Origin of the sequence: Streptomyces sp. NBC_01549 (assembly GCF_026339955.1) — a bacterium.
GTDB lineage: Bacteria > Actinomycetota > Actinomycetes > Streptomycetales > Streptomycetaceae > Streptomyces.
In genome coordinates this window covers 692,058-748,673 of record NZ_JAPEPW010000001.1, presented here as the reverse complement: position 1 = coordinate 748,673, position 56,616 = coordinate 692,058, and the positions used below count along the sequence as shown (strand labels likewise).

51 protein-coding genes and 2 pseudogenes (2 of these 53 running past the window's edge) are annotated in these 56,616 nt (G+C 70.9%); 26 read left to right on the top strand and 27 right to left on the bottom strand.

Annotation, left to right across the window (positions count from 1 at the left end; all coding sequences use genetic code 11):
- The 3 genes from OG819_RS03140 to OG819_RS03130 form a co-directional block, all read right to left on the bottom strand.
- On the bottom strand, positions 1 to 484 hold the 5' portion of the coding sequence (locus OG819_RS03140; protein WP_266647908.1) for a DNA-formamidopyrimidine glycosylase family protein. 377 nt of this gene lie to the left of the window's left edge; the window shows 484 of its 861 coding nt (coding positions 1–484); it begins with the start codon at positions 482 to 484; its stop codon lies beyond the left edge, outside the window.
- Between the two features lie 82 nt (positions 485 to 566).
- Complete coding sequence (locus OG819_RS03135) at positions 567 to 5,483, bottom strand: ATP-dependent helicase (RefSeq protein ID WP_266647907.1); 4,917 nt, start codon at positions 5,481 to 5,483, stop codon at positions 567 to 569.
- 129 nt (positions 5,484 to 5,612) lie between these two features.
- On the bottom strand, positions 5,613 to 6,950 hold the full coding sequence (locus OG819_RS03130) for an IS110 family transposase (protein WP_266647905.1): 1,338 nt from the start codon (positions 6,948 to 6,950) through the stop codon (positions 5,613 to 5,615).
- Between the two features lie 479 nt (positions 6,951 to 7,429).
- Between OG819_RS03130 and OG819_RS03125 the strand changes: the two genes are divergently transcribed.
- Genes OG819_RS03125 through OG819_RS03115 form a run of 3 tightly spaced genes read left to right on the top strand, consistent with a single transcriptional unit; the run spans position 7,430 to position 9,368 of the window.
- Complete coding sequence (locus OG819_RS03125; RefSeq protein ID WP_266629351.1) at positions 7,430 to 8,425, top strand: AraC family transcriptional regulator; 996 nt, start codon at positions 7,430 to 7,432, stop codon at positions 8,423 to 8,425.
- Positions 8,323 to 9,063, top strand: coding sequence for an AzlC family ABC transporter permease (locus OG819_RS03120; protein WP_266634718.1), 741 nt, complete (start codon positions 8,323 to 8,325; stop codon positions 9,061 to 9,063). Before OG819_RS03125 ends, OG819_RS03120 begins: the two co-directional genes overlap by 103 nt.
- Entirely contained in the window at positions 9,060 to 9,368 is a 309-nt protein-coding gene (locus OG819_RS03115) for an AzlD domain-containing protein (RefSeq protein ID WP_266647904.1), read from the top strand. The genes OG819_RS03120 and OG819_RS03115 overlap by 4 nt, the downstream gene beginning before the upstream one ends.
- 58 nt (positions 9,369 to 9,426) lie before the next feature.
- Here OG819_RS03115 and OG819_RS03110 read toward each other — a convergent pair whose 3' ends face one another.
- On the bottom strand, positions 9,427 to 10,380 hold the full coding sequence (locus tag OG819_RS03110) for a hypothetical protein (RefSeq protein ID WP_266647903.1): 954 nt from the start codon (positions 10,378 to 10,380) through the stop codon (positions 9,427 to 9,429).
- An 80-nt stretch (positions 10,381 to 10,460) separates the two neighbouring features.
- On the opposite strand from OG819_RS03110, the gene OG819_RS03105 reads away from it, so the two are divergent.
- Positions 10,461 to 10,655: a DUF3046 domain-containing protein gene (locus OG819_RS03105; protein WP_101401028.1), complete on the top strand. Its 195-nt coding sequence runs from the start codon at positions 10,461 to 10,463 to the stop codon at positions 10,653 to 10,655.
- Positions 10,656 to 10,715: 60 nt separating this feature from the next.
- Entirely contained in the window at positions 10,716 to 11,930 is a 1,215-nt protein-coding gene (locus tag OG819_RS03100) for an AI-2E family transporter (RefSeq protein ID WP_266647901.1), read from the top strand.
- A gap of 3 nt (positions 11,931 to 11,933) precedes the next feature.
- On the opposite strand, the gene OG819_RS03095 is transcribed toward OG819_RS03100, so the two are convergent.
- Positions 11,934 to 12,788 carry a hypothetical protein gene (locus OG819_RS03095; protein ID WP_266629359.1) on the bottom strand — a complete coding sequence of 285 codons (855 nt, stop codon included), beginning with the start codon at positions 12,786 to 12,788 and terminating at the stop codon, positions 11,934 to 11,936.
- Positions 12,789 to 13,115: 327 nt separating this feature from the next.
- Between OG819_RS03095 and recA the strand changes: the two genes are divergently transcribed.
- The 4 genes from recA to OG819_RS03075 all read left to right on the top strand — a co-directional run bounded on the left by recA (position 13,116) and on the right by OG819_RS03075 (position 18,690).
- Positions 13,116 to 14,240, top strand: a complete 1,125-nt coding sequence (gene recA, locus OG819_RS03090) for a recombinase RecA (RefSeq protein ID WP_266586437.1) — start codon at positions 13,116 to 13,118, stop codon at positions 14,238 to 14,240.
- 3 nt (positions 14,241 to 14,243) lie between these two features.
- A complete protein-coding gene (gene recX, locus OG819_RS03085; RefSeq protein ID WP_266629361.1) occupies positions 14,244 to 15,167 on the top strand; it encodes a recombination regulator RecX in 924 nt (307 codons plus the stop codon).
- Between the two features lie 194 nt (positions 15,168 to 15,361).
- Positions 15,362 to 16,123, top strand: coding sequence for a helix-turn-helix domain-containing protein (locus OG819_RS03080; RefSeq protein WP_266647899.1), 762 nt, complete (start codon positions 15,362 to 15,364; stop codon positions 16,121 to 16,123).
- Positions 16,120 to 18,690, top strand: coding sequence for an ABC transporter permease (locus tag OG819_RS03075; RefSeq protein ID WP_266647897.1), 2,571 nt, complete (start codon positions 16,120 to 16,122; stop codon positions 18,688 to 18,690). Before OG819_RS03080 ends, OG819_RS03075 begins: the two co-directional genes overlap by 4 nt.
- A 122-nt stretch (positions 18,691 to 18,812) precedes the next feature.
- Here the strand turns inward: OG819_RS03075 and OG819_RS03070 are convergent, their stop codons facing one another.
- The 8 genes from OG819_RS03070 to OG819_RS03040 form a co-directional block, all read right to left on the bottom strand.
- Positions 18,813 to 19,214 carry a rhodanese-like domain-containing protein gene (locus OG819_RS03070; RefSeq protein WP_266634720.1) on the bottom strand — a complete coding sequence of 134 codons (402 nt, stop codon included), beginning with the start codon at positions 19,212 to 19,214 and terminating at the stop codon, positions 18,813 to 18,815.
- Positions 19,205 to 19,732 carry a cysteine dioxygenase gene (locus OG819_RS03065; protein WP_266647895.1) on the bottom strand — a complete coding sequence of 176 codons (528 nt, stop codon included), beginning with the start codon at positions 19,730 to 19,732 and terminating at the stop codon, positions 19,205 to 19,207. The genes OG819_RS03070 and OG819_RS03065 overlap by 10 nt, the downstream gene beginning before the upstream one ends.
- Positions 19,733 to 19,802: 70 nt before the next feature.
- Positions 19,803 to 19,874, bottom strand: coding sequence for a putative leader peptide (locus OG819_RS58525; RefSeq protein ID WP_311136958.1), 72 nt, complete (start codon positions 19,872 to 19,874; stop codon positions 19,803 to 19,805).
- A gap of 171 nt (positions 19,875 to 20,045) precedes the next feature.
- The gene (locus OG819_RS03060) at positions 20,046 to 21,875 is read right to left on the bottom strand and encodes an FAD-dependent monooxygenase (RefSeq protein ID WP_266647894.1); all 1,830 of its coding nucleotides are present in this window, start codon (positions 21,873 to 21,875) and stop codon (positions 20,046 to 20,048) included.
- 176 nt (positions 21,876 to 22,051) lie between these two features.
- On the bottom strand, positions 22,052 to 22,945 hold the full coding sequence (locus OG819_RS03055) for an amino acid ABC transporter permease (protein WP_266586449.1): 894 nt from the start codon (positions 22,943 to 22,945) through the stop codon (positions 22,052 to 22,054).
- A complete protein-coding gene (locus OG819_RS03050) occupies positions 22,942 to 23,607 on the bottom strand; it encodes an amino acid ABC transporter permease (protein WP_266652551.1) in 666 nt (221 codons plus the stop codon). The genes OG819_RS03055 and OG819_RS03050 overlap by 4 nt, the downstream gene beginning before the upstream one ends.
- A 74-nt stretch (positions 23,608 to 23,681) precedes the next feature.
- Positions 23,682 to 24,521 (bottom strand): glutamate ABC transporter substrate-binding protein, encoded by an 840-nt coding sequence (locus tag OG819_RS03045; RefSeq protein WP_266647893.1) that lies wholly within the window; start codon positions 24,519 to 24,521, stop codon positions 23,682 to 23,684.
- Between the two features lie 185 nt (positions 24,522 to 24,706).
- Positions 24,707 to 25,483 (bottom strand): amino acid ABC transporter ATP-binding protein, encoded by a 777-nt coding sequence (locus tag OG819_RS03040; protein WP_266430398.1) that lies wholly within the window; start codon positions 25,481 to 25,483, stop codon positions 24,707 to 24,709.
- Positions 25,484 to 25,769: 286 nt separating this feature from the next.
- On the opposite strand from OG819_RS03040, the gene OG819_RS03035 reads away from it, so the two are divergent.
- Both OG819_RS03035 and OG819_RS03030 read left to right on the top strand, forming a co-directional pair.
- Positions 25,770 to 26,456, top strand: coding sequence for a response regulator transcription factor (locus tag OG819_RS03035; protein ID WP_266647891.1), 687 nt, complete (start codon positions 25,770 to 25,772; stop codon positions 26,454 to 26,456).
- Between the two features lie 9 nt (positions 26,457 to 26,465).
- The gene (locus tag OG819_RS03030; RefSeq protein ID WP_266647889.1) at positions 26,466 to 27,875 is read left to right on the top strand and encodes a HAMP domain-containing sensor histidine kinase; all 1,410 of its coding nucleotides are present in this window, start codon (positions 26,466 to 26,468) and stop codon (positions 27,873 to 27,875) included.
- A gap of 60 nt (positions 27,876 to 27,935) precedes the next feature.
- Here OG819_RS03030 and OG819_RS03025 read toward each other — a convergent pair whose 3' ends face one another.
- Complete coding sequence (locus tag OG819_RS03025; RefSeq protein WP_266629381.1) at positions 27,936 to 28,934, bottom strand: TAXI family TRAP transporter solute-binding subunit; 999 nt, start codon at positions 28,932 to 28,934, stop codon at positions 27,936 to 27,938.
- Between the two features lie 82 nt (positions 28,935 to 29,016).
- Here OG819_RS03025 and OG819_RS03020 point away from each other — a divergent pair, with 82 nt between their 5' ends.
- Positions 29,017 to 29,463: a MazG nucleotide pyrophosphohydrolase domain-containing protein gene (locus tag OG819_RS03020; protein WP_266647887.1), complete on the top strand. Its 447-nt coding sequence runs from the start codon at positions 29,017 to 29,019 to the stop codon at positions 29,461 to 29,463.
- A gap of 159 nt (positions 29,464 to 29,622) precedes the next feature.
- On the opposite strand, the pseudogene OG819_RS03015 reads toward OG819_RS03020, so the two are convergent.
- A pseudogene (locus OG819_RS03015) lies at positions 29,623 to 29,825 on the bottom strand (cation:proton antiporter); the annotation flags it as partial.
- 1 nt (position 29,826) lies between these two features.
- Here OG819_RS03015 and OG819_RS03010 point away from each other — a divergent pair.
- Positions 29,827 to 29,991 (top strand): annotated as a pseudogene (locus tag OG819_RS03010) (response regulator transcription factor); the annotation flags it as partial.
- Between the two features lie 38 nt (positions 29,992 to 30,029).
- On the opposite strand, the gene OG819_RS03005 reads toward OG819_RS03010, so the two are convergent.
- The 4 genes from OG819_RS03005 to OG819_RS02990 all read right to left on the bottom strand — a co-directional run bounded on the left by OG819_RS03005 (position 30,030) and on the right by OG819_RS02990 (position 33,642).
- Positions 30,030 to 30,716, bottom strand: coding sequence for a GNAT family N-acetyltransferase (locus tag OG819_RS03005; protein WP_266647885.1), 687 nt, complete (start codon positions 30,714 to 30,716; stop codon positions 30,030 to 30,032).
- Positions 30,717 to 30,919: 203 nt separating this feature from the next.
- Positions 30,920 to 31,402: a hypothetical protein gene (locus OG819_RS03000; RefSeq protein ID WP_266629385.1), complete on the bottom strand. Its 483-nt coding sequence runs from the start codon at positions 31,400 to 31,402 to the stop codon at positions 30,920 to 30,922.
- Positions 31,403 to 31,639: 237 nt separating this feature from the next.
- Positions 31,640 to 32,659, bottom strand: coding sequence for an MBL fold metallo-hydrolase (locus OG819_RS02995; RefSeq protein WP_266647883.1), 1,020 nt, complete (start codon positions 32,657 to 32,659; stop codon positions 31,640 to 31,642).
- A gap of 83 nt (positions 32,660 to 32,742) precedes the next feature.
- On the bottom strand, positions 32,743 to 33,642 hold the full coding sequence (locus tag OG819_RS02990; RefSeq protein WP_266647881.1) for a serine hydrolase: 900 nt from the start codon (positions 33,640 to 33,642) through the stop codon (positions 32,743 to 32,745).
- Between the two features lie 44 nt (positions 33,643 to 33,686).
- Between OG819_RS02990 and OG819_RS02985 the strand changes: the two genes are divergently transcribed.
- Positions 33,687 to 34,700 carry a LysR substrate-binding domain-containing protein gene (locus OG819_RS02985; protein ID WP_266652549.1) on the top strand — a complete coding sequence of 338 codons (1,014 nt, stop codon included), beginning with the start codon at positions 33,687 to 33,689 and terminating at the stop codon, positions 34,698 to 34,700.
- Between the two features lie 43 nt (positions 34,701 to 34,743).
- On the opposite strand, the gene OG819_RS02980 is transcribed toward OG819_RS02985, so the two are convergent.
- Both OG819_RS02980 and OG819_RS02975 read right to left on the bottom strand, forming a co-directional pair.
- Positions 34,744 to 36,603: a M1 family aminopeptidase gene (locus OG819_RS02980; protein WP_266647879.1), complete on the bottom strand. Its 1,860-nt coding sequence runs from the start codon at positions 36,601 to 36,603 to the stop codon at positions 34,744 to 34,746.
- 260 nt (positions 36,604 to 36,863) lie between these two features.
- Complete coding sequence (locus OG819_RS02975; protein ID WP_266647878.1) at positions 36,864 to 37,469, bottom strand: DUF6817 domain-containing protein; 606 nt, start codon at positions 37,467 to 37,469, stop codon at positions 36,864 to 36,866.
- Positions 37,470 to 37,638: 169 nt separating this feature from the next.
- Between OG819_RS02975 and OG819_RS02970 the strand changes: the two genes are divergently transcribed.
- On the top strand, positions 37,639 to 38,094 hold the full coding sequence (locus tag OG819_RS02970; RefSeq protein ID WP_266591474.1) for a GNAT family N-acetyltransferase: 456 nt from the start codon (positions 37,639 to 37,641) through the stop codon (positions 38,092 to 38,094).
- Positions 38,095 to 38,171: 77 nt separating this feature from the next.
- Here OG819_RS02970 and OG819_RS02965 read toward each other — a convergent pair whose 3' ends face one another.
- Positions 38,172 to 40,100 (bottom strand): serine/threonine-protein kinase, encoded by a 1,929-nt coding sequence (locus OG819_RS02965; RefSeq protein WP_266647876.1) that lies wholly within the window; start codon positions 40,098 to 40,100, stop codon positions 38,172 to 38,174.
- 134 nt (positions 40,101 to 40,234) lie between these two features.
- Positions 40,235 to 40,525, bottom strand: coding sequence for a hypothetical protein (locus OG819_RS02960; RefSeq protein ID WP_266647874.1), 291 nt, complete (start codon positions 40,523 to 40,525; stop codon positions 40,235 to 40,237).
- Between the two features lie 101 nt (positions 40,526 to 40,626).
- On the opposite strand from OG819_RS02960, the gene OG819_RS02955 reads away from it, so the two are divergent.
- Positions 40,627 to 40,944, top strand: coding sequence for a hypothetical protein (locus tag OG819_RS02955; protein ID WP_266629404.1), 318 nt, complete (start codon positions 40,627 to 40,629; stop codon positions 40,942 to 40,944).
- Here the strand turns inward: OG819_RS02955 and OG819_RS02950 are convergent.
- Entirely contained in the window at positions 40,929 to 41,351 is a 423-nt protein-coding gene (locus tag OG819_RS02950; RefSeq protein WP_266647872.1) for a CHAT domain-containing protein, read from the bottom strand. The genes OG819_RS02955 and OG819_RS02950 overlap by 16 nt on opposite strands.
- Positions 41,352 to 41,359: 8 nt before the next feature.
- On the opposite strand from OG819_RS02950, the gene OG819_RS02945 reads away from it, so the two are divergent.
- From OG819_RS02945 to OG819_RS02935, 3 genes are all read left to right on the top strand, one after another.
- Entirely contained in the window at positions 41,360 to 41,590 is a 231-nt protein-coding gene (locus OG819_RS02945; RefSeq protein WP_266629408.1) for a hypothetical protein, read from the top strand.
- Positions 41,591 to 41,847: 257 nt separating this feature from the next.
- Positions 41,848 to 43,377 carry a tRNA (N6-isopentenyl adenosine(37)-C2)-methylthiotransferase MiaB gene (gene miaB, locus OG819_RS02940; RefSeq protein WP_266647870.1) on the top strand — a complete coding sequence of 510 codons (1,530 nt, stop codon included), beginning with the start codon at positions 41,848 to 41,850 and terminating at the stop codon, positions 43,375 to 43,377.
- A gap of 52 nt (positions 43,378 to 43,429) precedes the next feature.
- Entirely contained in the window at positions 43,430 to 44,149 is a 720-nt protein-coding gene (locus OG819_RS02935; RefSeq protein ID WP_266629412.1) for a class III extradiol dioxygenase subunit B-like domain-containing protein, read from the top strand.
- A 200-nt stretch (positions 44,150 to 44,349) separates the two neighbouring features.
- On the opposite strand, the gene OG819_RS02930 is transcribed toward OG819_RS02935, so the two are convergent.
- A complete protein-coding gene (locus OG819_RS02930) occupies positions 44,350 to 44,622 on the bottom strand; it encodes an antitoxin (protein WP_266647868.1) in 273 nt (90 codons plus the stop codon).
- Between the two features lie 24 nt (positions 44,623 to 44,646).
- Positions 44,647 to 44,940, bottom strand: coding sequence for a hypothetical protein (locus tag OG819_RS02925; protein WP_266647866.1), 294 nt, complete (start codon positions 44,938 to 44,940; stop codon positions 44,647 to 44,649).
- A 183-nt stretch (positions 44,941 to 45,123) separates the two neighbouring features.
- On the opposite strand from OG819_RS02925, the gene miaA reads away from it, so the two are divergent.
- The 6 genes from miaA (at position 45,124) to hflX (ending at position 53,521) form a co-directional block, all read left to right on the top strand.
- Positions 45,124 to 46,062, top strand: coding sequence for a tRNA (adenosine(37)-N6)-dimethylallyltransferase MiaA (miaA, locus tag OG819_RS02920; protein ID WP_266647864.1), 939 nt, complete (start codon positions 45,124 to 45,126; stop codon positions 46,060 to 46,062).
- Positions 46,063 to 46,170: 108 nt separating this feature from the next.
- Entirely contained in the window at positions 46,171 to 46,776 is a 606-nt protein-coding gene (locus tag OG819_RS02915) for a hypothetical protein (protein WP_266634726.1), read from the top strand.
- A gap of 63 nt (positions 46,777 to 46,839) precedes the next feature.
- Entirely contained in the window at positions 46,840 to 47,709 is an 870-nt protein-coding gene (gene dapF / locus OG819_RS02910; protein WP_266629420.1) for a diaminopimelate epimerase, read from the top strand.
- A 236-nt stretch (positions 47,710 to 47,945) separates the two neighbouring features.
- Positions 47,946 to 50,261 carry a bifunctional (p)ppGpp synthetase/guanosine-3',5'-bis(diphosphate) 3'-pyrophosphohydrolase gene (locus OG819_RS02905; protein WP_266629422.1) on the top strand — a complete coding sequence of 772 codons (2,316 nt, stop codon included), beginning with the start codon at positions 47,946 to 47,948 and terminating at the stop codon, positions 50,259 to 50,261.
- Positions 50,262 to 50,328: 67 nt separating this feature from the next.
- Positions 50,329 to 51,810: a M1 family metallopeptidase gene (locus OG819_RS02900; RefSeq protein WP_266647862.1), complete on the top strand. Its 1,482-nt coding sequence runs from the start codon at positions 50,329 to 50,331 to the stop codon at positions 51,808 to 51,810.
- 214 nt (positions 51,811 to 52,024) lie between these two features.
- The gene (gene hflX, locus OG819_RS02895; protein WP_266629427.1) at positions 52,025 to 53,521 is read left to right on the top strand and encodes a GTPase HflX; all 1,497 of its coding nucleotides are present in this window, start codon (positions 52,025 to 52,027) and stop codon (positions 53,519 to 53,521) included.
- A gap of 112 nt (positions 53,522 to 53,633) precedes the next feature.
- Here the strand turns inward: hflX and OG819_RS02890 are convergent, their stop codons facing one another.
- Positions 53,634 to 54,863 (bottom strand): hypothetical protein, encoded by a 1,230-nt coding sequence (locus OG819_RS02890; RefSeq protein ID WP_266647860.1) that lies wholly within the window; start codon positions 54,861 to 54,863, stop codon positions 53,634 to 53,636.
- Positions 54,864 to 55,266: 403 nt separating this feature from the next.
- Here OG819_RS02890 and OG819_RS02885 point away from each other — a divergent pair, with 403 nt between their 5' ends.
- Positions 55,267 to 56,616, top strand: partial view of a diaminobutyrate--2-oxoglutarate transaminase family protein gene (locus OG819_RS02885; protein ID WP_266647858.1) — the 5' portion only. It continues 48 nt past the right edge of the window; 1,350 of the gene's 1,398 nt are visible here — the first part of the coding sequence; the start codon lies at positions 55,267 to 55,269; its stop codon lies off the right edge, out of view.

Genomic DNA, 56,616 nt, shown 5'->3' with positions numbered 1-56,616 from the left:
CGGCGAGGTTGCGCTGGTCCAGGAGGGCTTCGCCGAGGGGGCGGGTGGGGTCCTGGAGGAGATTCTCCAAGGCGTCGTCGGGATTCCAGTCCGGGCCGAGGAGGTCGGGGCCGAGGTGGCCGACGGCGCGGGTCTCGTCCGCGGTGCGGATCAGCTCCAGGACGGGGAGCCGGTAGCCGACGGCCGTGCGGTCCGCGGTGCCGAGGATCGCCCGGATCTGGTGGGCGGGGCCGCCGCTCCAGGGTCGGCCGTTCGCGTACACCTTCCAGGAGCCGTCCATCCGCAGATGCGAGTGCAGGGTCAGGCCGCCCTCGATCCGGGTGAGGAGGTGCTTGCCGCGCGGGGTGACGTCCAGGACGGTGTGGCCGGTGAGGTCGGCGGTGGCGTACTTGGGCACTCGCAGGTCGGAGCGGGTCAGCACCTTGCCCGCGAGGGCGGTGTGCAGTCGTCTCGCGGCCTGCCAGACGGTGTCTCCTTCGGGCATGGGTTCCAGGGTGTCACGGGTCGGGGTGGGGCGCGGCGGGGTGGGGCGGGATGCGGGTACGGGGGGTGCGTGGGCGGGGTGGTTATGCGCGCAGGCGCAGGCCCCGGGGAGTGGCGATGAAGCCGGCGCTCTCCAGGAGCGTGCCGATCGGGGATGTCAGGGCGGAGGCGCCGTTGACGCGCTCCACCGTGACCGTGCCGAGGGAGCCCGCGCGGGCGGCCGCGGCGAGGGCTTCGGCGGCGGCACGCAGACGGGCGTCCTCCATGACCGAGCCGTCCGGGTCCGAGGGCCAGGCCAGCAGGGTCTTGCCGCCGCGCTCCATGTACAGCGTCAGCTCGCCGTCGACGAGCACCACCAGGGAGCCCGCCTTACGGCCCGGCTTGTGCCCGGAGCCGGTGGGGGGCTCGGGCCAGCCAAGGGCCGCGCCGTACGCGTTCGCCGGGTCGGCGGCGGCCAGGACCACGGCCTGGGGGGTGGCCCGGGACGAGGAACGGGCGCGGAACCGGTTGGGGGAGAGGGCGGGATCGCTCGCGAAGCCGTGGCCGTCGGCGAAGGGGGAGTCCTCGGTCCCGGGGAAAACGAGCGGGCTCGTCGCGTCGAGGTCGTCGGGGAAGGCGTGGGCGTGCGCGGCATCGTGACCGCCGGGGAAGCCGTTGGTGTGGGGGCGGCCGGGTGCGTCCAGGAAACCGGGGGTGTCCGGGAAACCGGTCGGCCCTGGGAAGGCGTCCCGGGGGTCCTGGGCGGTCAGGGATTCGCCCCGGTCCCGCGCGTTCGCCGCCGCGCGCAGGCGGTCCACCGCTCCGTCCATCGCGAACTGGGCGGCGCCCAGTCCTTCCACCACGTAACCCCGGCGTGCCTGGCCGCTGTCCTCGAAGGCGGACAGGATGCGGTACACGGCGGAGAAGCCTCCTTCGACGCCTTCCGCGGCGACGGCGCCCCGGGTCACCACGCCGTGCCGGTCGAGCAGCGTGCGGGCCAGGGCGTGGGCGCGCACGGTGGCGTCGGGCTCACGGGCGGGCAGCAGCGACCAGCGGCCGGCCACCGTCGGCGGGCCCGTACGGGACTGGGGGCGTGCGGTGCCGGTCAGGGAGCCGTAGCGGCCGCGCGGGACCGTGCGCTTGGCGCGGTGCGCCGTGGACCCGGCTGTGCGGCCCGAACCCAGGAGAGCGCGCATCGGTGCGAGCGTGTCGTTCGTGAGCCGCCCGGACCAGGCCAGGTCCCAGACCGCGTCCGCGAGTTGGGGATCGGAGGTGTCGGGGTGGGTGGTGGCGCGGACCTGGTCGGCGATCTGGCGGAAGAACAGTCCGTAGCCCCCGGAGAGCGCGTCCAGGACCGACTGGTGCAGGGCGGTCAGTTCCAGGGGGTGCGGGTCCGGGAGGAGCAGCGGGGCCGCGTCCGCGAGATAGAGCGAGACCCAGCCGTCCTTGCCCGGCAGCGCCCCGGCTCCGGCCCACACCACCTCTCCTGCTGCGGTGAGTTCGTCCAGCAGCGCGGGCGCGTAACCGGAGACGCGGGAGGGCAGGACCAGCTTCTCCAGGGCGGAGGCGGGCACCGAGGCGCCCTGCAACTGCTCGATGGCACGCACCAGTCCGTCGATGCCGCGCAGCCCGTGTCCGCTGTCGACGTGCTGCCACTGCGGCAGGAACTGCGCCAGCGCGGCGGGCGGCACCGGCTCCAACTCGTGGCGCAGGGCCGCGAGCGAACGGCGCCGCAGTCTGCGCAGCACGGTCGCGTCGCACCACTCCTGGCCGATGCCCGCCGGGTGGAACTCCCCCTGGACGACGCGGCCGTTCGCCGCGAGGCGTTGCAGCGCTCCGTCCGTGACGGCCGGGCCGAGACCGAAGCGGGCGGCGGCGGTGGTGGAGGTGAACGGGCCGTGGGTGCGTGCGTAGCGCGCGAGGAGGTCGCCGAGTGGGTCCTTGACCGGCTCGGTGAAGGCCTCGGGGACGCCGACGGGCAGCGCCGTGCCCAGAGCGTCCCGCAGGCGGCCGGCGTCCTCGATGGCCGCCCAGTGGTCGACGCCGGCGATACGGACCTTGATGGCGCGGCGGGCGGCGGCCAGCTCCATGGCCCACTGTGGCTCCGCGCCGCGCTCGGTCAACTCTGCGTCCTTGAGCGGGCCCAGCAGGCGCAACAGGTCGGCGACGCCTTCCACGTCCTTGACGCGGCGGTCCTCGGTGAGCCACTGGAGCTCCCGCTCCAGCTCGGCCAGAACCTCGGCGTCGAGCAGCTCGCGCAGCTCGGCCTGGCCCAGGAGCTCGGCCAACAGGCGTGAGTCCAGCGACAGGGCGGCGGCGCGCCGCTCGGCGAGCGGGGAGTCGCCCTCGTACAGGAACTGAGCGACGTATCCGAACAGGAGGGAGCGGGCGAACGGGGAGGGCTCGGGCGTGGTGACCTCGACGAGCCGCACCTTGCGCGACTCGATGTCGCCCATCAGCTCGGTGAGGCCGGGGACGTCGAAGACGTCCTGGAGGCATTCGCGGACCGCCTCCAGGACGATCGGGAACGATCCGAACTCGCTGGCCACCTGGAGCAGTTGGGCGGCGCGCTGCCGCTGCTGCCACAGCGGGGTGCGCTTTCCCGGGCTGCGGCGCGGCAGCAGCAGCGCGCGGGCGGCGCACTCGCGGAACCGGGACGCGAACAGCGCCGAGCCGCCGACCTGGTCGGTGACGATCTGGTCGACCTCGCCCTTGTCGAAGGCGACGTCCGCCGCGCCGACGGGTGCCTGCTCCGCGTCGTACTCCGTGCCCAGCTTCGTGGGCTCCTGGTCGAGCAGGTCCAGGCCCATCACATCGGCGTCGGGCAGGCGCAGCACGATGCCGTCGTCGGCGTGCATGACCTGGGCGTCCATGCCGTAGCGCTCGGAGAGCCGGGCGCCCAGCGCGAGGGCCCAGGGGGCGTGCACCTGGGCGCCGAAGGGGGAGTGCACGACCACCCGCCAGTCGCCCAGCTCGTCACGGAACCGCTCGACGACGATCGTGCGGTCGTCCGGGACGTGCCCGCACGCCTCGCGCTGTTCGGCGAGGTACGACAGCACGTTGTCGGCGGCCCAGGTGTCCAGTCCCGCGGCGAGCAGCCGCAGACGGGCGTCGTCCTTGGGGAGCGAGCCGACCTCGCGGAGGAACGCGCCCACCGCCCGGCCGAGCTCGAGCGGGCGGCCGAGCTGGTCGCCCTTCCAGAAGGGGAGCCGACCCGGGACACCGGGGGCGGGGGAGACCAGGACGCGGTCGCGGGTGATGTCCTCGATGCGCCAGGAACTCGTGCCGAGCGTGAAGACGTCCCCGACGCGGGACTCGTAGACCATCTCCTCGTCGAGCTCACCGACCCGGCCGCCGCCCTTCTTGGGGTCGGAGCCCGCGAGGAAGACCCCGAACAGCCCGCGGTCGGGGATGGTCCCGCCGGAGGTGACGGCGAGGCGCTGAGCGCCGGGTCGGCCGGTGACCGTACCCGCGACGCGGTCCCACACCACGCGGGGCCTGAGCTCCGCGAAGGCGTCGGACGGATAGCGGCCCGCGAGCATGTCCAGGACGGCCGTGAACGCCGACTCGGGCAGCGAGGCGAAGGGCGCCGCCCGGCGGACCGTGGCAAGCAGGTCGTCGACCTGCCAGGTGTCGAGGGCGGTCATGGCGACGAGCTGCTGGGCCAGCACGTCCAAGGGGTTGGTGGGGACCCGCAGGGACTCGATGGAGCCGGTGCGCATCCGCTCGGTGACCACCGCCGCCTGGACCAGGTCGCCGCGGTACTTGGGGAAGACGACGCCGGTGGACACCGCGCCGACCTGGTGGCCCGCGCGGCCCACACGCTGGAGGCCGGAGGCCACGGACGGGGGGGACTCGACCTGGACGACGAGGTCGACCGCGCCCATGTCGATGCCGAGCTCGAGGCTGGAGGTGGCGACCACGGCGGGCAGGCGCCCCGCCTTCAGGTCCTCCTCGACCAGGGCCCGCTGCTCCTTGGAGACCGAGCCGTGGTGGGCCCGTGCGATGACGGGCGGTGCGCCCTGGGCCGCGCCGGAGCCCCCCATGAGCTGGGCCGGGGCGTGCGCCTCCGCCAGGGGTTCGCCCGTCGCCCGCTCGTACGCGATCTCGTTCAGCCGGTTGCACAGGCGCTCCGCCAGGCGGCGGGAGTTGGCGAACACGATGGTGGAGCGGTGGGACTGGACGAGGTCGGTGATCCGCTCCTCGACATGCGGCCAGATGGAGGGCTTCTCCGCGCCCTCACTGCCGTCGGCGACCGGGGAGCCGCCCAGCTCGCCCAGGTCCTCGACCGGGACGACCACGGAGAGGTCGAACTCCTTGCCTGACGGCGGTTGGACGATCTCCACCTTGCGGCGGGGCGAGAGATAACGGGCCACCTCGTCCACCGGACGCACCGTCGCGGAGAGACCGATGCGGCGCGCGGGCTTGGGCAGCAGCTCGTCGAGGCGCTCCAGGGTGAGCGCGAGATGGGCACCGCGCTTGGTGCCCGCGACCGCGTGCACCTCGTCCAGGATCACCGTCTCGATGCCCGTCAGCGCGTCGCGCGTCGCCGACGTCAGCATCAGGAACAGGGACTCGGGGGTGGTGATCAGGATGTCCGGCGGGCGGGTGGCCAGCGCTCGGCGCTCGGCGGCCGGGGTGTCGCCGGAGCGGATACCCACCTTCACCTCGGGCTCGGGCAGCCCGAGGCGCACCGATTCCTGCCGGATACCCGTCAGTGGGCTGCGCAGATTCCGCTCCACGTCCACCGCGAGGGCCTTGAGCGGTGACACGTACAGCACCCGGCAGCGCTTCCTGGGGTCGGCCGGGGGCGGGGTCGAGGCCAGCTGGTCGAGCGCGGCGAGGAACGCGGCCAGAGTCTTGCCGGAGCCGGTCGGGGCGACCACCAGCACGTCCGAGCCCTCGCCGATGGCCTTCCACGCGCCGGCCTGGGCCGCGGTGGGCGCGGAGAAGGCCCCCGTGAACCAGCCGCGGGTCGCGGGGGAGAAGCCGTCGAGGGCTCGGTGTGCGGAGCTGACCATGCGTCCATCCTGCACCCGGCCACTGACAATCGCTCTGACCGGAAAACTCAACGGTCAGATGGGGATGGCGAGATAGCCCCTCGATGGTGACGGTCGGGGGCTGGTGTGGGGCGGTGGGGTCGTGGGATGTCAGGCGGCTGCCGGGGTGAGGGTGACGTCGTGGCCGAGGGCCTTGAGCTGGCGGACGAGGTCGCGGCTCTTGCGGGCCGGGTCGAGGTTGCGGGTGTGGAAGTCGGGGCCGAGGTCTCGGTAGCGGGCGGTCGGGTCGTTCATGAGGTGCCAGACGGCGACCAGGATGGAGCGGGCGACGGCGACCAGGGCTTTCATGTGGCCGCGGCGTTTGACGATGCGGCGGTAGCGGGCGCCGAGGAAGGTGTCGGTGCGGGCGGCGGAGATTGCTGCTTCGCCGAGGGCGCCGCGGAGCCAGGGGTTGCCTTTGCCGGTGGGGCCGGAGGTGTTCTTGTTTCCGGACTGGAGGGTGCGTGGGGAGAGTTTCGCCCAGGACACGAGATGGCCGGCGGTGGGGAAGACCGTCATGTCCAGGCCGGTCTCGGCGAGGATGACCTGCGCGGTGCTGGGGCCGACGCCGGGGATCTCGTCGAGGCGTTCGGTGTCGGTGATCGGTATGAGGGTGCCCTGTCCGGGGCCTTCGTCGTCCTCGGTGGTGGACAGCTCGGCCAGACGCAGGGTGATCCGGGCGGTGAGCTTGTCGATCTGCACGGTGAGGTAGTCGACGGTGTCCAGCAGCATCCGGCACATGAAGGCGTGGTGTTCTTCGAACCGGCCGGTCAGGGCCTCGGCCAGGGTGCTGTGGCTGGCCTTGATGGTGCCGTGGGCCAGGTCCGCCAACGCCTTGGGGCTGCGTTCGCCCGCGATCAGTGCCTCCAGCATGGCCCGGCCGGAGACGCCGAAGATGTCGGCGATCACGGTGGACAGCTTGATCTGGGCGTCCTCGAGGAGTTTCTCGGTGCGCTGCTTGTGGCGGGTGCGCTCGTGGGTCATGACGGCCCGGGCCCGGGTCAGATCGCGCAGTTCACGGACCGGCTTCGGGGGTACGAACGAGGGCCGGAGCATGCCGCGTTCGGTGAGCTTGGCCAGCCAGACCGCGTCCAGGCGGTCGGTTTTGGGCCGGCCCGGGACGTTCTTGACGTCACGGGCGTTGACCAGCCAGCACTCCAGACCACGCGATTCCAGCAGAAAGAAGTACGGCTTCCAGTAGGTCGACGTCGCCTCCATCACCACCCGGGTGACGCCCTGGCAGACCAGGTGGTCGGCCAGGTCCAGGATCGCGCCGCTGGTCGCGACGGTGTTGAAGACCCGCTGCACGCGCTTGCCGGGCTTGTCCTCGTGCGGCACCCGCACACAGACCATGCCCGACGCCTTGGCGATATCGATCGCCGCGACACGGGCCACGAGCTCCTCGGCCTGCTCGATCTCCTCGACGCCACCGTCGTCGGTGTCCGCCATGCACAACTCCCTGGTATCGATCCGTACGGGCCGACGCCTGCCCAGGGGGCCGCGGGGGAGCGAAAATCTGACCGGCGTGCTCGATGGCAACAGTGCGTGGCCCCTCTGCGGCCCCGGCACCAGACTGACCTACGGGCTCAACGTCCCAACGAGCTACCGGCGTCGGCGGGCAGGCGCCGCAGCCATGTTTTCACGCCGGCAAGGCGCACCCGAAGGGAACAGGGGGACTGACCTGCGCAAATGTGGTCGGTGGCGTGGTCGGGCGCCTGCGGCTCGGTAAGGGGGCGGGGCCGCGCCGGGGGTATCCGTCCTCGGTCAGGCGCGGAATCCGTCGCTTACCGATTGGGCGGCGTTGACGCGCCAGCCGCTGCGGGCGGACACCCCCCGACACGACCTCTTGCCGCCGTGGGCGGCCGACGGCGCGTGGGGGTGCGCCATCCGAGCCGGTTGTCCGCGGTGTCATACCGGAGAATGAATGGGTGGCAGGTTCGGGGCAGGAGCGGGCGCGGCACTGGCAGTACGCGGAGCTGCCGGGTGTCGATCTGCTGCGAGCGCGGTTCGTCGAGAAGATCTTTGTGCGGCACACCCACGAGAACTTCGTGATCGCCGCCATCTCCGACGGTGTCGAGGTCTTCCACCACGGCGGTGCCGACCAGTACGCGGGTCCGGGCGCGCTCGCGCTGGTCAATCCCGACACCGCGCACACGGGCCGGGCGGGTGTTCCCGAGGGATGGCGGTACGGGGCGGTCTACCCCTCGCCCGGGTTGGTGGCCGAGATCGCTGCCGAGACCACCACGATTCGCGGAACGCCTGGATTCGTCAGCCCGGTGCTCGACGATCCGTACGCGGCGGGTCTGGTTCACGAAGTGCTTCGGGCCGCGGAGGAGGGCAACGCGCTCGCGGCCGACACCCTGCTGCGGGTCGCGGTGACCCGGCTGCTGCGTCTGAACGGCGGTTCGCTGCCGCAGCGGGGCGTGCGCACCGCGGGCGCCCGTGTCGCCGCCCGCGCGCGTGCCGTGCTGGAGGAGCGGATGGCCGAGCCTCCGACCCTGGAACGGCTCGCCGCCGACCTCGGCGCCAGCCCGTTCGCCCTGCTGCGCGCGTTCCGTGACACCTACGGCATGCCGCCCCACACCTGGCTGACCGACGCCCGGGTGCGCCGGGCACGCCACCTCCTGGACGCCGGTTCCGCGCCCGCCGAGGCGGCCGTCGCCGTCGGCTTCACGGACCAGCCGCACCTCAACCGTCACTTCTCCCGGATCGTGGGTGTGCCTCCGGGCGCCTACCAGCGCGAGCGCAAGAACGTACAAGACGTCGACAGGCGGCCGTACGTACCGTCCGGGGTGTGGCAGAACAGACAGCTCTCGCAGACATACGCAGTGAAGAAGGCGGCGGAAAACCCGACGCGGCCGTCGTTCGGGACGCCCTGGGAGTCGGGGTCGCCGTCGGACTGTCCGGTTTCGCCTTCGGAGTGACCTCGGCCGGCAGCGGGCTCACCGTGTTGCAGACCTGTGCGCTCAGCCTCCTGGTGTTCACCGGAGCCTCGCAGTTCGCGCTCGTGGGCGCGCTCGCCGGCGGCGGCAATCCCCTCACTGCCGCCGCCGGCGCGTTCTTCCTCGGGGTGCGCAACGCGTTCTACGGACTGCGTCTGTCACAGCTGCTGGCGCTCCCGCGCGCGGTGCGCCCGTTCGCCGCGCAGTGGGTCATCGACGAGACCACGGCGGTCGCGCTGGCCCAGCCCACGCGTCGCGGTGTCCGGATCGGTTTCACCGTCACCGGGCTCTCCCTGTACGTGCTGTGGAACCTCACCACGCTGCTGGGCGCTGTCGGGGCCGAGGCCATCGGGGACACCGACGCGTGGGGGCTGGACGCCGCCGGGCCCGCCGTCTTCCTCGCGCTGCTCGCGCCGATGCTGAAGACCACCACGGAGCGCGCGGTGGCCGGTGTCGCAGTCCTTCTGGGGCTCGGCCTGCTGCCCGTGCTGCCCGCCGGAGTCCCCGTCCTGGTGGCGGCGCTGGCCGCTCCCGCCGCCCTCTACGTAGAGGGGCGACGCGCTTCGAAGGCCGCCGGCCGCATGAAGGCCGACAACGACGCACCAAGGGAAGACCGTTGAACATCTGGATCGCGATCGGCGCGACCGCCGTCGGCTGTTACGCCGTCAAGCTCATCGGCCTGCTGGTCCCCGTCGGCGTCCTGGAGCGGCCGCTCGTCAAGCGCCTCGCCGCCCTGCTGCCCGTCGCCCTTCTGGCCGCGCTCACGGCTCAGCAGACCTTCGCCGACGGGCGCGTCCTGGTCGTGGACGCGAAGGTCGCCGGACTCGCCGCGGCCGCTTTCGCCCTGCTCCTGCGCGCCCCCTTCCTGCTCGTGGTCGGCGCGGCCGTGGTCGTGACGGCGGGAGTGCGGGCGCTGACAGGCTGACGCCGGGCACGCGGACGGCCCGCACACGTGTGTGTGGGCCGGGAACCGTCGTGATCGCTCAGCCGATGGGGCATCCGTACGCCCGTAGGGTGCGCAGGGCCTCGATCGTCACCATGGGGCGGCACTCCAGGGCGGTACCCGGTGCCCACTGGCGCCAGCGGATCGGCCAGCCGCCGTCCTCCCGCTGCTCGTCCGCAAGGAAGTCGAGCGAACGCGCCATCTCCTCGTCGGTGAACCACGCGCGCGCGAGTGACCCCGGGGTCTTCGCGTAGTCGTGCGGGAAATGGTGCTCGCCCGGCGCGTATCCGGGCGCCACCGGAAACTCCTCCAGGTACGCCGGGTCCAGTGCCGCGAGCCGGTGCTCGCGCACCAGGCGGCCCAGCCGGTCGGCGGCGGCCTCCGCGCGCGGGCGGTCGGGGGCGGAGTCCAGGAAGGCCACGGCCGCCTCGATCTCGTACGGGTGGGACTTCTCCAATGACTCGACCGCCTGCCAGCAGAAGTCGGTGGCCCGGAACAGCCACGCGTGCCACACCTCGTTGCGGTGCAGCAGGCCCACCACGGGCCCGGTGGCGAGGAGTTCACTCGGCGGGTCGTCGACGACCGGCACGAAAGGAGCGTGCGGATAACCGCGCTGACTGGGATGGACCGCCGGCAGCGCGCCGTCCGCCGTCGACACCGAGGTCAGATAGCGGCACACGCGCTCCACGCGCTGTCCGCCGCACCGCCCGATCGAGTCGAGGACGCGCAGCGCGTGCCCGGTGTGCAGGGGCTGGCTGACCGGGCCGCGCAGATCGGGTTCGAGCGCGTGACCGTATCCCTCGTCGTCGTTGCGGTAGGCGGCCAGCGCGGTCTCCACCGCGTCGGCGGCGCCGACATCCGTGTTCAGGAAGTGGTACGTGAAACGGCGCTGCTCCAGCACGCGTGCGGTGAGCCAGATGAAGTACCCGGCGCGCGAGAGCGGGGTCAGCGCCGGGGGCGTCGGGGGGAGTGGGGATGCTCCTGATTCGGCCATGTCTCAGACCGTAGGACGGAAAGCGGTCTCGGCAAGCGGTCCCGGCCCGGGCCCACTCGCAGGGGCGGGATACTGGAGTCATGCGGTTGACGGTCTTCTGGCAGCGGATGGCGGATCACTTCGGTGAGGCGTACGCCGACACTTTCGCGCGCGATCATGTGATGACGGAGCTCGGCGGACGGACCGTGCACCAGGCGCTGAACGCCGGCTGGGAGGCCAAGGACGTGTGGCGCGTGGTGTGCGCGACCATGAACGTTCCGTACGAAAACCGCTGACGGGCCACGAAGATCCGGGGCCGGGCACAGATTGTCGGTGGAGTGGGCGAGACTTGCCCCGTGGCCCCGACAGACGAGACCGCGCAGGTCGACCAGCAGACATCCCCCTTCGGCACGACGCCGCCCACTCCGCCCCCGGGCGGGGACGCCGCCGCGCAGGGCGCGCGCATGCCGCGCTGGCTGCCGCGCGCGATGGTGCTCGCGCTCACGTTCGTCGCCCTGTTCCAACTGGGCAGTTGGGCGTTCCACCAGCTCATCGGGCTGTTGATCAACATTCTGATCGCGTTCTTCCTGGCGCTCGCGATCGAGCCCGCGGTGAGCTGGATGGCCTCGTACGGCATGCGCCGGGGGTTGGCCACCTTCCTCGTCTTCTTCGGTCTGCTGATCGTGACGGCCGGATTCGTCACGCTGCTCGGCTCGATGCTCGCGGGTCAGATCATCAAGATGATCGAGGGCTTCCCCGAGTATCTGGACTCGGTGATCAACTGGATCAACTCGACCTTCCACACCCACGTGAGACGGGTGGACGTCCAGGACAGCCTGGTGCACTCCGACTGGCTGCGGAAATACGTGCAGAACAGCGCGACCGGTGTCCTGGACGTGTCCGCGCAGGTGCTGGGCGGTCTCTTCAAGCTGCTGACGATCGCGCTGTTCTCGTTCTACTTCGCGGCGGACGGGCCCCGGCTGCGGCGCGCGCTGTGCTCCGTGCTGCCGCCCGCGCGACAGGCCGAGGTGCTGCGCGCGTGGGAGATAGCCGTCGACAAGACGGGCGGCTATCTGTACTCGCGCGGTCTGATGGCGCTGATCTCCGGCGTCGCGCACTACATCCTGCTCCAGGCCCTCGGTGTGCCCTACGCGCCCGTGCTCGCCGTCTGGGTGGGTCTGGTCTCGCAGTTCATCCCCACCATCGGCACGTATCTCGCCGGTGCCCTGCCGATGCTGATCGCCTTCACCGTCGACCCCTGGTACGCGCTGTGGGTGCTGATCTTCGTCGTGGTCTACCAGCAGTTCGAGAACTACGTACTGCAGCCCAAGCTGACCGCCAAGACCGTGGACATCCACCCCGCGGTCGCCTTCGGCTCGGTCATCGTGGGCACCGCGCTCCTCGGGGCCGTCGGCGCCCTGATCGCCATCCCCGCGGTCGCCACCCTCCAGGCATTCCTGGGGGCCTATGTGAAGCGGTACGACGTCACGGACGACCCCCGGGTGCACGGCCAGCGGATCAGGAGGACGCCCTCCTTCTGGGTCCGTCTGCGGGGAGCGCTCGGCCGATGAGGTTCACCAGGTGAGGGTCGCCCACACCCCGGCGCCCAGGACCGCCGCCGCATAGCAGCCGACCGCCGCGTACATGACCCGGTGCCGTGTCCGGTCGCTCCATGGCGTGCGGGACAGCAGCCAGGCCAGCGCGGGCAGGACCAGCACGGCGTGCAGGCTCACTCCGTGCAGCGGCTTGAGCGGGGCCGTCGAGTGGTACGCCGCCTCCTGGTGGCCGGTGCGGGTGAGGACGACCCCGCGCGCGATCATCGCGGCGCCCGACGCCAGCGCGACGAGCAGGATCGCGAACCCGGAGCGCAGCGCGAGCGGCATCCCCAGGGGACCCGCGGGCCGGTTCCGGAAGGAGGCCACCGAGAACACGGTGAGCAGCACCACGAGAACCCCGCCGCCCGCCGCGAGCGTCATCGACACCGCTGTGTCGAAACCGGTCTCCATGTTGAGATGCGAGGGCACCCGGCGCCACGCCTGAAGAGTGATCCCGCCCACCTCCACGACACAGTCGGCGGCGAATACGACGAGCAGCGCCGAGCGCCGACGCGTTGCGATGCGTAGATACGACGTGACCCAGGTGAGTGCGATCAGCGTCAGCCCGAAGGAGAGCCCGAACGTGACGGGCTTGCGCCAGGAGACGGGCCCGTCCCAGGGGCCGCCGTCCACGGCGAAGACGACCAGATGCGCCAGCCCGGAGAGCACCAGCACCGCACCGGTCGCATGGCAGAGGCGCTCGGCGGGACGCACCCCCCGCCAGGCCCCGCGCCACACGGGGCGCGGCGGGGACGGTCGTGCCAGGGACGGTGGTGCCGGTGGGGCGACGGCGGTGGTCACGGCGGGAGCGGGTGTTTCGCTGCGGCTCTCCATGAGGTTCGAGCTTCGGCGGTCCGGGCCCCGAGGTCGTCGTACGGCCGAAGACTCCGGGGGTACGCCCTGTGGAGTAGGCGGGGACCCCGCCCGCTGTCGGTCCGCGAACGTAGGCTCGGAGGTGTCGCGTGATGCGCTTGACACCAAAATCGAACATCCATTCTTATGGAATCTCCGGCGGGGCTCTCGGCGGGGATTTCGGCAGGATTTTCACGGATATGTACCCGAGTTATCCACAGGCTGGACGGGCGTCGGGGCGCATTGTCAGTGGCAGGCGTTAGCGTCTGTGACGTGAAGCGATCGACTCAAGCAAACCGGGTGGAACCCATGGCAGGTACGGACCGCGAGAAGGCGCTCGACGCCGCGCTCGCACAGATTGAACGGCAATTCGGCAAGGGCGCGGTGATGCGCCTCGGCGAGCGGCCGAACGAGCCCATCGAGGTCATCCCCACCGGATCGACCGCGCTCGACGTGGCCCTCGGTGTCGGCGGCCTGCCGCGCGGCCGCGTGGTGGAGGTGTACGGACCGGAGTCCTCCGGTAAGACGACGCTGACGCTGCACGCGGTGGCGAACGCGCAGAAGGCCGGCGGCCAGGTGGCCTTCGTGGACGCCGAGCACGCCCTCGACCCCGAGTACGCGAAGAAGCTCGGTGTCGACATCGACAACCTGATCCTGTCCCAGCCGGACAACGGCGAGCAGGCGCTGGAAATCGTGGACATGCTCGTCCGCTCCGGCGCGCTCGACCTGATCGTCATCGACTCCGTCGCCGCCTTGGTGCCGCGCGCGGAGATCGAGGGCGAGATGGGCGACTCGCACGTGGGTCTGCAGGCCCGTCTGATGAGCCAGGCCCTGCGGAAGATCACCAGCGCGCTCAACCAGTCGAAGACCACCGCGATCTTCATCAACCAGCTGCGCGAGAAGATCGGCGTGATGTTCGGCTCCCCGGAGACCACCACGGGTGGCCGGGCGCTGAAGTTCTACGCCTCGGTGCGACTCGACATCCGCCGCATCGAGACGCTGAAGGACGGCACCGACGCGGTCGGCAACCGCACCCGCGTCAAGGTCGTCAAGAACAAGGTCGCGCCCCCCTTCAAGCAGGCCGAGTTCGACATCCTCTACGGGCACGGCATCAGCCGCGAGGGCGGCCTGATCGACATGGGCGTGGAGCACGGCTTCGTCCGCAAGGCCGGCGCCTGGTACACGTACGAGGGCGACCAGCTAGGCCAGGGCAAGGAGAACGCGCGCAACTTCCTGAAGGACAACCCCGACCTCGCCAACGAGATCGAGAAGAAGATCCTGGAGAAGCTGGGCGTCGGTGTGAGGCCGGCGGAGCCCACCGCCGAGCCGGGCGCGGACGCGGCGGTCACGACCGCTTCGGACGAGGCCGCGAAGACGGTGCCCGCTCCGGCGGCCAAGACCACCAAGTCCAAGGCCGCGGCGGCCAAGAGCTAGTCCATGACGCGACGAACCGACTGGGCCGAGTACGCCTACCCCGTCCCCCCGCGGGGGCAGGGGCACGGGGGGAACGGCGACTCGGCCGGAGACGGTGAAAGAGCACACGGCGGGGACGGGCCGTACGGGGACGAGACGTATGGCGCCTCCTCCACGTACTCCGGTGACACGTATGGCTCCGAGGGGTTCCACGGCGGGGATCCGTACGGCAGTGACGGTCCGGCGGGCGACGTTGACGGCGATGGACTGACGGGCGGTCACGGTTCTCCGGGCAGTGGATCGCGCCGTGGCGGGGGTCGGCGCGGCGACGGGGGGCCGCGTGGTGGACGAGGGCGTCGGAGGCGTGGCGGTTTTGGAGAGCCGTCCGATGACCCACAGGACGGAGGCACTCCTTCCTCGTCGAGGGCCGAGAAGGGGGAGCCCCCGGGGGACCCGGCTGAGCGGGCGCGGGCGATCTGTCTGCGCCTGCTCACCGGGACCCCGCGCACGCGGAAGCAGCTCGCGGACGCGCTGCGCAAGCGGGAGATTCCCGACGACGTCGCGGACGAGGTGCTGTCACGGTTCGAGGAGGTCGGGCTGATCAACGACAGCGCCTTCGCGGATGCCTGGGTGGAGTCCCGGCACCACGGCCGGGGTCTGGCCCGGCGGGCGCTCGCGCGGGAGCTGCGGACCAAAGGTGTGGACTCGACGCTGATCGACGAGGCCGTCGGGCAGCTCGACTCCGAGCAGGAGGAGGCGACGGCGCGCGAGCTCGTCGCGCGCAAGCTCCGTTCCACGCGCGGCCTCGACCGCGACAAGCGGTTGCGACGCCTTGCGGGCATGCTCGCCCGCAAGGGCTACGGCGAGGGGATGGCGCTGCGCGTGGTTCGCCAGGCGCTGGAGGAAGAGGGCGAGGACACGGAGGGGTTGGGGGACGAGGGGTTCTGACCGTTGGGATCGGTGGCGGTGCCGGGCCTGGGGCCTGGTACCTGGTAACTGGATTCAGAACCCGGCCCTGAACCAGACCCTGCCCCCCATCCAGGACTGTCCAACTCCCCTTCGTGGAGGTGGGGTTAACCCCCGGAGGGAGACGCCGGGTCGCCGCAATGCACAGGTGCCTGTGCACAGAGGACTGTGTACGCATGGCACAGGAACCCGGCGCGGAACCCTTGGCGGGGCGGGACGAGGAGACTTCGCGCGCCCCCACCGAGCTCTCCGACCTCGCGACACTGAAGGCCCTCGCACAGCCCCGTCGGCAGCGGATGCTTCAGCACCTCACCGTGCACGGCCCCGCCACCTCGGCGACGCTGGCCAGGGCGCTCGGGCTCAACACCGGAGCCACCAGCTACCACCTGCGCGAGCTCGCTCGGTACGGCTTCGTGGAGGAGGCCGACCAGCCGACGGAGGCGGGCGGACACGGCAGGGAGCGCTGGTGGCGTGCCGTCCCCGGTGACCGCCGATTCCCGCCGCGCAGTCGGCAGAGCCCCGAGATGCGCCTCGTCATGGACGAGCTGAACCACCACGCGTACGCCGCCGACCTCGAACTCTTCGAGCAGATGCAACTGCAGATGCCGACAGGGGCGGGAGCAGTGGCGGCGGCAGGGGTAGGGGGACTGGGGCGGACGCAGCGGGCGCACGGGGAGGCGGGCGCGGCCGATCCCTGGGTCGACGCCTTCCCCTACTCGCGCGGAAGCATCCGGCTGACGCTCCCCGAACTCCGCGCGTTCTTCGAGGAGTACATCGCGCTCCTCAACCGCTACAAGCGCCCCGAGGCCGACACCCCGCCCGGCGCCCGCACCGTGTTCACCCGGTTTCTCGCCTTCCCGGCCCCCGCCACCGCCCCCGACACCGGGCCCGAGAACCGTCCGGCACCCCACGACAGACCAGGGAGCGAACCCTCATGATGCTGCGTTACGCCCTGCGGACCGTCCGGGCCCGCAAAGGTGGCTTCCTCGGTGCGTTCTTCGCCCTGTTGTGCGCGGCCGCCCTCATCACCGCCTGCGGCACCCTCCTCGAGACCGGCCTGCGTGGCACGATCGCCACCGAACGGTATGCCGCGACCCCTGTCGTGGTCTCCGCCGACCAGAACGTCCACCAGACCACCGTCAAACACAAGAAGGGCAAGACCAAGGTCAAACACAAGGCCAAGCCGATCGCCGAACGGGCCTGGCTCCCGGACGACCTCGCCTCCGAGCTCCGGCAGGCTCCCGGTGTACGTGAGGTCATCCCCGAACTGACCTTCCTGGCCGAGCCCTTGCTACCGGGCGGGGCCGTCGACAAGAACCGGCCCGCCTACGGGCACGCCTGGGACTCCGCCGCGCTGACCCCCTACACCCTCACCACCGGCACCGCGCCCGAGGCCGACAGTGATCTCGTCATCGACCGCCATCTCGCCGAGCGCGCTCACCTCGAGCCCGGCGACCGGCTCACCGTGCAGTCGACGCAGAGCCCGCGGACCTACCGGGTGACCGGAATAGCCGCCCCCGCCCAGGAGGTGCGGCACCAGACCGCCCTCTTCTTCTCCACCGCCGAGGCCCGCCGCCTCGCCGCCCACCCCGGACAGGTCACCGCCTTCGGGGTGCTTCCCGTCAAGGGCACGGACACGGCCGCGCTCCAGCGGTCCGTCACCAAGGCGCTGCAAGGAAGCGGGACGGTGTCCGGAACCAAGGCGCCGCACGGTAGGACCGCGCAGGTCAGCGCCGGTGACGGCCGAGGGCCCGTGGAGTTCCTGGACGCGGCCGCCGCGCGTACGAAGCTGGTCAGCATGGGTGGTGCGATGGGTGGCACCTCACTGCTCGTGGCCGTCCTCGTGGTCGTCGGTACCTTCGTGCTCTCCGTGCAGCAGCGCCATCGCGAACTCGCCCTGCTGCGCGCCATCGCCGCCACCCCGGGTCAGATCCGGGCACTCCTCGGCCGTGAGGCACTGATCGTCGGAGCGGCCGCGGGTACCACCGGCGCGCTGGCGGGGCTGCCGCTGGGCAGCTGGCTGCACGGCCGGTTCGTGGCCATGGGGGCCGTGCCGGCGACGCTTCAGCTCACCGTCGGCGTCTTCCCGCCGTTCGCCGCGCTCGCCACGACACTGCTCGGTGCCTGGGCCGCCGCCCGTATCTCCTCGCGCCGGATCGCCCGGATCCGCCCTGCCGAGGCGCTCGCCGAAGCCAGGACCGAGCGCGCCCGCCCGGCATGGGGACGGATCCTCATGGGTCTCGCCCTGCTCGCCGGCGGTGCCGTCCTCGTCGCCGTGCTCAGTGTTCTGCGCACCGAACCCGCCTCGACACCCGTGACCTTCCTGGCCGTCGTGGTCCTCGCCTCCTCCGTCGCGCTGCTCGGTCCGCTGCTGGTCAGGGCGGCCGTAGCGGTACTCGGAGGCCCGCTCGCGCTGACCGGACCCAGTAGTCGCCTGGCGCGTGCCAACCTTCGTGGCCATGCCGCCCGGATGGCCTCCGTAGTCACTCCTCTCACCCTCCTCATCGGCATGACCTGCACGGTTCTCTTCGTCCAGCCGACCCTGGGAAACGCGGCCCGCGCCCAGGCCCGCGAGGGCATCCGCGCCGACTGGGTGGTGGCCGCCCAGGGCCCCGGCGTACCGGCCCAGGCCGCACGGCTCCTGCGCACGCACCACGACACCGTCACCGAAGTGGTCCGTACGACCGTCCGGGTGGGACTCGACAAGTACGCGGCGCAGGGCGTCACCCCCGGAGGTCTCACCCGCACCTGGGACCCGAACGTCACCGCCGGCTCCCTGAAGAAGCTCACCGAGGACACCGTCGCCGTCAGCGGACTCGCCGCCGACCAGCTCCACCTGCAGCCCGGAAGCCCTCTGAAACTCACGTTGGGTGACGGAACGCCCGTCACGCTCACCGTCGTGGCCGTCTACGCCAAGGGTCTCGGTTTCGGTGACCTCACCTTCGCCCATGACCTGGTCGCCCGCCATGTGGACAACCCACTCGCGACCTCCGTCCTTGTCGGCACCGCCCGCACACAGACACAACTCGCGACTACCCTCCGTGAGTTCCCGGGGGTCCACGTTCTCGCCCCGGCCGCCGCCGACTCGATCCAGGCCGCACGGCAGCAGGCGAACGCCGAGGTCAACTACCTCGCCATGGGACTCGTCCTGGCGTTCACCGCCATCGCCGTCGTCAACACGCTGGCCATGTCGGTCTCGGAGCGTGTCCGCGAGTTCGCGCTGCTCCGCCTCGCCGGGGCGACCCGGCGCCAGGTGCTGGGGATGCTGCGCACGGAGGCGCTTGCGGTCCTGCTGCTCGCCACCGCACTCGGCAGCGGGATCGCGCTCGCCGTCCTGACCGCGTTCAGCGTCGGCATGACGGGCCGGGCGGCTCCGGCGGTCCCGCCCCTGGCGTACGTCACCGTGGTGGCGATCGCCGGGCTGCTCGCGCTGGTCGCCACCGGGCTGCCGGGCCGGGTGGCGTTGCGGGTGCCCCCGGTCATGGTGGCCACGGGCAAAGAGTAAGAGGAGTGACGCAATGGAGTAAGGGGCGGTAGGCAATGGTGGGCGCCCCTTACACCAGGGGCGCCCACCATTGCCTACCGCAACCAAGTGCGTACCGCCGCACGGTGATCGGGAGCCGGGAGCTAGGCCGTCACCGGGAAGCCGGCCGCCTTCCACGCCTGGAAGCCGCCCACCAGGTCGGTCGCCCGGTGCAGCCCGAGCTGCTGGAGGGAGACGGCGGCGAGGCTGGACGCGTAGCCCTCGTTGCAGATCACCACGACTGGCAGATCGTGGCTCGTGGCCTCCGGGGCGCGGTGGCTGCCCTGGGGGTCGAGCCGCCACTCCAGTTCGTTGCGCTCGACGACGAGGGCGCCGGGGATCAGTCCGTCGCGCTCGCGCAGGGCGGCGTACCGGATGTCGACGAGGAGGGCTTCGCCGGCCTGCGCGGCGGAGTACGCCTCCTCGGCCTCCACCCGGTCGAGTCCCTCGCGGACCCGTTCCAGCAATGTGTCGATGCCCACCGGGCGGGGCGCGCTCACTGCCAGTCCTCCGGACGCTCGACGTGCTCCAGGCGCAGCACCTGGCCCGTACGGCTGTAGCGGCGGATGCCCGGCAGGGGTGGGTAGTACGCGTGGACGGAGATCGCGTGCTCCTCGGTGGACTCGTTGAGCACCTCGTGCACGTGGTGGCGGCCGAAGGAGCGGCCCTTGCCGGCCGGCAGCCGACGCTCGCGGTCGACGTCCTCGGAGAGCTCGAGAGTCTTCCAGCCGTCGGTGGGCAGGCGGGCGGCGAGCGAGTACTCCTTGAGCTCGCCCGCCGCGGCGACGAAGGCGCCGACCGAGTCGGCGTGGTCGTGCCAGCCGGTGCCGGTACCGGGGGGCCAGCCGATGAGCCAGGCCTCGCTGCCGCCGGGGCCCTCCAGCCGCACCCAGGTGCGGCCTTCGGGGTCGAGCGGGAGGGAAGCGATCAGTTCGGAGTCGGCGGCGGTGCGGCGCACGAAGTCGAGCAGGTCGGTTTGGGTAGGGGCCTGGACAGCCGCGGAGACAGAGGGTGACACAGACACGGGTACCGTCCTGGGCGTTCGCGTGGGGCGCGCGCTGGCAGACGAGAGGCGCGCGGGAAGGGATGCGAATTCAGCGGGACGGACGACACACGCAGCCCGCATAGCGGACGAGGTCCATATGGACCCTCCGCCACAGGCGCACACAGGTGTCGGTCACGATCCGGAGTAGACCATGGCGGTGTGGGCCGGTCAACTCACTGTCACTATGTGGACCATCGTTTGACCGAGGGTGGTGCGATGGCCGTGGCTCCCCCCCGGACGAGTTCGGCGACCTGACCTTGGTGGTCCGGGGCGGGCCGGACCACCGGGGTCGTCAGGTCGAGCTCGCCGCGGTCTCCGCCTCCGCCAGGGCGGGGCCGCCCAGGGTCGCCTCGGCCGCCGCGTACAGGTCGGCCGGGCGCACCCCGCTCAGCGCGGTGACCAGGTGGCCGTCGGGGCGCACCAGGAGCACGGTGTGGGCCGCCGCGCCGGGATAGCTCTCGGCGACCAGCAGCTCGGCGCGGTGCGGCAGCGCGGTCACGGCGGCCGCGAGCCGGGGCATGATCCCGGCCGTCACCCAGTGCTTGCGCGCCCACACGCCCGTACCCGGAGCGATCAGTACGACGAGCAGCGCCCCGCGCCCGAGCCGGTCCCGCAGCCGCACGAACGAGCCGTCCTCCGCGGTCACGCGTACGTCGACGACCGGCGCACCGGGCGCCGTGTCCACCGGAGTCTCCGACTCGGTGTGCGCGGGCGCGAGCGGTGAGTCGGCGTACGCCCCTGGCGCACCCATCGGACCGCGCCCCAGATGGCCGTCCGTGAGCAGCGTGTCGTGGCCACGGGCCGACCCGGGGACGTACGAGCGCAGGCCTCCGCCGCTTCGTAGCAGCGGCAGCGCCTGGTCGGCCGCGCGCAGCCGGGCGGCGACGACGGCCCGCCGCTCCGCCTGGTAACTGTCGAGCAGCGCCTCGTGCGGGCCGTGGTGCCAGGCGAGCGCCAGCTTCCAGGCGAGGTTGTCGGCGTCCCGCAGGCCCTCGTCCAGGCCCTGGGTGCCGAGCGCGCCGAGCAGGTGCGCGGCGTCCCCGGCGAGGAAGACCCGGCCGACGCGCCAGCGGCGGGCGAGGCGGTGGTGGACGGTGTGGACTCCGGTGTCGAGCAGCTCGTACGGGGGTGTGGAGCCGTCGTTCCAGCCCGCGAGCGTCTCGCGGATGCGTGCCACCAGCAGGTCGGGGGTGACCAGGTCCTTGCCGGGTGGCAGCAGCCAGTCCAGCCGCCACACGTCGTCGGCGAGGGGGCGCGCGGTCACCTCACCGCCCGAGGGGCCCGACGTCCGCCACGGTGGCATTCGGTGCAACAACGCCTGGCCGGGCCATGGGAGTTCGGCACGCAGCGCCGCCACGGCGTGCCGTTCGACGGCCGTACGCCCCGGGAAGCGGATGTCCTGGAGTTTGCGCACGGTAGAGCGCGGTCCGTCGCAGCCGACGACGTAACTGCCGCGCCACCACGTGCCGTTGGGGCCGCGGGTGTGCACGGTGACGCCCGAGGACTCCTGTTCGATCGAGTCGAGGCGGCTGCCCACGGCGACCTTGATCAGCCGCTCGTGGCCGATGGCCTCGCGCAGAGCGCCGGTCAGCGCGTGCTGGGCGAGGTGCAGCGGGGCGGTCGCGTGGGCGCCTTCGGAGTCCTGCGCGTCCGCGGTCTGGCCGAACCCGCTGCTTTTCGGGGTCTGCGCGCTCCCCTTCGGGTTCCGTGCACTCCCCTCTGAGCGCTGGGCGCCACTCCCCGAGCCGTGCGCGCCGCCCCCGAAGGCCTGCGCGCCGCTTCCCGAGCCGTGCGCTGCGCCCCCGAGACCTTGCAGGTCCGATTCGAAGTCCACTGGGTCCGTGCCGGATCCCCCGGCATCGAATCCGATCTCGCGCATCACCTGCTTGCGCCGCATCGACCGCCATCCGGCCCAACGGAATCCGGCATCGGCGAGGGGCAGGCCCGTCAGGCGTTCGACGAGCGCGGCCGTGTCCTCGCGCAGCACCACCGTCCGCGCGAGCCGTTGTTCGTCCTTGCCCGGCCCCTCGTCGAGGACCACGGAGGGGACCTCCTGGCGGGCCAGCGCAAGGGCCAGCGTGAGGCCCACGGGCCCCGCGCCGACGATGATCACCGGGTCCACGGCGCGCGGCCCCCTGCCCGGAGCGGTGTCCTGAGGAACGTTCGGGAACAGGCAGTTGGAACGGGGTGCACGATCACAGAACGTATGCAACCCATTGCCGGTGCTTGCGTCAAGTGACGGGGGCAGTGGTGATCACACCACTGCCCCCGTTGACGCCGACGCAGGGTGAGGATCCGTCAGATGGAGATGCCGCCGCCCGCGCCGGTCGACTCCGTGCCCCCGACCGCGGCCGGCGCGAGCACTACGCCCGTCGACTTCTTGCCGCGCCGCAGTCGTCCCTCGAGCCAGCTCGCGAAGCTCGTGAGGCTGAAGTTGAGCGCGATGTAGATCAGGGCCACCACGGTGAAGCTGGCGATGGTGTTCGCGCCGTAGTACGCGCTCATCGGACCGACGGAGGCGAGCAGCTCGGGGAAGGTCAGGACCGCGCCGCCGAGCGCGGTGTCCTTCACGATCACGACGAGCTGGCTGACGATCGCCGGGAGCATCGCGGTGACCGCCTGCGGCAGCAGGATGAACCGCATGACCTGGTTCTTGCGCAGACCGACGGCCATGGCCGCCTCGGACTGCCCCTTGGGCAGCGACAGGATGCCCGCGCGGACGATCTCCGCGAGGACCGAGGAGTTGTAGAGCACCAGTCCCGTGATGACCGCGTAGAGCGGACGGTCGTCCGAGCTGATGTTCGTGTACTCGGAGTACGCGGCGACGGCGAAGATCATGAGGACCAGTACCGGGATGGCGCGGAAGAACTCCACGATCGCGGCCGCGGGTATCCGGATCCAGGCGTGGTCGGAGAGCCGGGCGATGCCGAGGACGGCGCCGAGCGGCAGGGCGATGACCATGGAGAGGGCCGCGGCCTTCAGGGTGTTCTGCAGTCCCGGCCAGAGGTACGTGCTCCAGGCCTCCCCGTGGACGAAGGGCTTCCACTTCTCCCAGGCGAGCTGGTCCTTGTCGTTGAGGCTGGTGATCACCCACCACAACAGGGCCGCGAAGGCGACCAGGAACAGCGCCGAGTAGAGGATGTTGCGCCGCTTGGCACGGGGGCCCTGGGCGTCGTACAGGACGGACGTCATCGCTTCACCGCCACCTTCTTGCCCACCCAGCCGAGGAGGAGGCCGGTCGGCAGCGTCAGACACATGAACCCGAAGGCGAAGACGACGGAGATCGCGACGAGTTGGGCCTCGTTCTCGATCATCGACTTCATCAGGGTGGCCGCTTCGGCGACACCGATCGCGGCCGCCACCGTGGTGTTCTTCGTCAGGGCGATCAGCACGTTCGTCAGTGGACCGACGACCGAACGGAACGCCTGGGGAAGCACGACCAGAGTCAGGACCTGGGTGAAGTTCAGACCGATGGCGCGGGCCGCCTCCGCCTGCCCGACGGGCACGGTGTTGATGCCGGAGCGCAGCGCTTCACAGACGAAGGCCGAGGTGTACGCGATCAGACCGAGCACGGCCAGCCGGAAGTTGATCGTATCGAACTTGTCCGCGCCGAGACTGACCCCGAGGGTCTGGTTGAGGCCCAGTGAGGTGAACAGGATGATCACGGTCAGCGGGATGTTCCTCACGATGTTCACGTAGGCGGTGCCGAAGCCGCGCATGAGAGGCACCGGACCGACCCGCATGCCGGCCAGCAGGGTTCCCCATATGAGGGAGCCGACGGCTGAGAGGACGGTGAGTTTCACCGTCATCCAGAACGCTCCCAGCAGGTCGTAACCTTGAAGAAAGTCGAACACGATTCCCGCGCTTCCGCGTGTGGTGATGCCCGGGTGCGCCGCCCTCCGAGGGCGGCGCACCGGCGGGCCCGACATCAGCTGACGATGTTGCCGATCTTCGGAGCGGGCTCGTTCTTGTATTTCGCCGGACCGAAGTTCTTGTCCACGGCCTTCTGCCAGGAACCGTCGGAGACCATCGCCTCAAGAGCCGTGTTGATCTTGGCCTTGAGGTCGCTGCCCTTCTTGACGCCGATGCCGTAGTTCTCGTTGGTCATTTTGAAGCCGCCGAGCTTGAACTTGTCCTTGAAGGCGGCCTGTGAGGCGTAGCCGGCGAGGATCGAGTCGTCCGTCGTCAGAGCGTCGATCGCCTTGTTCTGCAGACCCGTCAGGCAGGCCGAGTACGTCGGGAGATTCTGGAGCTGGGCCTTGGGCGCCAGCTTGTCGTGCACGTTCTGCGCCGAGGTCGAACCGGTCACGGAACACAGCTTCTTGCTGTTGAGGTCCGAGGGCGACTTGATGGTGGTGTCGTCGGCCCGGATCAGCACGTCCTGGTGGGCGAGCAGGTAGGGGCCGGCGAAGTCGACCTTCTGCTGACGCTCGGGGGTGATCGAGTAGGAGGCGGCGATGAAGTCGACGTCACCGCGCGAGAGCGCGTTCTCGCGGTCGGCGCTCTTCGTTTCCTTCCACTCGATCTGGTCGGGCTTGTAGCCGAGCTTTCCGGCCACGTACGTGGCGACGTCGACGTCGAAGCCCGCGTAGCCCTGCGGGGTCTTCTGGCCGATGCCCGGCTGGTCGAACTTGATGCCGACGGTGATCTTGCCGCCGCCGCTGCTCGAGGAACCGCTGTCCTTCTTGTCGTCGGAGCCGCACGCCGTGGCGGTCACGGCGAGCGCGAGCACGACGGCCGAGGCGGCGGTGACCTTGCGGAGCTTCATGGTGAACATCCTTTGCGTGGTGAAGAGATGCGGTCAGATGCGAGTCGGATGCAGGTCTTCAGTAAGGGACCGCGGTTCGGTGACGAACATCGGTGATGAAGGCGCGCGGGCCGTCGGTGGTGGAGGTGCACGGGCCGTCAGGGACGAGGGCGCGTAGGCCGTCGGTGGTGGATGCGCGTAGGCCGTCAGTGGTGGAGGATCTTCGACAGGAAGTCCTTGGCGCGGTCGCTGCGGGGGTTGCTGAAGAACTGGTCCGGCACCGCCTCTTCGACGATGCGGCCGTCGGCCATGAAGACCACCCGGTTCGCAGCCGAACGGGCGAAGCCCATCTCATGGGTGACGACGATCATGGTCATGCCGTCGCGCGCGAGCTGCTGCATGACCTCCAGGACCTCGTTGATCATCTCGGGGTCGAGTGCCGAGGTCGGCTCGTCGAAGAGCATGACCTTGGGGTCCATCGCCAACGCCCGGGCGATCGCGACCCGTTGCTGCTGACCGCCTGACAACTGCGCGGGGTACTTGTCCGCCTGGGTGCCCACACCCACCCGGTCGAGCAGTCCGCGGGCCTTCTCCTCGGCCGCCTTCTTCTCGGCCTTGCGGACCTTGATCTGACCCAGCATCACGTTCTCGAGCACCGTCTTGTGCGCGAAGAGGTTGAAGGACTGGAAGACCATGCCCACGTCGGCCCGCAGCCGGGCCAGCGCCTTGCCCTCGTAGGGCAGCGGCTTGCCGTCGATCGTGATGTCGCCCGAATCGATCGTCTCCAGGCGGTTGATGGTGCGGCACAGGGTGGACTTTCCGGACCCGGAGGGCCCGATGACCACGACGACCTCGCCACGTGCGATCGTCAGGTCGATGTCCTGGAGTACGTGCAACGCGCCGAAGTGCTTGTTGACGCTCTTCAGGACGACCAGGTCCTCGGTCGCGGCCACGGCATCCTTGGCCACCGATACTTCGGTCATCGCTCTGGGGCTCCGTCCTCCTCGGTTTCGGTGGACAGTAGTGACCCCGTGCGACCAGCGTCATTACATCTGAGGGGAACTTGAGCATCACGATCCGGTAGCAATCGGACACGCGTCGTAGCAGCGGTTGCCCGGCCGCGTACCGGCTGGGTAACGGAAGCCCTCCGCGACCCGAAGCCTCTTGACGCCGTCGTGATGCATCGGCGTGACTTCGTTGGTGCACACGCGTGTGCGCCGCCATCCAACAGGATGAGACCGTACGACCGATGAACCGGAGGGGGCCGGAGTGAGACTGCTGCTCGTCGAGGACGACAACCACGTCGCGGCCGCCCTGTCCGCGGTGCTGGCACGGCACGGCTTCGACGTCACGCACGCCCGCAGCGGCGAGGAGGCCCTACGGGCGCTGGTCCCCGAGAGCGACGGCTTCGGCGTGGTCCTGCTCGACCTCGGCCTGCCCGACCAGGACGGCTACGAGGTCTGCGGTAAGATCCGCAAGCGCACCAGCACCCCGGTGATCATGGTCACCGCCCGCTCCGACGTACGGTCCCGGATCCACGGCCTCAACCTCGGCGCCGACGACTACGTGGTGAAGCCCTACGACACCGGGGAACTGCTCGCCCGTATCCACGCCGTCAGCCGGCGCACCGTCCACGACGACGCGGCGGCCACCAGCGACACCGCACTGCGGCTCGGGCCGGTCCGTATCGAACTGCCCACCCGCCAGGTCAGCGTGGACGGTTCGGTCGTCCAACTGACCCGCAAGGAGTTCGACCTGCTCGCGCTGCTCGCTCAGCGCCCCGGGGTGGTCTTCCGCCGGGAGCAGATCATCAGCGAGGTGTGGCGCACCAGTTGGGAGGGGACCGGGCGCACCCTGGAGGTGCATGTCGCGTCCCTGCGCTCCAAGCTGCGCATGCCCGCGCTGATCGAGACCGTGCGCGGCGTGGGGTATCGGCTCGTCGCTCCCGCGGCGTAGCGTGCACCGGTGCGCACCCGCCTCCTTCCGCTGCTCATCGCCCTGATGGCAGCCGTGCTGCTCGCGCTCGGCATCCCGCTCGCCGTGAGCGTAGCGGCCGCCCAACAACAGCGTGTGGTCGTCGACCGCATCGACGACACGGCACGCTTCGCCGCCCTCGCGCAGTTCGTCACCGAGCAGTCGGCCGGCGGCTCCGGGGTGGGTGCGACGGACGAGCGCGGGGAGACCCTGCGCAAGGAACTCGTCGCGTACCACGAGGTGTACGGCATCCGTGTCGGTGTCTTCTACCGCGACCGCGACCCCATGGCCAACGCACCCGAGAACTGGTACATACCCGAGAAGGGCGAGCGGCGCGACGCCTTCAACGAGGCGCTCGTGGGCCGCCGCAGCCACGACCCGGAGCAGGTCTGGCCCTGGCAGCGCGACCGGCTCGTCGTCGCGTCCCCGGTCATCCGGGACGGTGACGTCATCGCGGTCGTGGTCACCGACTCGCCCACCGGACAGATGCGTTCGAAGATCCTGTACGGCTGGGTGATCATCGGCGTGGGCGAGGTCGCCGCGATGCTCCTCGCCCTCGGCGCGGCGCTGCGGCTGACCGGCTGGGTGCTCTTGCCCGTAAGCGTCCTCGACGCCACCACCCACGACATCGCGACCGGGCGGCTGAAGTCGCGGGTCGCGGTCGCGGGCGGTCCGCCGGAACTCAGGCGCCTGGCCCGGTCGTTCAACGAGATGGCGGACAACGTCGAAGGCGTTCTGGAGCAGCAGCGCGCCTTCGTCGCCGACGCCTCGCACCAGTTGCGCAACCCGCTCTCGGCGCTGCTGCTGCGCATTGAACTGCTCGCGCTCGAACTGCCGGAGGACAATGAGGAGATCGCGTCGGTCCGCACCGAGGGCAAGCGCCTCGCCGAGGTCCTGGACGACCTGCTCGACCTGGCGCTCGCCGAGCACGCCGAGGCGGATCTGAGGCTGACCGACATCGGTGCGCTGGCGGCCGAACGCGTCGCGTCCTGGTCACCGCTGGCCGACAGCAAGGGCGTACGCCTGACCGGTATCTGTCCGGCCACCACCGCCTGGGCCGACCCGGTCACCCTGTCCAGCGCCCTGGACGCGGTGATCGACAACGCGCTGAAGTTCACGCCCGAGGGGGAGGACGTCGAGGTGGCGGTCGCGTCGAACGGCGAGGTCTCGACGGTGGTCGTCACCGACCGCGGTCCGGGCCTCGGCGACGAGGAACTGGCCCGCATTGGCGACCGCTTCTGGCGCAGCGCCGGGCACCAGAACATCAAGGGGTCGGGCCTCGGCCTGTCCATCTCGCGGGTGCTGCTCTCGGCGGGCGGCGGCTCCATCACGTACGCCCGTCACGAGCCGCACGGCCTCAGGGTGACGGTGACGGTACCGAGGTCGCGGCCCGAGTCGTGAGCGGGGCCGACAGGGCGGGGAGGTGTCGCCGAGTGTGGCGGTCGGGTGCGGTGGCCGGCGCTACGGCTTGACCGAGCGGTAGTAGCGCCGGGCGCCCTCGTGCAGCGGCAGCGGGTCCGTGTAGATGGCCGTGCGCAGGTCCACCAGCTGGGCCGCGTGCACCTGACCGCCGATGCGGTCGCGGCTGTCGATCACCGTACGGGTGAGCTCCTCGGTGAGCCGGGCGTCCGAGCTGTCCCGGGTGATCAGGAAGTTCGCCACCGCCAGTGTCTGCACGGACGAGCCGTGCTGGGCCTCGGGGTAGGCGTCGGCGGGCATCACCGCGGCCCGGTAGTAGCGGGAGGCGCCCCCCTGCTCGTGCAGCTTCGCGACGAGGTCGCCCGTGATCGGCACCAGCCTGATGGCGAAGTTCCTCGACAGCTGATCCACGGCGCTCGTCGGCAGGCCGCCCGACCAGAAGAACGCGTCGATCTTGTGCTGTCGGAGGAGGTCCGGCATGGTCCCGATGCCGTCCGGAAAGGGCTTGATGTCCTTCGTGGAGTCGAGCCCGGCCGCCTGCAGCACATGCTCCGCTATCAGTCTCACCCCGGAACCCTCCGGTCCCACGGCGACCTTCTTGCCCCGCAGGTCCGCCACCGACCGCACGGACGAGGAGCGCGGGACGACCAGGTGCACATAGTCGTCGTACAGCCGGGCGCAGCCGCGCAGTTGGCCCGATCCCGGCTTGTTCTCCAGGATGTACGTCTCCACCGCGTCGGCCGCCGCGATGGTGAAGTCGGCCTTGCCCGTGGCGACCAGGCGGACGTTCTCCTGCGAGCCGTCGCTGTTCTTCAGCTGGACGTCCAGGCGCGGCATGTCCTTGGCGAGCGCGGCCTGCAGGAGCGTGCCGTACTTCTGGTACACCCCGGTCGGGGTGCCCGTGCTGAACCTGATCCTGCCGCCCGGCGACTCCTCGCCCAGTGGCAGCAGCCACCACAACAGCAGCCCGAGCACCACGAACGCGGCGGCCGAGCCGAACAGCGCGCGGCGCCTGTCGATACGGGGGAGAGCCAGGAACATGCGCGCGATCCTGCCAGCCGGGGGCCGTGCTGACCAGGGCGGGGCCGACGGGGGCACGGCATCGGCTCGGTAAGGTCGGTGGATGCAGCTTTCGCCCGACTCCTCGACCCCTTCCGGCACTTCTCCCGTTTCCTCCCCCGCTTCTCTGGTCCGTGAGTTCCACCTCGCCTTCGGGCTCGACGCGCGCAGCACGCCGACGGAGGTCTCCCCGGCGCTCGCCGCCCACCGCGGTGAACTGCTCGCCGAGGAGGCCGCCGAAGTCGCCGAGGTCGCGGTCTCGGGCCCGTTGGACCGGCTGGCGCACGAACTGGCCGATGTCGTGTATGTGGCGTACGGCACCGCGCTCGTCCACGGCATCGACCTCGACGCGGTGATCGCCGAGATCCACCGCTCCAACATGACGAAGCTGGGCCCCGACGGCCGCGTCGCCCGCCGGGCCGACGGCAAGGTCCTCAAGGGGGAGCACTACCGGGCGCCGGATGTGTCGGAGGTGCTGCGGGGGCAGGGGTGGAGGGGCGCGGACGTGTGACGCCCGCCCTGCTCAGTCCGGTACGGCCGTCTGCTGTCGCGCCTCGCCCGCCCGTTCCGGTTCCGGCTCCGTTCCCGCTTCCGCTTCCGCCTCGGGCGGCCGCTCCGCGACGTCCCGGCGTTTCGGGGTGACGCCGAACCGACCGCCGAACCGCGTCATGAGCCGTTCGGCCAGCGGCTGGGTGTAGCGGCGGTGAGCGGGCCGAGTACGACCAGGATCAGTACGTACGCCGTGGCCAGCGGGCCGAGTGAGGGCTCGATGCCGGCCGTGACCGCGAGCCCGGCGATGACGATGGAGAACTCGCCGCGCGCGACCAGCGCACCGCCCGCCCGCCACCGGCCGCCCAGGGAGATACCGGCCCGCAAGCTGGTCGCCGAGGGCCATACGACGAAGGAGATCGCCGAACTGCTCTACATCAGTGCCAAGACCGTGGAGAGTCGCCGGGCGAACCTGCTGCAGAAGCTCGGCCTGCGCGACCGCCTCGAGCTCACCCGGTACGCGATCAGGGAGGGGCTCATCGAGCCGTGATCGGGGGCGGGCTCATGGAGTCGTGACCTGGGTCTGGCTCATGGAGTCGTCGTCCCGCCCAGTTCCAGTTCCAGTTCCAGGGCCGGTGTCCGGCGCTCCAGTTTCCGGGCCAGCCGCTCCTCCAGTCGTGCCCGGCACTGTGGCCATTCCTCGGCGATGACGGAGAAGATCGCTGAGTCGCGCAGCAGGCCGCTCTCGCCCGGTGTCCAGGACCTGGACCAGTTCCGCAGCACCCCTTCGTACCGTGCGCCCAGCGCTTCGATCGCGGCGCGCGAGCGGGCGTTGCGTGCGTCCGTCTTCAGATCGACGCGCGCCACGCCCCAGCTTTCGAAGGCGTGCCGGAACAGCAGGAGCTTGGCCTCGCTGTTCAGCCCCGTTCCCTGGGCCGAGGCCGCGAGCCAGGTGAAACCGACCTCGATCGCGGAGAGCCGGTCCTCCGCCAGCCATGAGCGCGGCTCCCAGTAGGCCGTGACGCCGACCGCCCGTCCCGAGGCCCGCTCCACCTGCGCGTACGGGGCGAGCGTCCCCGCCGCGGCACGGGCCAGCTGTGCCTCGATGTACGCGCCGGTCTCGGCCGCCCTGGGCACCCAGGTGAACCGATAGGTGCTTCGGTCCTCCTCCGCTGCCACGGCCAGGTCCGCCGCGTGGCGGTGGCCCAGGGGCTCCAGGCGCACGAGCGTGCCCTCGAGAACCGGTGCGTCGAGCGCCGCGAGCGTGAAACTCATCGATCGCCACTCCGTCCGTACGCCTGCTCGTCCGCGCTGAACCGTTCGTGCGCGCGCTCCGGGCGGAAGCGTTCCAGAGTGAGCGCGCCCTGTCGTGCGATTTTGGCGCCCGGCGGGTGTCCGGGCGCGCCGCCCACCCGCACCTGGGCATGGAGAGGGCCGACCCGTGCCCGGGTCGGCCCTCTCGTGGCTGCGCCGTCGGGTCACTTCACCATCACGGTGATGGTCGGCGAGACGACCTTGCCCGCCATGACCCGAATCTGCTCCTTGCCCTTGGTGTTGAGCTTGGTGGTCAGGGAGTAGCTGCTGCCGTTCTTGAGCGCGGTGCTGGACTTCAGAGCGGTCCACTTACCGTTGTGCAGGTGCAGCAGCACCACCTTGGTGCCGACCTTCACTCCCTTGGTGCGTCCGGTGAACGTCACCGACTGCCCGGCTTTCACCTGGCTCTTGTTCACCCTGGCAGTGATCGAGACGCCGGCCATGGGCGAGCGGCTGGCGCTGCCGGTCTTGGTCGGTTTGGCGGTGCCGGTCGTGTGCGGCTTCGCGCTGCCGGTCGTGCTCGGATTCGGTGCGGTGGCGCTCGGGGACGCGGCGAAGGCACCGACCGTCCCGGCCGACAGCAGAGTGACGGAGAGCGCGCCGGCGCCGATCGCCTTGGCACAGCGGCTGCGGAGTGTGGAATTCACGTGCGACTCCTGACGTGACGGATTCCCCCACAAACGAATCTCGCCCGTATGGGCGAAATGTTCGCTTTTGAGGTTATCCACGTCACTGTCGAGCCTGCGACCGGACAGACGCTCCAGCTCTGTGCGAAAAGCAGCGGAAAACCCTCACCATCCGACAAAACACCTGATGGCCGAGACTTGCGGAGGGTTACCAACTTGTTACCCAGCGTCCATCGCGGCTCGGCCCGGCCGCCCTTGTCAGGAGCGGGGGCGCATGTCCCCGCCGTACACCGTGCGGTAGTCCGGGACGGCGATGCGGCTCGCCGGGGACTCCCGGTGCACCTGGGCGAGAAAGCCGTCCAGGTCCATCGACGGGTCGCGGCGCGGGGGCTCGCCCAGCGGCTCCTCGAAGTTGTCCCAGTGGACGGGTACGACGACGTCGGGGCCGCCGAGGGCACGGAGCAGCCGGGACGCGTAGCGGTGGGTGGCGGTGCTGGAAGGGACGGCGACCATGGCGAGATCGGGGCGGAGTCCCTGGACCGCCCGCTCGGAGAAGTCGCTGGCCCCCATCAGGAACATCGACGGACCGCCGTTCCCGGCCGTCACCTGGAAGGCGAGCGTGTCGCCCTCCGGCAGGTCCGCGATGGTCCTCGGAAGCGCCGCGGGCGGGGTGGTGAGCGTGCCCGGGGCGAAGTAGGAGTACTTGTTGTTGCGGCTGTGCAGGCTCGCCGCGACCTCGACGGTGATGCCGCCGAAGTCCAGCACCTCGCCGCCCTTCACCACGGAGATCTGTCCCGGGTCGACGTCGAACGCGACCAGCAGGTGGTAGGTGGTCTCCGTGCCGACGACGCGGGCGCCGGTGGACTTGGCGATGTACGGCACGTCGGCGATGTGGTCCCAGTGGGAGTGGCTGACCAGGACGAGTTCGGGGGCTCCGATGTGTTCCCGTACCAGCTCGGGATCGGTGCTCAGCTCCGTGTCCGTGCGGAAGGCGCCGTCGAACAGACCGGTCTTGAATCGGGTGAGGTACGGGTCGAAGAGCACGGTCCGGTCGTCGACGTCGATGCGCCAGCCGGAGGTGCCCAGCCAGCGTAAGGACGCCGAAGCCGAAGCCGAAGCCGAAGCCGAAGCCGATGGCGACGCTGTCGTCGACGTCGATGCGGCGGCCGTGGCCGTCGCAGGGGGAAGGAGTGGGGCGGCCGCGCCGAGCGCGGCACCGCGCAGCAGGCCGCGTCGGCCGAGCATCGGGTCTCTCTGTGTGTCTGTGGTGTCGCTCATGTCGTCAGCAGATCAGGGGCCGACCGCCTGCGTCCAAGATCGAAACAGTGCCTTCGCGATATGCGAGCGCATATGAGACCTGGTCAGAGCCCCTCGTTCCGCAAGAAGTCGACGGCGATTCCGGCTGCGGCGCCGATCGCGGCGTCCACCGTCGGGCGGCCGGCGGTCAGTTCGCGGGTACGGGCGAAGACGGAGATCGCGTAGCACCCGCCGTCGGGATACCGGACCACTCCCGTCTCCATGTGCAGTCCCGGCAGGGTCCCGGTCTTGGCCGCGACCGTCACGTCGTCGGGGAATCCCGACACCAGCCGGTGCCGGAAAACCTGACGTCTCATCAAATCCCGTACCTGGGCGCAGGCTTCCGGAGAACCCGCTTTGTCACGCCAGATCAGGCGCAGCAGTTCGCTGGTCTCCCGGGGCGTGCTCGCGTTGGTGCGCAGGGGATCCAGTACGGCCATCCGTCTCTTGCGGTCGTCCGGCAAGGAGGGGTACCGGACGGCGAACTCCCGCTCGTCGCCCGCCCCGACCTCGGCGAGCATCGACTCGAGCACGTCACGAGGGCCGCCCACGATCCTGGTCCGGTCGAGCCCGAGCTCCTTGGCGAGCAGCCGTACGGTGTCCAGCCCGACCCGGTCCAGCAGCAGATCCGCCGCCGCGTTGTCACTGACCGACATCGCGAAGAAGGCCAGATCGCGCAACGACAGCTCGACGTCGTCCGCGCAGCCCGCCGTGCCCCAGCCGCCGAGCCGGTCGGCCGCCGTCACCCGTACCCGTTCCCGGGGATCGAGCTGCCCGGCCGCCACCTGTCGGGCGAACTCCAGGACCAGCAGCACCTTGAAGATCGAGGCGATCGCGACGGGTTCGTCCGCGCCGACGGCCACCTCCCGCACCTCACCCGGCGGCCGGGCGCCGACGGGGACCGCGTGCAGGAGGCCCTCGGCGCCCGCTCCCGCGAAAACCTCGCGGATCCGCTCCTCGACCACGTGTTCGCCCGCCCCCTCGCGTAAGGTCCCTGAACGTGGATCTCTTGCGCCACCTGCGTCTTTTCGTCACCGTAGCCGAGGAACTGCACTTCAGTCGGGCCGCCGACCGGCTGGGCATGGCTCAGCCGCCGCTCAGCCAGGCCGTACGCAGGCTGGAGAAGGAGCTCGGCGCCGAGCTGTTCGACCGCGCGCACCGCCGGATCCGGCTGACCGCCGCCGGGGTGGTGCTGCTGGACGAGGCCCGCGAACTCCTCGCCCGTGAGGAGCGGCTGCGGGTGCTGGCCCGGCGTGCCGGGGACGGCGGCCTGGGGACCCTGCGCGCGGGCGTGCCGCCCGACACCACGGCCGCCGTGCTGTCCGCGCTGCTCGCCGGATGTGCGGAGCGCTCTCCGGGGCTGTCCGTCGACCTGCGGGAGACCACCACGGAGGAGCAGGTGCGACTGCTCGCCTCCGGCGGACTCGACGTCGGGCTCGTCCACCAGCCCGTGGACGCCACCGGACTGCGGCTCGGTCCCGAGGTCTCGGTGGATCTGGGAGTCGTCCTGCCCCGCACCTCGCCGCTGGCCCGGCTGCCCGAGGTGGCGCTCGGCGAGCTGTCCGGCCACGATCTCGTGCTCTTTCCGCGGGCCCACGCCCCCGGTTGGTACGACCGGATTCTCGATGTCTGCCGCGGCGAGGGCTTCGTGCCCGGTCGTCTGCGGCATGCGTCCAACTCCGAGTTCCTGCTGGCCCTGGTGACGGCGGGGCACGGAATCGCCTTCGACCAGGGGCCGGTGGCTCGCAAGGAGCCCCGCGTGGCCTGGCGGCCCCTGTCGGGCCGTCCCCTCACCCAGCGACTGAGCGGCGCGTGGCCCGCGGACCATGCCGCCCACCCCGCCGCGCGCCCCTTCGCGGAACTCGCGGCCGAGGTACTGACCCGGGACCGCATCGCAGCCCTGAGCCGGGACGACCGGGGCCGCCCCGCGGCACCGGGGAGAGCGGACGGGGCTCACCCTGAGGACGAGTCAACCCGCCCGTGGTCGGTCGTGTACGCCGAGGGCGCGGTTCGCCGCGGATGACACCCCAAGGGGCCAACCACGGCGAACCGTCGCCGTATCCGTATCAGCCGATGATGCGGTGTGTGGTCCAGAACGAGGTCAGGTCCGTGGTCGTGGCGGCCTGGGCGGCAGCCTTGAACTCGGCCGTGGTCGAGACGCCGTACCAGTGTGAAGTGGCGTAGTCCTTCAGCAACTTGGCCATGGCGGTGTCACCGAGGACGCGCCGCAGATCGTGCAGGGCGCACTTGCCGTATCCGTACACGACGGTGGAGTACCGGGACGAGTGGGCGTCCCAGTAGGCCATCGAGTTGGTGATGTTCTCCGCGGTCGAGGCCCAGGAGACGCTGTTCCAGCAGTTCGTGCCGGTGCTGCCCAGGGCCAGGTCGGTGGCGTAGTCGGTGAACGCCTCGTCGAGCCAGGGGCTGTTGTACTCGTCGTCGCCGACGATCCCGTAGAACCACTGGTGGCCGATCTCGTGGGTGAGCGCCGTGGTGCTGACCAGGTCGAGGACGAAGCCGGGGTACTCCATGCCGCCGAACCAGAAGTTGTTGTCGATCACGGCGTCCAACTCGCCGTACGGATAGGAGCCGAAGCGTCCGGCGTGGGCGTCCACCGCGGTCTTCGCGGTGGTGAGCATGGACTGTGCGCTGGACGAACTGATGCCCGAGACCGAGTAGATGTTGATCGGGGTGCCCGCGGTCGACGTACCGGAGATCTTCGTGAACGGGCCCGCCGCCCAGGCGAAGTCACGGACCTTGGACGCGGTGGCCGTGGTCACCGTGCGTCCGCTGGTGCCGGGGGTGTCGACCGAGGTGCCGGTGGCCGGGACCAGCAGGGTGGTCGGGTGGTCGAGGGTGACCTTGAAGTCGGCGGCCAGGGAGTAGAACGACTCGCCGTTGTTGGTGTACGGGTCCAGGTGCCAGCCCGAACCGTCCTTGATCGCGAGGACCGGCAGCGCGTTGCCGATCATGCTGAACGCGCCGTCGTAGCCGAACCGGTCGGCGCCGCTGGGGACGGTGATCCCCAGGTCGAAGCCGATCGTGGTCGACTGGCCCTGCGCCAGCGGGGTCGGGAGGGCGATCTGGAGGGCGGTGCAGCCGACCGACAGGGCGCCCGCGGTGCCGCCGGTGACGTTGCTGACCGTGATCGGCATGGCGGAGCAGGTGCCGTGGTAGTTGTCCCACAGCCTCAGGTAGACCTCGCTGAGCGCGGTCGAGGAGGCGTTGGTGAAGGTGGCGCTCTCGTGGCCGGTCCAGACGGTGCCGCTCGAGTTGCTGCTCAGGCTGACGGTGTACGAGGGTGCGGCCGGCGTGCGCGTGGAGTCCGCCGGCGGGGTCGTGGCGCCGGAGGTGTCGAGGGCGATGTCGTCGAGGACGAAGCTCGTCTGGAGGCTGGAGTCCTCGGTCCCGGTGAAGGCGAGGCTCACGGTCTGGCCCGCGAACGCCGACACGTCGAACGACTTCTGTACGTAGCCGGTGGCCTTGTTGAGGTTCGAGTACGTCGCCAGTGTCGTACTGCCGATCTTCGCCGTCAGCTTGTCGTACGCGGTGGACGAGGTCGTCTCGGCGGTGTCGATGTGCAGCCAGAAGGTGAGGGTGGCACTGCTGCAGCCGGACGGGATCGCGACGCTCTGCGAGAGGGTGTCGGTGTGCGTACTGCCGACACCGTTCAGCCAGGCGAAGCTGGTGCCGCCGTGGGCGCTCTGCCCGGAACGGCTGGTGATCACCGTCGTCGACGACTGGGTCCAGGGCGAAGTCCCGCTCTCGAAACCACCGTTGGTGACCACCTGGGCCGGGGTGCAGTCGGCGGCCAGTGGTGCCGCGGGCGGCGCGGCTGCTGCCGGGGTGACGGGGAGCAGGGTGGCGGCCAACGCGATGACGCCGAGTGCGCCCGCGGCGAAGGCCTTGTGGGGGGTCGGTCTCACACGAAACTCCTTTGAGGCGGCCGGGATTGCGGCCTGCTCGGTGGCCGCCCTGACGGCTTGGGTGCGCCGGGGACGGCCGAGGGCTGCGCGCATCGCTCACGCGATCGCTGGGGTGAGATTTTTTGTCGCGTCTCCCTGGGGTCAGGGCGACGGCTGCGGGAAGCCTGGCAGATTTGACCAGAGCATGCCATCAGGGGCGGGTAAAAGTGTTCACCGAGGTTCACCGACGTACATCGACCTGAAGTGCTCGGACTCGGCGATCAGTGGTCCGGGAACGCGGCGTGCCGGCCGAGCTGCCGAGCGCAGGCGTCCCGGGCCGGGGCGGACAGCAGGTCGCCCGCACCGGCGAACAGCCGGTACAGGTACGGGCCGTACCGCTCGGCCAGTTCCTCGTTGTGGGCCAGTACGTCGAGTTCGTTGGCGACGGTGATCTGCAAGAACGCTCGCAGGTCCGCCTCGGCCGGAGTGTGCTCGCGGCCGGTGAAGCGATCACGGAAGACCACCGGCCGATCGCGCCCGAACCGGGGGTAGACGGCACCGCGGTCACAACTCGCGTACAGGTACACCAGCGCCTCGGCCCGGTCACCGATCGCCTCCGCCAGGGTCGCCCGCTCGGCGACCGGCAACAGGTACTGGTCGAAGCCGTCGGTCCCGTATGTGGCATGGCACAGCCCCGCCGCCTGGACCGCGGGGGAGTTGCCCCAGTCGGCCAGGAGCCGCCGGACACGGCCGAGGTGCGCCAGCAGGGTGCCGCCCGGATGCGGCATCTCGGCGGTTCCCCGCGCACGCAGGAAGGCTTCGGCACGCGACCACCGGGATGCGTCACAGTCGCCGGTCACTTCAGTCCTGTCCGTCGCGTCAGTCATGTCACGAGTTGTATGCGGGACATGACGCCGCGGACAAGCCCCTCCCGAAGCCTCGGCAGGCCACTGAGAGACTCCCACCATGGAGACGAGCACGGAGACGGACCGGATACGGCAGGGGCAGGGACAGGGACAGGGACAGGAGCTGCGGGGAACCGGGGCGGGGCCTTCCATGGAATGGGCGCTGCGGTCCGCGGAGCAGGCGGACGTCGAGGTGATCGCCGAGCTGCGGGCGACGGTGATGCGCCCGGACCTGGAGCGGTTGGGCCGGTTCGACGAGCACCGGGTCCGTCGGCGGCTGCGGGATTCCTTCTCCCCGGGGCACACGTCGGTCGTCATGGCCGACGGCGACTTCGCGGGCTGCGTCACGCTGAGGCCGGCCGAGGACGGGCTGTGGCTGGAGCATTTCTATCTCGCCCCCGGCTTGCACGGCCGGGGGCTCGGTTCGGCTGTCCTGCGCACCCTGCTGGACCGGGCCGACGCCGACGGCAAGCTCGTCCGTCTGAACGTCCTGCAGGGCAGCGCCGCCCGGCGGCTGTACGAGCGCCACGGGTTCACCGTGGAGGTTCAGGACCCGGTCGACGTCTTCATGGTGCGACGGCCGGGCGCGGGCGTCCTCGGCCCGTAAGACCCGTGAGACCCATGAGGCCTGTGAGACCCGTGGTGAGGCCGTGAGGGGTGAGGCCGTGAGGGGAGAGGCCGTTCCTAGGCCGCGTTGCGCCAGACCTTCACGTCCAAGGTGGCGTACGTCGTCCCGGACGACCCCCGGTACGTCACCAGCCCCACATGCCCCGTCCCGCTGATCACGCACATCTGCTGGCCGACGGTGAGGTCCTTGACCCAGACGTAACTCTTGTAGCCGGTCGCCGCCTTGCACGCGTCCACGCCGCCCTGCCGACCCACGGGCAGCAGGGCGAGGGAACTGCCGGAGTCGGTGCCGGGGGCGAGGACCGCGCCCGAGGAGTAGACGGCGTACGTCAGATCCTCGTCGGAGGTCCCGGTGTCCGCCTTGGACCGTACGGGAGTGTCCGCCAGGTACAGGTCGTGGCTCGCGGTCATCCGGATCTCGGAGTACGTCACCGGGACGGGGGCCGTCGGGGTCGCGGGCCTGCTGGACGCGGCGGTCGGGGGAGCCGAGGTCGCGGTCCGCGTGGGCGTCGGGGGGCCCGAAGGGCTGGGCGGCAGAGCGGACTTGGACGGCTTTGGCTTCTTCGAGGTCCGGGGGGACGGGGAGCCCGACGCCGACGGCGAGGCCTTGGCGGCCGTGGTCGACTGCGACGTGGCCACGTTCTGCGCCCGGCTGTCGTTCTTGTCGCCGTCCCCCGGAACGAGCAGCAGTGCGGCGGCCGCCCCGCCGGCGACGAGTACGACCGCGGCTGCCGACAGCACCCAGCCCCGGGCCTTGCGACCCTTGGCGTCCGTGCCCATCGAGGAGGTCTGTGCGGCGGCCGGCTCCTGCGACTGCGGCCAGGGGGGCGGAGCGTACGGACCCGGCGCGGCCCCCGGCCCCATCACGAAAGGCCCGGGCAGCGCGGCGTGGGGCGGTGCGGTGGGGGAGTAGGCCATCGGGGGGCCGAAAGCACCGGGACTGGTGGGACCGGTGGGACCGCCGGGTCCGAAGTCGCCGGAGCCCGCGGGTCCGAAAACCCCCGAAGCCCCGGAGGCCCCTGAAGCGTGAGCGCCCGAAGCCGCCTCCGCCCGGGCCCGGTCGGCGCCTTCGGCCCGAGCCGCGATACCCGCCGCCAGTTCGCCCGTCAGCCACGCCCCGGACGTGGACCGCGCTTCGGCACCGAGATCCGCCTGGATCGTCTGGACGGAGCGTATGACCTCCTCGACGGAAGGCCGCTCGGCGGCGGGCTTGCGCAGACACCGCGCCACCAACTCCCGTATCTCCAACGGCACACGGCTGAGATCGGGATCCTCGTGCACCACTCGGTAGAGCATCGCGTGGGGATCACCGTCCCCGAAGGCGCCGCCGCCCGTCGCTGCGAACACCGCGGTCTGCCCCAGCGCGAACACGTCGGCCGAGGGCATGGCATCCCCGCCGAGCACCTGCTCCGGCGCCATGTAGGCGACGGTTCCGAGGGCCGTGCCGCTCGTCGTCACCGACGTGGCGTCCGCGGCCCGCGCGACACCGAAGTCGATGACCCGCGGGCCGTCCGCGGCGAGCAGCACGTTCGAGGGCTTGAGGTCCCGGTGCACGATGCCCTCGCGGTGCACCGCCTGCAGGGCCTCCGCGACACCGGCGATCAGCCGCAGCACCGTGTCGACGGGCAGCGGCCCGTGATCGCGTACCGCGTCGGCGAGGGAGGGCCCCGGCACATAGGCGGTCGCACACCACGGCATCGATCCCGCAGTGTCGCTGTCCACGACCGGAGCCGTGTAGAGCCCGTGCACCCGGCTCGCCGCGGCCACCTCGGCCTGGAACCGCTTGCGGAACTCGGCGCTCTCGGCCAGCTCCGGCCGGATCACCTTGACCGCGACGGCCCGCCCGCCCGGCGTGTGCGAGAGATAGACCCGTCCCATGCCGCCGGACCCGAGCCGTGCCACCAGGCGGTAGCCGCCGACGACCTGCGGATCGCCGTCCTCCAGAGGCTGGAAACTTCCCGCATCGGGCCCACCGTCGCTCAACACGCCCCACTCCACCCCGAGATCTGCTCTGTGGTGTCCCATTGCATCACGGCCCCCGTCAGCCGCGTGAAGACGGCCGCCGACCTCATGGCCGGGCCCGGCACGCCCGGGGTGGACGCGATGCCATGGGGCCGACGTCACTGCCTGCCTGTTTCGGCCAACTGGCGCCGGACGGCCTCCAGTCGTTCCGCCAGCGGTGCGGCGACCCGGCGGAGTTCTTCCAGGTCGGTACGTGTGTCGAGCTGTTGGCTGAAGATCTGCGTCCGGCCTTGTTCCAGCAAGGTCGTCGCGTGCTCTGCCGTGCTGGCCCGCAGAGCGACGGCCACTGCCTCGGTGGCCACGGCGGCGGTGAGGGAGAGCCCGTGTTCCTGGTCGTGCCGGTGCAGATCGCGGGCCGTGACGTGGCCGAGGAGGCCGACCGCCAGCAAGTAGTGGTGCAGGGCCGTGGGCCAGTCGTCGGACTCGACCAGAGCGACAGCGGTCAGCCGACCAGGGTGTCCGGCGGGTCCGCGGCGCCGTCGACGAAGACGTGCACCCGGGCGACGCCACCGGCAGGCTGATCGCCCTCGCCTACCTCGGAGACGCCGAAACCGTGCTGCGCGGGCTCGACGGTGCACAAGCGCGCCTGCACACCGCGGCCCGGCGCGCCGTACTGACCTGGGCTGTCGACGGGCCGCTGACGGCGCCGGCCTACCGCGACCCGGAACGCGCACACGATGGGATCGCGGCTCTGCTGACGGAACGCCGCCACGACCGGCACGCCCGGTCGACACTGCTGACGGTGCTGTGGGAGCTGTCCCGGCGGACCGGCCGGCTCGCGTCGCTACGGCCTCACGGGCCGATGTGAGTGAACGGCGTCCATACGCTCAGCCGTTCGGTGTCACGCAGTCGGCTCAGGACCGTGTGCAAGCGGTAGGGGGAAAGCGCCGGTTCGAAGGCCACGTCCGGCGGGCCGTACACGGCCTCGGCGACTGCCGCCGCCGCGGTGTCGGAGACGGTCCACAGCGTACCGATGACGTGCCGGTAGCCGGTGTAGTGCAGGGCCGCGACGACCGTGATCGCCTCGTCGGCGAGACCGACGCCGCCGGTCGCGGTCTTGCAGGCCGCCAGAAAGGCGAACGCCCCCTGGTATTGGCGGGCACTGACCTCCTCGATGGTGAGCCTGCCGTCGGCGAGCCGCAGGCCGCCCCGCGACGGATCGTCAAGCAGTTGGTCACCGTGGCAGCTGAAGCGCACCCATCGGTGGCGCGACACCCTACCGCGTGGTCCGGCTCTTCGACATCTGGGACCTCAGCCTCGACACCCCCGAAGGCATCCGGCTGCGGGACGCCTTGACGGCCCTGGCCTCGGACCCCACGGATCGCGGCGTGCTCGTGGCGACGGCGGACGACATCGTGCACGGTCGCCGTCAGCGTTCCTATCTGGCACCGCACGCGGCTTACTTGATGGGGGAGAACCGCTTCCACGCCGATCTGCCGCCCCTGAATTCCTGAGCCCGGATGGCCGGCACGACAGGGCCTAGGGCAGGCGGTCGTCCTTGTGAGCGCGCATCGCGGATCGTCGCACCGCCGCGGTCCCGGCGACCACGATCACCACGATGAGCCGTCCCGGCGGCCAGGGCGGTGACGCCTGTCGCGGCGCCCCCGGCGCCGGTGCCCGCGAGTGAGCCGCCGGCCGATGAAGCGGTAGGCCGAGCCCCCGTGCCGAAACCGAAGATTAGGCATCCTTCCGGAGCGCCTACCCTTGAGGGATGACCAGCAGCAGCGACCGGAGTCAGGTAGTGGACGTTCAGGAACCCAAGACCTATGAGGTACGCACCTACGGGTGCCAGATGAACGTCCACGACTCCGAACGGCTCTCCGGGCTCCTCGAAGGCGCCGGTTATGTCCGCGCGCCCGAGGGGGCCGACGGTGACGCGGACGTCGTCGTCTTCAACACCTGCGCCGTGCGGGAGAACGCCGACAACAGGCTGTACGGCAACCTCGGCCGCCTCGCGCCCATGAAGACGAAGCGCCCCGGGATGCAGATCGCCGTCGGCGGCTGTCTGGCGCAGAAGGACCGCGACACCATCGTGAAGAGGGCGCCCTGGGTGGACGTCGTCTTCGGTACGCACAACATCGGCAAGCTGCCGGTCCTGCTGGAGCGCGCCCGCGTGCAGGAAGAGGCGCAGGTCGAGATCGCCGAGTCCCTGGAGGCGTTCCCGTCCACGCTGCCCACCCGCCGCGAGAGCGCGTACGCGGCCTGGGTCTCCATCTCTGTCGGCTGCAACAACACCTGCACCTTCTGCATCGTCCCGGCGCTGCGCGGCAAGGAGAAGGACCGCAGGACGGGCGACATCCTCGCCGAGATCGATGCGCTGGTCGGCGAGGGTGTCTCGGAGATCACGCTGCTCGGGCAGAACGTCAACGCGTACGGCAGCGACATCGGCGACCGAGAGGCGTTCAGCAAGCTGCTGCGGGCCTGCGGGCAGATCGAGGGCCTGGAGCGGGTCCGGTTCACCTCCCCGCACCCCCGTGACTTCACCGACGACGTCATCGCCGCCATGGCCGAGACGCCGAACGTGATGCCGCAGCTGCACATGCCGATGCAGTCCGGTTCGGACCCGATCCTCAAGGCCATGCGCCGGTCCTACCGCCAGGACCGCTACCTGGGGATCATCGAGAAGGTGCGCGCCGCCATTCCGCACGCCGCCATCACCACCGACATCATCGTGGGCTTCCCCGGCGAGACCGAGGAGGACTTCGAGCAGACGATGCACGCGGTGCGTCAGGCGCGCTTCGCACAGGCGTTCACGTTCCAGTACTCCAAGCGCCCCGGCACCCCGGCCGCCACCATGGAGAACCAGATCCCCAAGGAGGTCGTCCAGGCGCGTTACGAGCGTCTCGTCGCCCTCCAGGAGGAGATCTCCTGGGACGAGAACAAGAAGCAGGTCGGCCGCACCCTGGAGCTGATGGTCGCCGAGGGCGAGGGCCGCAAGGACGGCGCCACCCACCGCCTCTCCGGTCGTGCCCCCGACAACCGCCTGGTCCACTTCACCAAGCCCGACCAGGACGTACGCCCCGGTGACGTGGTCACCGTCGAGATCACGTACGCCGCTCCGCATCACCTGCTCGCCGAGGGCGCCGTCCTGGACGTGCGCCGCACGCGTGCGGGGGACGCCTGGGAGAAGCGCAACGCGGCCGAGGCGTCGAAGCCCGCCGGTGTGATGCTGGGGCTGCCCAGGATCGGTGCCCCGGAGCCGCTGCCAGTGGCCACCGGCAGCGGGTGCGGCTGCGACTGACCTCGGGCCGGGGAGGACCCTCGACCGGCCGCGCGGGGTTACGCTGCCGATCATGCTTGTAGCCGCCGCAGTCTGCCCCTGTCCGCCGCTGCTCGTCCCCCGGGTCGCCGCTGGTGCGGCACCGGAGCTGGCCGCCGCGCGCGCGGCCTGCACGGACGCCCTGGGCGTGCTCGCCGCCTCGCGCCCCGACCTGCTGGTCGTGGTCGCGCCCGCCGGACAGAGCGGGCGCGGGCCGTACCCGGAGGGTGCGCCGGGCTCGTTCCGCGGGTTCGGTGTGGACCTCGACGTACGCCTCGGGGAAGGCGCGTCGCTTCCCGGGGCGGCGGAGCGTCCGCTCCCGCCCTCGCTCGCCGTCGCCGCCTGGCTGCTGGAGCGCACGGACTGGTCGGACGCCCCCGTCGAAGGGCTTGGCGTGGGGGAAGCTCTCGAGGCCGAGCGGTGCGTCCAGGCCGGAGCGGGGATCGTCACGCGGGCCGACCGGGTGGCCCTGCTGGTGATGGGCGACGCCAGCGCGTGCCGCACGCTCAAGGCGCCCGGCTATCTCGACAAGCGCGCGGTGGGCTTCGACGCGGAGGTCGCGCGGGCGCTGGGAGCGGCGGACGTGGCGGCCCTGAAGGCGCTGGACGCCGAGCTGGCGTACGAACTGAAGGTTTCCGGGCGGGCCCCCTGGCAGGTCCTCGCCGGCGCGGCCGAGGGCGCGGACCTGGGCGGTGCCCTGCTGTACGAGGACGCGCCGTACGGGGTGGGGTACGTGGTGGCGGCCTGGTCCTAGGGCTCCGCCGAGAGCCGGGGCCGACGGTACCGAGCCCGGACACGGCGGACGGCCGGGAGCCCAGTGTGCTCCGCGGCCGTCCGCCGATGTGTGCCTGTGCGCACGGGTACGTGTACCGGTCATGCGACACCGGTCATGCGACACCGATCACGCGATACCTGTACTGCGATACCCGTACTGCGATACCGGATGTATGCCCTTCAGGGCGCCGGAGGCGGTGGGGGCACGTCCGGCGGCGGTGTGGCGCCGCCGGTCTCCTTGTGGTGGTGGTGGGCGAGTCGGTCCATGGCGCCCTTCGCCTTGCCCGTGCCCGTCTGGATCTTGTCGCTGTACTTGCCCTTGGTCTTTTCGTCGACCACCTTCGCGGCCTTGTCGAGACCGTGAGTGACCTTGTCCCCGTGCTGTTGCGCGAGGTCCGAGACCTTGTCCTTGGCGGGTGCCAGCTTGGCTTTCAAATTGTCCAGGAGACTCATGGTCCACCTTCCCTCGCGGGACAGTTACGTGCGGGCGTTTTCGCCGGCCTCGTTGTCGGCGGCCTTCTCGGCGGTCTGTTGCTGGGGGATCTCGACGTCATCCTTGGCGGTGGCCTCCGCGGGCTCGGTCGCCGCGGCCCCGCCTTCGCCCGCGGAGCCCCCCGGGCTCTCGGAGCCTTCGGGCTTCTCGGACGAACCCTTAGCCTCCTCCGTCACCTCCGCCTCGGTATCGGCCGTTCGCGTGTCGACCTGCACCGCGGCGGTTGACGCCTCCTCCAAGGCCTTCGACCTTCCAAGAAGTCGTGCAAAAACGCCCATATCCACTCCATACGTTACTCGTGAGGGCGAAATCCCGCGTCACCCGGTGCGTCCCATTGCGTCGCACGGGTCACCGGTTCTCGAAAACCGGCGGCTGGAACCTCGCAACTGGCAACGACCCCGAGCCCGTGGCGTCACGTAGCTCGTTCGAGGAGAGGCCCCGACGTTTGCAAGACTGGGGCGGTGAGTAGCGCACCCCCCGCCCCCCGGGTCATCGCCGTAGTAGGACCGACCGCCGCAGGAAAGTCCGATCTGGGCGTTTACCTCGCCCAACGGCTCGGCGGCGAGGTCGTCAACGCCGACTCCATGCAGCTGTACCGAGGGATGGACATCGGTACCGCCAAGCTGACGCCGCAGGAGCGCGGCGGGATTCCGCACCACCTCCTGGACATCTGGGATGTGACCGTCACGGCCAGCGTCGCCGAGTACCAGCGGCTCGCCCGTGCCCGTATCGACGCGCTGCTCGCCGAGGGCCGCTGGCCGATCCTGGTGGGCGGCTCCGGGCTGTATGTCCGCGGAGCCGTCGACAACCTGGAGTTCCCCGGCACCGACCCCGAGGTACGGGCCCGGCTGGAGGAGGAGCTCGCGCTGCGTGGCTCCGGAGCGCTGCACGCGCGTCTGGCCATGGCCGATCCGGAGGCCGCGCACGCGATCCTGCCCAGCAACGGCCGCCGTATCGTCCGCGCCCTCGAGGTCATCGAGATCACCGGAAAACCCTTCACCGCCAACCTCCCCGGCCACGACTCCGTCTACGACACCCTGCAGATCGGCGTCGACGTCATGCGCCCCGAGCTCGACGAGCGCATCGCGCGCCGCGTCGACCGCATGTGGGAGGCGGGGCTCGTCGACGAGGTGCGCACGCTGGAGGCGGAGGGTCTGCGCGAGGGGCGTACGGCATCGCGTGCGCTCGGGTACCAGCAGGTGCTCGCGGCGCTCGCCGGGGAGTGCACCGACGCCGAGGCGCGCGCCGAGACCGTACGCGCCACCAAACGCTTCGCCCGGCGTCAGGACTCCTGGTTCCGGCGCGATCCCCGGGTGCACTGGCTGAGCGGCGCCGCGGCGGATCTCACGGAACTCCCGCGGCTCGCGCTGGCGTTGGTCGAACGACCGGTCACAGCCTGATCACGTCATGGCATCGGGACGCCCCGGCCGCCGTCCGGGCCTCCGGCGTCGTGCCATCATCGAGCTTCGATCGACCAAGTGGAGTCCGAGTTGGGAGGGCGCGTGGTGATGGAGGCCGGCCCTCGCGACACCGCACAGGACGCGGAGCACGACACCGCGCCGGAGCAGCAGAAGCCGCAGCAGCCGCTGGAACGTCAGGACCTCGTCATCGATCGTCTGAGCACTGACGGAGACCGACTGAGCGACGACGGCGAGCGGCTGAACGGCGACGGTGAGCGACTGAGTTCCGACGGGGCCCCGCTGAGTTCCGACGGGCCCGACGAGCCTGTCGGCGGCGTGACCGCCGACGGACCGGAACCGGACGAGATGGTGCAGCCCGAGGTCGAGGTCGAACTGCGCCCGCAGCGTCGACTTCGGATCTGGCAGCTCGCGCCGATCGTGATCCTGGCCGCGACGGGCTCGCTGATGTTCGCCTTCCCGCTGGCCTTCGAGTTCGGTGACGGCGGTGCGGTGGTCGCCATGCTCGGCCTGCTGATCTGCTCGTGCGCCGCGGGCTGGGGCATGATGGCCGCCCGCCGGGTCGGCTACACCTGGCCGGGCCTTCCGCCGCGCGGCTCCGGCCGCCGCCTGGACTGGCGTGTCGTGCTCGCGTACGTCGTGGTGGTCGCGGCGGTGGCGGTGCTCGCCGTCGGGCGCGTCGCCCGCCTCCGCTGAGGCCCGCCCCGGCCGGGGCGCCAGCGGGACCGGGGTGTCGGACCGACCCCGTAGGATCGAGGGATGAGCACGCGGATCGCCTTCCTCAAGGGACACGGGACCGAGAACGACTTCGTGATCGTCCCGGACCCGGAGAACGCCATCGACCTGCCCCCGACCGCCGTGGCCGCCCTGTGCGACCGCCGCGCGGGCATCGGCGGCGACGGTCTGCTGCATGTCGTACGGTCCGCCGCGCACCCCGAGGCCCAGGAGATGGCGGCCGAGGCGGAGTGGTTCATGGACTACCGCAACGGCGACGGTTCGGTCGCGGAGATGTGCGGCAACGGAGTGCGGGTGTTCGCGCGCTACCTCCAGCGCGCCGGACATGTGACCGAGGGAGACATCGCGGTCGCCACCCGCGGGGGCGTGAAGAGCGTGCATCTCGCCAAGGACGGCGACGTCACCGTCGGCATGGGCAAGGCGGTCCTCCCCGAAGGGGACGTCACCGTGAGCGTCGGCGAGCACAGCTGGCCCGCGCGCAACGTCAACATGGGTAACCCGCACGCCGTCGCCTTCGTGGACGACCTCGCGCACGCCGGCAACCTCTACACGCCGCCGCCGTTCGCTCCGGCCACGGCATACCCGGACGGGGTGAACGTCGAATTCGTGGTCGACCGGGGGCCGCGTCACGTCGCCGTGCGCGTCCACGAGCGAGGCTCCGGGGAGACCCGCTCGTGCGGCACGGGCGCCTGCGCCGTGGCCGTCGCGGCGGCCCGCCGTGACGGCGCCGACCCGGCCGTGACGGGCACTCCGTCGACGTACACCGTCGACGTGCCCGGCGGCCGCCTGGTGATCACCGAGCACCCGGACGGCGAGATCGAGATGACCGGCCCCGCGGTGATCGTCGCCGAGGGCGAGCTCGACGCGGAGTGGCTGGACACCGTCCAGCTCTGAGCGGACGTCCCGGACGATGTCGTAACCCCCGTACCTTCCAAAACCTCGCGTCCGTAAACCCCCTGAACCTTCGCTCGAATGGGTGATCCGTTTCACGCTCGGCGAGAGGCGGTCAGCCGGGCGTGGTGGGCTCGGTAGCATCAAGCACCGGCCCGGACGGGGGAATCGACACCAACCCCTGTGCCGTGTACGCCCTGGGGCACCCCGTCCGCCGGTCTACGCAGCCGGAGGTGCCCATGAGTGCGGAGGCGACGAACCCCGCGACGCCAGCCCCTGCAACGCCCTCCCCCAAGCTCTCGGCTTCTCCCCCACTCTCGACTTCGCTCGAGCGGGGGGACCCCCATGAGCAGGGGGTATCCCCATCGCACCGCAAGAAGAGCCGTCCGCGGATCGATCTACGCCGCATCGGCCGTGCCGCGCTGCTCGGCACGACATCCCGCGACCGGCTGCCCGACGCGATCGGCCACGTGGCCGAGGCGCACCGCGCCCACCACCCCGACGCGAACCTGGAACCGCTGCGCCGGGCCTATGTGCTGGCGGAGTCCTCGCACCGCGGCCAGATGCGCAAGAGCGGTGAGCCGTACATCACCCATCCGCTCGCCGTGACCCTGATTCTCGCCGAACTCGGCGCGGAGACCACGACGTTGACCGCCTCCCTGCTCCACGACACCGTCGAGGACACGGAAGTGACGCTCGATCAGGTGCGCGAGGAGTTCGGCGACGAGGTCTGCTATCTCGTCGACGGCGTCACCAAGCTGGAAAAGGTGGACTACGGGGCGGCCGCCGAGCCCGAGACGTTCCGCAAGATGCTCGTCGCCACCGGCAACGACGTCCGTGTGATGTCGATCAAACTCGCCGACCGCCTGCACAACATGCGCACGCTCGGCGTCATGCGCCCCGAGAAACAGGAGCGCATCGCCAAGGTCACCAGAGACGTGCTGATCCCGCTCGCCGAACGGCTGGGTGTCCAGGCGCTCAAGACCGAGCTCGAGGACCTCGTCTTCGCGATCCTGCATCCCGAGGAGTACGAGCACACCCGGGAACTGATCGTCGACAACGCCTCGCGCGCGAGCGACCCGCTCGCCGAGATCGCCGAAGAGGTGCGCACGGTCCTGCGCGACGCCGGGATCCAGGCCGAAGTGCTCATCAGGCCACGGCACTTCGTCTCCGTGCACCGCGTGTCACGCAAACGCGGCCCCATGCGGGGCGCCGACTTCGGACGCCTCCTCGTGCTCGTGAACGAGGACGCCGACTGCTACGGGGTCCTCGGCGAACTGCACACCTGTCTCACTCCGGTCGTCTCGGAGTTCAAGGACTTCATCGCGGTCCCCAAGTTCAACCTGTACCAGTCGCTGCACACCGCCGTCGCGAGCGGCGACGGCGAGATCGCCGAAGTGCTCATCCGCACCCACCAGATGCACAAGGTCGCCGAGGCCGGGGTCATCGCACTCGGCAATCCCTACGCTCCGCCTATGGAGGAGCAGTCGGACGAGCAGTCCGAGGGCCGGTCGGACGGCGTCGGCGGACGCCTGGTGGACGGCGAGCGGGTGGACCCCACCCGCCCCGGCTGGCTCTCCCGGCTCCTCGACTGGCAGGAGGGCGCTCCGGACCCGGACACGTTCTGGTCGACGCTGCGCGAAGACCTCGCCCAGGACCGCGAGATCACCGTCTTCCGCGCCGACGGCGGCGCGTTGGGCCTTCCCGAGGGAGCCAGTTGTGTGGACGCCGCGTACGCCCAGTACGGCGAGGACGCGCACGCCTGCATCGGCGCCCGCGTCAACGGCCGCCTGGCGACGCTCAGTACGGTCCTGAAGGACGGCGACACCGTGCAGCTCCTCATGGGCCAGGACCCCGCCTCGGAGCCCTCCAGAGAGTGGCTGGAGCACGCGCACACGCCCGCCGCGCGGATCGCCATCCAACGCTGGCTGGCCGCGCACCCCTCGCCCGCCGACACACAGGACCCGGCGGTCCGGGAAGCCCCGGACACGACCGAGACCCCCGCCGCGGCCCCCAGGCCGCCCGTCGAGGCCCCCACGACCCGCCCCTCGGACGCATCCGCCGCCCGCCCCACCGGCACCCACGCCGCCCGCCCCGCCACCGCGAACGCCGTCGTCGACCAGCCCGGCGCCTCCGCACGTCTCGCGGGCTGCTGTACGCCCGTACCGCCCGACGAGGTGACCGGCTTCGCCGTACGCGGGGGAGTGGTGACCGTCCACCGCGTGGAGTGCGCCGGAGTGGCGCGCATGAAGAGCTCGGGGCGCGCGGAGGTGGAAGTGCGCTGGGGCGACACCGCCGAGTGCCGGGTCACGCTGGTCGCCGAGTCCTTCGGGCGCCCGCATCTGCTCGCCGACCTCACCGAAGCCATCGCCCTGGAGGGCGTCGCGATCGTCTCGGCGACCGTGGAACCCCCCAGCCAGCAGCGCGTACGCCACACCTACACGCTCCAACTCCCGGACGCGGCCCACCTTCCCGGGCTGATGCGCGCGATGCGGAACGTGCCGGGCGTGTACGACGTGAGCCGGGCGCAACACGCGGCGGCTGCCGCGCAGTAGCACCCGATCGGGTGGGCCCGGCGCGAGTCGTCACCGCGGGGCGGGTGCGCGCTGGTAGCGGTGGTCCATGCTGCTCACCCTCCGCACCAGGAACCGTCGTATCAAGGCGGCGTTCCTCGCCTCCGCCGTCTCGGTCTGTCTCGTCGCCGCGAGCGCCCCGTCCCCGGCCGCGCCGCTCGGCATCGGTGACCGCCTCTTCCCGTACCTGGGCAATCCCGGGTACGACGTCAAGTCGTACGACCTCTCCTTCGCCTACCCCGGCGTCAACGACAAGCCGCTGGCGGCCGTCACCACGATCGACGCCGTGACGTCCGAGCGGCTCGAGCGCGTCAATCTCGACTACGCGCACGGCACGGTGGGATCGGTCGAGGTGAACGGGGCGCCAGCGACGTTCACGAGCGCCGGTGAGGACCTGGTGGTGACGCCCAGGGATCCGGTGCCCGCGGGCGATTGGATGCGGATCACCGTGCGGCACGCGAGCGACCCGGTCACCACCGGGAACGGGGACGGCGGCTGGGTGCAGACGAAGGACGGCCTCGCCATGGCCAACCAGGCCGACGCCGGGCACCTGGTCTTCCCGTGCAACGACCACCCCTCGGACAAGGCGATGTTCACCATCCACGTCACCGCCCCCGACGGGTACACGGCCGTGGCCAACGGACTGCCCACCCGGGTGGACCGGGCCGGAAAGTCCACCACCTGGACGTACCGCACCTCACACCCCATGGCCACCGAACTCACCCAGGTGTCCATCGGCCGCTCCAGCGTGCTGCACCGCGACGGTCCGCACGGTCTGCCGGTCCGCGACGTGGTGCCCACCAAGGACCGCGAGCTCCTCGAACCGTGGCTCAAGAAGACGCCCGACCAGATCGCCTGGATGGAGAGCAAGGTCGGCCCGTACCCCTTCGAGACCTACGGGCTGCTGATGGCCGAGGCGCGGACCGGCTTCGAACTGGAGACACAGACGCTCTCTCTCTTCGAGAGAGAGCTCTTCACGGAGCCCGCGCTGCCGAAGTGGTACGTCGAGTCGATCATGGTGCACGAGCTGTCGCACCAGTGGTTCGGCGACAGTGTCAGCCCCCGCACCTGGTCCGACCTGTGGCTCAACGAGGGGCACGCGACCTGGTACGAGGCCCTGTACGCCGAGGAGAAGGCGGACAAGCCCATGGAGACCCGTATGAAGGCGGCCTACCGCGCCTCCGACACCTGGCGCGCCACCGGAGGGCCGCCCGGAGCGCCCAAGGAGCCCAAGCCGGGACAGAAGATCAGCATCTTCCGGCCCAGCGTCTACGACGGGGCCGCGCTCGCCCTGTACGCGCTGCGCCAGGAGATCGGACGCCCCGCCTTCGAGCGGCTGGAGCGCGCCTGGGTCGCCCTTCACCGGGATGGCACGGCCACGACCGCGGACTTCGAGCGGCTCGCGTCCACTCTCGCGAACCGCGACCTGAGCGGGTTCTTCCGGGCCTGGGTCTACGGCACGAAGACACCATCCATGCCCGGTCACCCGGACTGGAAGAGCGACGCCCCGAAGGCACGCAAGGGCGCCTGAGAACTCGCGTGACGAGACGGGCCGTGCCGTGCGAACATCGTCGGGTCGGCGGCGCGGCCCCGCGGAGGGTTGGCCCGGCGGAATCCGGGAATCTCCCGGTGGTCCCGGACGTTCTCGTATGTGACGGGTGGTGTCCGTCGCCGAACAGGTTCCACCAGTGACGCCATCGATACCGGCAGTGACGTATCGGTGTCCCCATCGACGTAAGGATCCAATGACCTCCTCTTCTTCCCCTTCCCAGGACGCGCAGAGCCTCGCGCAGAACTACCCCGAAGGTCTTCGGGCCGATGCCCTGATGGAAGAGGACGTCGCCTGGAGCCACGAGATCGACGGAGAGCGGGACGGCGACCAGTTCGACCGCTCCGAGCGCGCGGCCCTGCGCCGTGTGGCGGGCCTCTCCACCGAGCTCGAGGACGTCACCGAGGTCGAGTACCGACAGCTCCGTCTGGAGCGAGTCGTCCTCGTCGGTGTGTGGACCACGGGAACCATTCAGGACGCGGACAACTCCCTCGCCGAGCTGGCAGCTCTCGCGGAGACCGCGGGCGCGCTCGTGCTCGACGGCGTTGTCCAGCGCCGCGACAAGCCCGACGCGGCCACGTACATCGGATCCGGCAAGGCCAACGAGCTGCGGGACATCGTCCTGGAGACCGGCGCCGACACCGTGATCTGCGACGGTGAGCTGAGCCCCGGCCAGCTGATCCACCTGGAAGACGTCGTCAAGGTCAAGGTCATCGACCGTACGGCCCTGATCCTCGACATCTTCGCCCAGCACGCCAAGTCCCGAGAGGGCAAGGCGCAGGTCGCGCTCGCACAGATGCAGTACATGCTGCCGAGGCTGCGCGGCTGGGGTCAGTCGCTGTCCCGTCAGATGGGCGGCGGCAAGGGCGGCGGCCTCGCCACCCGTGGTCCCGGTGAGACCAAGATCGAGACAGACCGGCGCCGTATCCGCGAGAAGATGGCGAAGATGCGCCGGGAGATCGCGGACATGAAGACCGGCCGCGAGATCAAGCGCCAGGAGCGCCGCAGGAACAAGGTGCCCTCGGTCGCCATCGCCGGCTACACCAACGCGGGCAAGTCCTCCCTGCTCAACCGCCTCACCGGTGCGGGCGTACTGGTCGAGAACGCGCTGTTCGCGACCCTCGACCCGACCGTGCGCCGGGCCGAGACCCCGAGCGGACGGCTGTACACCCTGGCCGACACGGTCGGGTTCGTACGCCACCTGCCGCACCACCTCGTCGAGGCGTTCCGCTCCACGATGGAGGAGGTCGGCGACTCCGACCTGATCCTGCACGTCGTGGACGGCTCGCACCCGGCGCCGGAGGAGCAGCTGGCCGCCGTGCGCGAGGTCATCCGTGACGTCGGCGCGACCGACGTGCCCGAGATCGTGGTGATCAACAAGGCGGACGCGGCCGACCCACTGGTCCTCCAGCGGCTGATGCGGATCGAGAAGCGCTCCATCGCGGTCTCGGCCCGCACCGGGATGAACATCGACGAGCTGCTCGCGCTCATCGACAACGAGCTGCCCCGCCCCTCGGTCGAGATCGAGGCGCTCGTCCCGTACACGCACGGCAGGCTGGTCGCGCGCGCCCACTCCGAGGGCGAGGTGATCTCCGAGGAGCACACCCCGGAGGGCACCCTGCTCAAGGTGCGGGTGCACGAGGAACTGGCCGCGGACCTCGCGCCGTACGTCCCGGCGCCGGTCGCGCTCTAACCCCTCGCTTCCGCAGCGACGTACGAAGGCCCGCCCCCTCTCGCAGGGGGCGGGCCTTCGCCGTGGCAAGGTGAGAGCGGCGCGCGGGCTCACCGGCCTGCGGATCGTCGGCTCACTGGCTCGCGAACTTCTTGCTCACCGAGTCGTACACACCCTTGGCGACCGCACCCAGGTGCGGACCCGCCAGCCAGCCCGCGCTGACCGGACCGATCGAGGTGTTGGACACCAGGGCGGGCTTGCCGTCCGACCCGGTCGCCACCCAGCCGCCGCCGGACGAACCACCGGTCATGGTGCACCCGATGCGGTACATCGTCGGATCCGCCTTGGCGATCGACAACCGCCCCGGCCGGTCGGTGCACTGATACAGCTTCTGCCCGTCGAACGGAGCCGCCGCCGGGTACCCGGTCGCTGTGATGCTCGAGACCTGCGGCACGGCCGGAGCGTTGAAGTTCACCGGGAGTGCCGAACCGACGGTCTCCTCGAGGGACTTGCCGTTGCCGCCCTTCTCCGGCGTCACATGCAGGACCGCGAAGTCGTACGACGCGCCCTGGCCGCCGGTGGAACCGCCCTGCGCGATCCACTGGTCCGAGGTCTGCGCCCCGTCGCTCCACCAGACACCGTACGGAGCGACCTCCGTCCTGGCGGCGTTCTGCAGCTGGGCGGACGTCCTGCCGGCGTCGTTGTACGACGGCACGAAGGCGATGTTGCGGTACCAGCCGCCCTTCTTGCCGGCGTGGACGCAGTGGCCCGCGGTCCACACGAGGTTCGACTTGCCCGGGTGCGCCGGGTCCTCGACGACGGTCGCCGAGCAGACCATCGTGCCCTCGGGGGAGTCGAAGAACACCTTGCCCGCCTCGGGCACGCTGTCGTGGTAGGCGGCGCTCACGGCCTTCGCCGCCACGGGGGCCGGAGTGGCGTCGGTGATGCCCTGGTCACCGGAGAGGTCGTTCTCGTCGACGCCCTTGTTCTTGTCCGGGTCGTCGGCGCCGCGCATCCGGTCCGGGTCCCACAGCCCCTTGATGATCGGGTTGACGAAGTCGTTGGCCTCGCGCAGCCAGTCGTCCTTGTTCCAGTTCTTCCAGGCGCCGTTCTTCCACTTGTCGATGTCGATCCCGTGCTCTTTGAGCTTGTTCTTGATGTCGTCCGGGATCTTGATCTTGCCGTCGGCGCTCTGGGACGCCGACGCACCGGCCTGGCCGCTCGCGGTGCTGTCACCCGAGTCGCAGCCGGTGGCGGTGAGCGCCAGCGCCGCCGTCAGGCCGACGACGGCCAGTACGGGGGAGGTCTTGCGGCGCGTGTTCCTCCCTCGGCGGGCGGCGAAGGGTGGGCGTGTGGATCGCATGGTGTAACTCCCCCTGGACGTAAGAGAACCTGTCAGGATCCGTCGATCCGGAGTCCCCGGGTACGGGACGCAGGTGCGTCGTTCGGTGTCACTGAACGGCACCACACACTATGCGCTCGCTGTGGGGGACATCCCACGGAACGGCAACGGTTCCGTCACGGCAAGGATCTTCGGCTCACCCGCTTCCCCGAGCGCGTCGCGTCGTTGGTACGTACGGGGACCTGCCGTCTGTGCTCGGAGCCCCCCGCCAACTCGCCTCTGGACAGCGGGAGGACCTGAAGTCGTGGCCGTGACCGAGTCTGCGGTGGTACCGGTGGGGCGAGAGCCCGAGGAGACACGGGAGGGGGTGTCCGGGGCGGCACGAGGGAGGTTGCCCGGGACCTCCGAGGGGGCGCGGGAGAGGGTGCCCGGAGCGTCCGAGGGGGCGCGCGCGGCGCACGAGGGGATTCTGCGGCGCCAGTCGGCGCGCGAGTCGGCGGCCCGCACCTATGCGCGCGCTCTGCCGATCGTCCCCGTGCGGGCGCGGGGGCTGACCATCGAGGGCGCGGACGGCCGCCGTTACCTCGACTGCCTCTCCGGCGCGGGCACCCTGGCCCTGGGGCACAACCATCCGGTGGTCCTGGAAGCGATCAGAAAAGTTCTCGACTCCGGGGCACCGCTGCACGTCCTCGACCTGGCCACGCCCGTCAAGGACGCCTTCACCACTGAGCTGTTCCGCACGCTGCCCCCGGAGTTCGCCGCTCGGGCGCGGGTGCAGTTCTGCGGCCCCGCCGGGACGGACGCCGTCGAGGCCGCGTTCAAACTGGTGCGCGCGGCGACCGGACGCACCGGGATGCTCGCGTTCACCGGCGCGTATCACGGGATGACCGCGGGGGCGCTCGAAGCATCCGGGGGCGCGACCGAGGTACGGGTCGCGCGCCTGCCCTATCCCCAGGACTACCGCTGCCCGTTCGGCATCGGCGGTGAACGCGGAGCCGACCTCGCCGCGCGCTGGACTGAGTCCCTGCTCGACGACACCAAGTCCGGCGTACCGCGCCCCGCCGGGATGATCCTCGAACCTGTCCAGGGCGAGGGCGGGGTGATTCCCGCGCCCGACGACTGGATGCGCCGGATGCGCGAGATCACCGCGGCGCGCTCCATCCCCCTGATCGCGGACGAGGTCCAGACCGGCGTCGGGCGCACCGGTGCCTTCTGGGCCGTGGAACACAGCGGGATCACCCCGGACGTGATGGTCCTGTCCAAGGCCATCGGCGGCAGTCTGCCGCTGGCCGTCGTCGTCTACCGCGACGACCTCGACGTCTGGCAACCGGGCGCCCACGCGGGAACGTTCCGGGGCAACCAGCTGGCCATGGCCGCGGGCACGGCGACCCTCGCGTACGTGCGCGAGAACGGACTAGCCGAGCGCGCGGCGACCCTGGGCTCCCGCATGCTCACCCAACTCCGCGGACTCGCGGGTGAGTTTCCCTGCGTCGGTGACGTACGGGGCCGCGGGCTGATGATCGGCGTCGAGATGGTGGACCCCGAGACACCGTCCGACACCCCCACCGACGGCCCCCGGCCCGCCGCCCCCGAACTCGCCGCCGCCGTGCAGCGCGAGTGTCTTCGCCGCGGTCTGATCGTGGAGCTGGGCGGGCGCCGCGCCAGCGTGGTGCGACTCCTCCCACCCCTGACGATCAGCGACGAACAGGCGACGGCGGTGCTCGACCGACTGGCGGACGCGGTGGGGGTGGTGGCGCGTGCGGGGCTGGGCGGG

What these genes read in the sequence shown, in the direction of transcription:
- OG819_RS02975 (WP_266647878.1), bottom strand. Translation starts at nt 37,469, where the DNA reads ATGACTGACGCGACGGACAGGACTGAAGTGACCGGCGACTGTGACGCA.
- OG819_RS03075 (WP_266647897.1), top strand. Translation starts at nt 16,120, where the DNA reads ATGATGCTGCGTTACGCCCTGCGGACCGTCCGGGCCCGCAAAGGTGGC.
- OG819_RS02890 (WP_266647860.1), bottom strand. Translation starts at nt 54,863, where the DNA reads ATGCGATCCACACGCCCACCCTTCGCCGCCCGCCGAGGGAGGAACACG.
- miaB (WP_266647870.1), top strand. Translation starts at nt 41,848, where the DNA reads ATGACCAGCAGCAGCGACCGGAGTCAGGTAGTGGACGTTCAGGAACCC.
- OG819_RS03080 (WP_266647899.1), top strand. Translation starts at nt 15,362, where the DNA reads ATGGCACAGGAACCCGGCGCGGAACCCTTGGCGGGGCGGGACGAGGAG.
- OG819_RS03135 (WP_266647907.1), bottom strand. Translation starts at nt 5,483, where the DNA reads ATGGTCAGCTCCGCACACCGAGCCCTCGACGGCTTCTCCCCCGCGACC.
- OG819_RS03105 (WP_101401028.1), top strand. Translation starts at nt 10,461, where the DNA reads ATGCGGTTGACGGTCTTCTGGCAGCGGATGGCGGATCACTTCGGTGAG.
- OG819_RS03045 (WP_266647893.1), bottom strand. Translation starts at nt 24,521, where the DNA reads ATGAAGCTCCGCAAGGTCACCGCCGCCTCGGCCGTCGTGCTCGCGCTC.
- OG819_RS03110 (WP_266647903.1), bottom strand. Translation starts at nt 10,380, where the DNA reads ATGGCCGAATCAGGAGCATCCCCACTCCCCCCGACGCCCCCGGCGCTG.
- OG819_RS03130 (WP_266647905.1), bottom strand. Translation starts at nt 6,950, where the DNA reads ATGGCGGACACCGACGACGGTGGCGTCGAGGAGATCGAGCAGGCCGAG.
- dapF (WP_266629420.1), top strand. Translation starts at nt 46,840, where the DNA reads ATGAGCACGCGGATCGCCTTCCTCAAGGGACACGGGACCGAGAACGAC.
- OG819_RS02915 (WP_266634726.1), top strand. Translation starts at nt 46,171, where the DNA reads ATGGAGGCCGGCCCTCGCGACACCGCACAGGACGCGGAGCACGACACC.
- OG819_RS03040 (WP_266430398.1), bottom strand. Translation starts at nt 25,483, where the DNA reads ATGACCGAAGTATCGGTGGCCAAGGATGCCGTGGCCGCGACCGAGGAC.
- OG819_RS02995 (WP_266647883.1), bottom strand. Translation starts at nt 32,659, where the DNA reads ATGAGCGACACCACAGACACACAGAGAGACCCGATGCTCGGCCGACGC.
- OG819_RS02935 (WP_266629412.1), top strand. Translation starts at nt 43,430, where the DNA reads ATGCTTGTAGCCGCCGCAGTCTGCCCCTGTCCGCCGCTGCTCGTCCCC.
- OG819_RS03055 (WP_266586449.1), bottom strand. Translation starts at nt 22,945, where the DNA reads ATGACGTCCGTCCTGTACGACGCCCAGGGCCCCCGTGCCAAGCGGCGC.
- hflX (WP_266629427.1), top strand. Translation starts at nt 52,025, where the DNA reads ATGACCTCCTCTTCTTCCCCTTCCCAGGACGCGCAGAGCCTCGCGCAG.
- OG819_RS02925 (WP_266647866.1), bottom strand. Translation starts at nt 44,940, where the DNA reads ATGGGCGTTTTTGCACGACTTCTTGGAAGGTCGAAGGCCTTGGAGGAG.
- OG819_RS02930 (WP_266647868.1), bottom strand. Translation starts at nt 44,622, where the DNA reads ATGAGTCTCCTGGACAATTTGAAAGCCAAGCTGGCACCCGCCAAGGAC.
- OG819_RS03020 (WP_266647887.1), top strand. Translation starts at nt 29,017, where the DNA reads ATGCAGCTTTCGCCCGACTCCTCGACCCCTTCCGGCACTTCTCCCGTT.
- recA (WP_266586437.1), top strand. Translation starts at nt 13,116, where the DNA reads ATGGCAGGTACGGACCGCGAGAAGGCGCTCGACGCCGCGCTCGCACAG.
- OG819_RS03095 (WP_266629359.1), bottom strand. Translation starts at nt 12,788, where the DNA reads ATGGAGAGCCGCAGCGAAACACCCGCTCCCGCCGTGACCACCGCCGTC.
- OG819_RS03025 (WP_266629381.1), bottom strand. Translation starts at nt 28,934, where the DNA reads ATGTTCCTGGCTCTCCCCCGTATCGACAGGCGCCGCGCGCTGTTCGGC.
- OG819_RS02905 (WP_266629422.1), top strand. Translation starts at nt 47,946, where the DNA reads ATGAGTGCGGAGGCGACGAACCCCGCGACGCCAGCCCCTGCAACGCCC.
- OG819_RS02900 (WP_266647862.1), top strand. Translation starts at nt 50,329, where the DNA reads ATGCTGCTCACCCTCCGCACCAGGAACCGTCGTATCAAGGCGGCGTTC.
- OG819_RS03005 (WP_266647885.1), bottom strand. Translation starts at nt 30,716, where the DNA reads ATGAGTTTCACGCTCGCGGCGCTCGACGCACCGGTTCTCGAGGGCACG.
- recX (WP_266629361.1), top strand. Translation starts at nt 14,244, where the DNA reads ATGACGCGACGAACCGACTGGGCCGAGTACGCCTACCCCGTCCCCCCG.
- OG819_RS02970 (WP_266591474.1), top strand. Translation starts at nt 37,639, where the DNA reads ATGGAATGGGCGCTGCGGTCCGCGGAGCAGGCGGACGTCGAGGTGATC.